The 57671-nt window shown below is 45.7% G+C and carries 45 protein-coding genes; 25 read left to right on the top strand and 20 right to left on the bottom strand.

The annotated features are described in order from the left end of the window. Positions 1-57: 57 nt before the first annotated feature. Positions 58-231: a hypothetical protein gene (locus IM638_10885; GenBank protein ID MCA6363534.1), complete on the bottom strand. Its 174-nt coding sequence runs from the start codon at positions 229-231 to the stop codon at positions 58-60. Between the two features lie 255 nt (positions 232-486). Here IM638_10885 and IM638_10880 point away from each other — a divergent pair, with 255 nt between their 5' ends. Beyond that, complete coding sequence (locus tag IM638_10880) at positions 487-4305, top strand: hypothetical protein (protein MCA6363533.1); 3819 nt, start codon at positions 487-489, stop codon at positions 4303-4305. Positions 4306-4309: 4 nt separating this feature from the next. Continuing rightward, on the top strand, positions 4310-4864 hold the full coding sequence (locus tag IM638_10875; GenBank protein ID MCA6363532.1) for a hypothetical protein: 555 nt from the start codon (positions 4310-4312) through the stop codon (positions 4862-4864). Between the two features lie 49 nt (positions 4865-4913). Here IM638_10875 and hemN read toward each other — a convergent pair whose 3' ends face one another. The 9 genes from hemN to IM638_10830 form a co-directional block, all read right to left on the bottom strand. Beyond that, positions 4914-6278: an oxygen-independent coproporphyrinogen III oxidase gene (gene hemN / locus IM638_10870; protein ID MCA6363531.1), complete on the bottom strand. Its 1365-nt coding sequence runs from the start codon at positions 6276-6278 to the stop codon at positions 4914-4916. Between the two features lie 12 nt (positions 6279-6290). Continuing rightward, complete coding sequence (locus IM638_10865) at positions 6291-7022, bottom strand: sulfite exporter TauE/SafE family protein (GenBank protein ID MCA6363530.1); 732 nt, start codon at positions 7020-7022, stop codon at positions 6291-6293. A gap of 7 nt (positions 7023-7029) precedes the next feature. After that, positions 7030-7461 (bottom strand): FixH family protein, encoded by a 432-nt coding sequence (locus tag IM638_10860; protein ID MCA6363529.1) that lies wholly within the window; start codon positions 7459-7461, stop codon positions 7030-7032. Positions 7462-7493: 32 nt separating this feature from the next. Further along, on the bottom strand, positions 7494-8885 hold the full coding sequence (gene ccoG, locus IM638_10855; GenBank protein MCA6363528.1) for a cytochrome c oxidase accessory protein CcoG: 1392 nt from the start codon (positions 8883-8885) through the stop codon (positions 7494-7496). A gap of 41 nt (positions 8886-8926) precedes the next feature. Further along, positions 8927-10201 (bottom strand): c-type cytochrome, encoded by a 1275-nt coding sequence (locus tag IM638_10850; protein MCA6363527.1) that lies wholly within the window; start codon positions 10199-10201, stop codon positions 8927-8929. Further along, positions 10198-10401: a CcoQ/FixQ family Cbb3-type cytochrome c oxidase assembly chaperone gene (locus tag IM638_10845; protein ID MCA6363526.1), complete on the bottom strand. Its 204-nt coding sequence runs from the start codon at positions 10399-10401 to the stop codon at positions 10198-10200. The genes IM638_10850 and IM638_10845 overlap by 4 nt, the downstream gene beginning before the upstream one ends. A 3-nt stretch (positions 10402-10404) precedes the next feature. After that, a complete protein-coding gene (gene ccoN / locus IM638_10840) occupies positions 10405-12594 on the bottom strand; it encodes a cytochrome-c oxidase, cbb3-type subunit I (GenBank protein MCA6363525.1) in 2190 nt (729 codons plus the stop codon). Between the two features lie 17 nt (positions 12595-12611). Next, positions 12612-12824 carry a cbb3-type cytochrome oxidase assembly protein CcoS gene (gene ccoS, locus IM638_10835; GenBank protein ID MCA6363524.1) on the bottom strand — a complete coding sequence of 71 codons (213 nt, stop codon included), beginning with the start codon at positions 12822-12824 and terminating at the stop codon, positions 12612-12614. Positions 12825-12949: 125 nt separating this feature from the next. Continuing rightward, positions 12950-15391 (bottom strand): heavy metal translocating P-type ATPase metal-binding domain-containing protein, encoded by a 2442-nt coding sequence (locus tag IM638_10830; protein ID MCA6363523.1) that lies wholly within the window; start codon positions 15389-15391, stop codon positions 12950-12952. Between the two features lie 178 nt (positions 15392-15569). On the opposite strand from IM638_10830, the gene IM638_10825 reads away from it, so the two are divergent. From IM638_10825 to IM638_10815, 3 genes are all read left to right on the top strand, one after another. Continuing rightward, positions 15570-16751, top strand: a complete 1182-nt coding sequence (locus tag IM638_10825; GenBank protein ID MCA6363522.1) for a PAS domain S-box protein — start codon at positions 15570-15572, stop codon at positions 16749-16751. Continuing rightward, a complete protein-coding gene (locus IM638_10820; GenBank protein MCA6363521.1) occupies positions 16748-17806 on the top strand; it encodes a response regulator in 1059 nt (352 codons plus the stop codon). Before IM638_10825 ends, IM638_10820 begins: the two co-directional genes overlap by 4 nt. A gap of 119 nt (positions 17807-17925) precedes the next feature. Next, positions 17926-18303 (top strand): hypothetical protein, encoded by a 378-nt coding sequence (locus IM638_10815; protein MCA6363520.1) that lies wholly within the window; start codon positions 17926-17928, stop codon positions 18301-18303. Between the two features lie 525 nt (positions 18304-18828). Here IM638_10815 and IM638_10810 read toward each other — a convergent pair. Then, complete coding sequence (locus IM638_10810) at positions 18829-19281, bottom strand: 6-carboxytetrahydropterin synthase (protein ID MCA6363519.1); 453 nt, start codon at positions 19279-19281, stop codon at positions 18829-18831. A gap of 557 nt (positions 19282-19838) precedes the next feature. On the opposite strand from IM638_10810, the gene IM638_10805 reads away from it, so the two are divergent. Together IM638_10805 and IM638_10800 are read left to right on the top strand one after the other, a co-directional pair. Beyond that, the gene (locus IM638_10805; GenBank protein ID MCA6363518.1) at positions 19839-20798 is read left to right on the top strand and encodes a hypothetical protein; all 960 of its coding nucleotides are present in this window, start codon (positions 19839-19841) and stop codon (positions 20796-20798) included. Between the two features lie 443 nt (positions 20799-21241). Beyond that, positions 21242-22684 (top strand): hypothetical protein, encoded by a 1443-nt coding sequence (locus tag IM638_10800; protein MCA6363517.1) that lies wholly within the window; start codon positions 21242-21244, stop codon positions 22682-22684. Positions 22685-22747: 63 nt separating this feature from the next. Here IM638_10800 and IM638_10795 read toward each other — a convergent pair whose 3' ends face one another. Further along, entirely contained in the window at positions 22748-23581 is an 834-nt protein-coding gene (locus IM638_10795) for a hypothetical protein (protein MCA6363516.1), read from the bottom strand. A 246-nt stretch (positions 23582-23827) separates the two neighbouring features. Here IM638_10795 and IM638_10790 point away from each other — a divergent pair, with 246 nt between their 5' ends. The 4 genes from IM638_10790 to IM638_10775 are packed head-to-tail and all read left to right on the top strand — an operon-like array spanning position 23828 to position 30475. Next, positions 23828-25552, top strand: coding sequence for an SAM-dependent DNA methyltransferase (locus IM638_10790; protein MCA6363515.1), 1725 nt, complete (start codon positions 23828-23830; stop codon positions 25550-25552). Next, positions 25549-26865 (top strand): restriction endonuclease subunit S, encoded by a 1317-nt coding sequence (locus IM638_10785; protein MCA6363514.1) that lies wholly within the window; start codon positions 25549-25551, stop codon positions 26863-26865. Before IM638_10790 ends, IM638_10785 begins: the two co-directional genes overlap by 4 nt. 18 nt (positions 26866-26883) lie before the next feature. Beyond that, positions 26884-27465, top strand: coding sequence for a hypothetical protein (locus IM638_10780; GenBank protein MCA6363513.1), 582 nt, complete (start codon positions 26884-26886; stop codon positions 27463-27465). A gap of 25 nt (positions 27466-27490) precedes the next feature. Beyond that, positions 27491-30475, top strand: coding sequence for a type I restriction endonuclease subunit R (locus tag IM638_10775; protein MCA6363512.1), 2985 nt, complete (start codon positions 27491-27493; stop codon positions 30473-30475). 44 nt (positions 30476-30519) lie between these two features. Here the strand turns inward: IM638_10775 and IM638_10770 are convergent, their stop codons facing one another. The 5 genes from IM638_10770 to IM638_10750 are packed head-to-tail and all read right to left on the bottom strand — an operon-like array spanning position 30520 to position 36884. Beyond that, positions 30520-31569 (bottom strand): DUF4407 domain-containing protein, encoded by a 1050-nt coding sequence (locus IM638_10770; protein MCA6363511.1) that lies wholly within the window; start codon positions 31567-31569, stop codon positions 30520-30522. Positions 31570-31598: 29 nt separating this feature from the next. Then, a complete protein-coding gene (locus tag IM638_10765; GenBank protein MCA6363510.1) occupies positions 31599-31886 on the bottom strand; it encodes a hypothetical protein in 288 nt (95 codons plus the stop codon). Further along, positions 31883-33694 carry a hypothetical protein gene (locus IM638_10760; GenBank protein MCA6363509.1) on the bottom strand — a complete coding sequence of 604 codons (1812 nt, stop codon included), beginning with the start codon at positions 33692-33694 and terminating at the stop codon, positions 31883-31885. The genes IM638_10765 and IM638_10760 overlap by 4 nt, the downstream gene beginning before the upstream one ends. Positions 33695-33706: 12 nt before the next feature. After that, positions 33707-36337 carry a hypothetical protein gene (locus IM638_10755; GenBank protein MCA6363508.1) on the bottom strand — a complete coding sequence of 877 codons (2631 nt, stop codon included), beginning with the start codon at positions 36335-36337 and terminating at the stop codon, positions 33707-33709. A 4-nt stretch (positions 36338-36341) separates the two neighbouring features. Continuing rightward, positions 36342-36884 carry a toll/interleukin-1 receptor domain-containing protein gene (locus IM638_10750; protein ID MCA6363507.1) on the bottom strand — a complete coding sequence of 181 codons (543 nt, stop codon included), beginning with the start codon at positions 36882-36884 and terminating at the stop codon, positions 36342-36344. 361 nt (positions 36885-37245) lie between these two features. Between IM638_10750 and IM638_10745 the strand changes: the two genes are divergently transcribed. From IM638_10745 to IM638_10735, 3 genes are all read left to right on the top strand, one after another. Next, entirely contained in the window at positions 37246-39558 is a 2313-nt protein-coding gene (locus tag IM638_10745; GenBank protein MCA6363506.1) for an SIR2 family protein, read from the top strand. A gap of 33 nt (positions 39559-39591) precedes the next feature. Beyond that, a complete protein-coding gene (locus tag IM638_10740) occupies positions 39592-39990 on the top strand; it encodes a hypothetical protein (GenBank protein ID MCA6363505.1) in 399 nt (132 codons plus the stop codon). A 286-nt stretch (positions 39991-40276) separates the two neighbouring features. After that, positions 40277-41620, top strand: coding sequence for a DUF4831 family protein (locus IM638_10735; protein ID MCA6363504.1), 1344 nt, complete (start codon positions 40277-40279; stop codon positions 41618-41620). Between the two features lie 46 nt (positions 41621-41666). Here IM638_10735 and IM638_10730 read toward each other — a convergent pair whose 3' ends face one another. Beyond that, entirely contained in the window at positions 41667-42116 is a 450-nt protein-coding gene (locus IM638_10730; GenBank protein ID MCA6363503.1) for a hypothetical protein, read from the bottom strand. 146 nt (positions 42117-42262) lie between these two features. On the opposite strand from IM638_10730, the gene IM638_10725 reads away from it, so the two are divergent. Then, a complete protein-coding gene (locus tag IM638_10725) occupies positions 42263-43393 on the top strand; it encodes a toll/interleukin-1 receptor domain-containing protein (GenBank protein MCA6363502.1) in 1131 nt (376 codons plus the stop codon). Positions 43394-43426: 33 nt separating this feature from the next. Next, positions 43427-43957, top strand: a complete 531-nt coding sequence (locus tag IM638_10720) for a toll/interleukin-1 receptor domain-containing protein (GenBank protein MCA6363501.1) — start codon at positions 43427-43429, stop codon at positions 43955-43957. Between the two features lie 33 nt (positions 43958-43990). Here IM638_10720 and IM638_10715 read toward each other — a convergent pair whose 3' ends face one another. Further along, positions 43991-44836: a hypothetical protein gene (locus IM638_10715; GenBank protein ID MCA6363500.1), complete on the bottom strand. Its 846-nt coding sequence runs from the start codon at positions 44834-44836 to the stop codon at positions 43991-43993. 488 nt (positions 44837-45324) lie between these two features. Here IM638_10715 and IM638_10710 point away from each other — a divergent pair, with 488 nt between their 5' ends. Further along, entirely contained in the window at positions 45325-46299 is a 975-nt protein-coding gene (locus IM638_10710; protein ID MCA6363499.1) for a T9SS type A sorting domain-containing protein, read from the top strand. 9 nt (positions 46300-46308) lie between these two features. Here IM638_10710 and IM638_10705 read toward each other — a convergent pair whose 3' ends face one another. Next, entirely contained in the window at positions 46309-47754 is a 1446-nt protein-coding gene (locus IM638_10705) for an alpha/beta fold hydrolase (GenBank protein ID MCA6363498.1), read from the bottom strand. 412 nt (positions 47755-48166) lie between these two features. Between IM638_10705 and IM638_10700 the strand changes: the two genes are divergently transcribed. The 8 genes from IM638_10700 (at position 48167) to IM638_10665 (ending at position 57467) form a co-directional block, all read left to right on the top strand. Then, complete coding sequence (locus IM638_10700; protein MCA6363497.1) at positions 48167-48970, top strand: toxin-antitoxin system YwqK family antitoxin; 804 nt, start codon at positions 48167-48169, stop codon at positions 48968-48970. 1 nt (position 48971) lies between these two features. Then, on the top strand, positions 48972-50093 hold the full coding sequence (mnmA, locus tag IM638_10695) for a tRNA 2-thiouridine(34) synthase MnmA (GenBank protein ID MCA6363496.1): 1122 nt from the start codon (positions 48972-48974) through the stop codon (positions 50091-50093). Positions 50094-50103: 10 nt separating this feature from the next. Continuing rightward, on the top strand, positions 50104-50808 hold the full coding sequence (locus tag IM638_10690) for a hypothetical protein (protein ID MCA6363495.1): 705 nt from the start codon (positions 50104-50106) through the stop codon (positions 50806-50808). 115 nt (positions 50809-50923) lie between these two features. Next, positions 50924-52594: a S8 family serine peptidase gene (locus tag IM638_10685; protein MCA6363494.1), complete on the top strand. Its 1671-nt coding sequence runs from the start codon at positions 50924-50926 to the stop codon at positions 52592-52594. A gap of 88 nt (positions 52595-52682) precedes the next feature. Beyond that, complete coding sequence (locus tag IM638_10680; protein ID MCA6363493.1) at positions 52683-53057, top strand: hypothetical protein; 375 nt, start codon at positions 52683-52685, stop codon at positions 53055-53057. A 1863-nt stretch (positions 53058-54920) separates the two neighbouring features. Beyond that, the gene (locus IM638_10675) at positions 54921-55955 is read left to right on the top strand and encodes an AAA family ATPase (protein MCA6363492.1); all 1035 of its coding nucleotides are present in this window, start codon (positions 54921-54923) and stop codon (positions 55953-55955) included. Next, positions 55955-56989, top strand: coding sequence for a restriction endonuclease (locus IM638_10670; protein ID MCA6363491.1), 1035 nt, complete (start codon positions 55955-55957; stop codon positions 56987-56989). The genes IM638_10675 and IM638_10670 overlap by 1 nt, the downstream gene beginning before the upstream one ends. A gap of 97 nt (positions 56990-57086) precedes the next feature. After that, positions 57087-57467, top strand: a complete 381-nt coding sequence (locus IM638_10665; protein MCA6363490.1) for a 3-oxoacyl-ACP synthase — start codon at positions 57087-57089, stop codon at positions 57465-57467. Positions 57468-57671: the final 204 nt, after the last annotated feature.

Here is a 57671-nt window from a genome sequence, read left to right as displayed (position 1 = left end):
CAACTATTTAAATAGAATACAACTGAAGCGGCCCGGCAAACGGCGCCGCTTTTTTGTTTACAGAAAACGGGCAATACCGCCAAACAGCATCAGTACAAATGCAATAAGTACTATCCAGATAATCCAGGTATGGGATTTGGGTTGAACGGGAAATTCAAAGTTGCAGACCGGGCATTCTTCCGCGTTTTTCGGAATTTCCATGGCGCACGAGGGGCATTCTTTGGTTTTCATGTGGCAAAGATAAGCGAGTGCCAGTATGTGGGAGCGAACCGTAAAGCATTTCAAAATACCGCTTGGCTCCGGCTATCTCTGCGGTCGGAGTGTGCGGCACAAAAAAGTAGGTACACCATCCGCCCTCCGTTCTATCCGGGCTATTTAACCAAACCTTTCGGAGCATCAAAAACGGTAAACAACTTCTGTTGATAAATCCTGCTTGCTTTCTGCCTTCCGGGCATTGTAATTTGTGAATCTGAAGCAAAGAAATTTATGTCTGGTACGCCCGCCCGCACCAAAAGCGTAACACCCACCGTTACTCCCAATCCGCCTGCCCGCCAGTCAAACGGTGAAGCACAAAGCGGCGATGGCGGCAAGCGTATGTTCCGGCGCATGAATGGTGAAATGATTGAATTGCCGGCCGACATGTCGGTGTTTGAGGCTGTTCGATTAGAGATGGAGGCTGTAGCGGCTGAGAAAAAGCATGGCAAAGGCCAGCAGCCAAAGCCGCTTAAACCCAAGGCAACCGTTGTTACGGTGCAGGCAGCAGCGGCCAAAGCGGCACAGAAAGCAAAACCCAAAGGCCAGACTGATTTAAATGTGAAGAAAGGCAAGGGCGGTAAAAAAGCGGGTGCTGCCAAAAATCCGTTGCAGGCAGCCGCAAAAGGTAAAGTGGGCAAATTCCTGGCCATGCTGGGCGGCCCGGTTTTGCTGCGTGGTGTGGCTAAACTTGCTCAGCTCAAAGCCAACGAACAAACGCACGACGATCCGCTTACCAAACTTGGCCAGACAGAAAAAGCCGTGGTGCCGCCTGCACTCGAAGGACAAAGCAAAAGTCATGGCGAACAGGTTGAGGCCCTTAACCAAAAGCCCGCCCCTGAACCCAAAGCCGAAGACGCCTCAAAAGCCATGCTCGACAGCATTCAGGCCAATATGCCGCAAAGTATTGAAGATGTGGACAACTTCAAACGAAACGGCAAAGGCGGGCATATCAGCCGCACCGTAATGAATATGGTGCAGGGCCACACCAACAGCGTAACCGATACCTTCGGCGAAATGGACAAACCCCGTCCGCCCGCACCACCTACGCATACGCCCGAAGCGTTACCGCCCGAAGAAATTGCCCCGGCCACACCCAATCTGCAACTTGGCGCCGGTGCCATTGCCCCGCTCAAACCGGAACATACCGATATGAGCAAGTTCAGCAAAGACTCCGACGATCTGCTCAAAAAAGAAGAAATTTCGCAGGAGCAGCTTGATATGGTGGACAGCGGCGACCTTGCCGAAGCCAACAAAGACCGCAAGCAGCTCAAAAAAGATGTAAAAGACAAACCCGCCGCCGCCCGCAAAACCGCCGAGCATGAACGCAAGCAGGTGGATACCGAATTGCAGCAGGAAGAACAGAAAGGCCGCGGCGAAATAAAAAACAAACGCAAACAGTCGCTCGCCGCCACGCGCGGCAGGCAAACCGGCACCAAACTCACCATGCAGCAAAAGCGGCAAAAGGTGACTGATGATATTAAGGCCATTTACGACAAAGCCCGCAATAAAGTAACCACACGCCTTGCCGAACTCGAAACGCAAAGCATGAAACGTTTCGACGATGGCAATGCTACTGCATCGAAGAAATTTGAAGACGATGTAAAGCGCGAGATAGAAGCCTTTAAAGACCAACGCTACAGCGGCTTCTGGGGCTGGGCCAAAAAAGCCAAAGACTGGCTGCTGGGCATGGATGAGCTGCCCGAAGTAAACGAAATCTTCCAGCGCAACAAAGGCATTTTTGTGGACACGATGAACAAACTCGTGGCCGATATTACTGCAGATAACAAGAACGTAATTGCCGAATGCAAAGCCGAAATTGAAGGCGCCAAAACCGAAATTGCCAAATATGTAAAGAACCTCGGCCCCGAGTTGAAAGCCGAAGGCGAATCGGCCATGAAAGAAATGACCGACAGGCTCAATGAGCTGGATAAAGAGGTTGACGAAAAAGAAAAAGAACTTGCGCAAAAACTTCAGGACAAGCAAAAGGCAGCCATCAAAGCCATCGACGAGAAGATTGAAAAGATGAAGGAGGAAATGTCGGGCGCGCTGGCTAAACTGGGCAAGCTGTTGCTGGAAGCCGCCAAAAAGTTCTTCACCTGGGCCTTGCAGAAATTCGGCTATTCGCTCAGCGAAATTGAAGGCATCATCAACAAGGGCGCAAAAGTGCTCAAGGCCATCTTTACAAAGCCCATCCAGTTTGTAAAAAACCTCTTCAATGCCGCCGATCAAGGCTTTCAGAATTTCGGCAAAAACTTTTTGACTCACCTCAAAAATGCGTTGTTCAGCTGGCTCACCGGCTCACTTACGGAAGTGAAATTGCCCGAAAGCTGGGACCCCAAAGGCATTGCCAGCGTGGCGTTGCAAATGGTGGGCATCAGCTACCAGAACATCCGCAAGCACTTAGTGAAAATTATTCCCGAGCCGGTGGTGGAAGGCATGGAAAAAGGCTTTGAGATTGTGAAAGCACTCATCACCGATGGCCCCATGGCCGCCTGGGATGCCCTCAAAGACATGGCCGGTGAGCTGAAAGATGCGTTTGTGGATGCGGTGAAAAGCTGGATCAAAGAAACCATTATCCAGAAAGCCATCGAGTTTGTGGCTACGCTCATTATCCCCGGCGCAGGCATCATACGCGCCATTGTGGGCATTTACGATACCATTGTGTTCTTCATCCAGAAAGCCAAAGACATTGCGCAGATGATTGGCAACTTCATGGGCTCCATCGGCGAAATTGCAATGGGCAATATCGGTGCTGCGGCGGGTGCGTTGGAGAATGGACTGGCACAGGGCTTAACGCTGGTTATTTCGTTTCTGGCGAAACTGATTAAGCTGGATGGCATTACGGCGAAGATTCGTGCGGCGCTGGCGAAGATTAAGGATAAGGTGGACGGGATGATGAGTAAGGTGGCGAAGTGGATTAAGGAGAAGGCGGGGAAATTGTGGGGGGGAGTGAAGAATGTGGCGGGTAGTGTTAAGGATGTTATTTTTTCATGGTGGAAAAAATCCAAATCCTTCAAAACAAAAAATAAAAAACAACATAAGATATTTTATAAAGGAGAAAATAAGAATGCCCGTTTATATGTAGCTAGTGAACAAAAAACCTTACCTACTTGGCTCTCATTGATTAACATCGCAGTGAATAAACTACAATCAGGGTCTCAAGAAAGAAATAATGCTGAAAAAAATATTACAGAGGCAGAAAATGAGTATAATGAGGTTTTGAAAGTTGAGAAAACCGTTGATTATGATAGAAATACACAATATACAGATGCGGAAATGGAAGTAATAAATAATAAAATTGATTCAAGTTTTGAGAGAATTAGTATACTATTATCTAATTTATTCCCTTTGATAGAAGATGATGAAATGACTTTAAAAAAAGCGCCTGAGATTACCGAAAGCGTAAAATCAAAAACAACTAAAGAACCTGATAGATTCAATTTTATCTATTCGCCTGACGAAATGAAACTTATAGTAAAGTCTGGTTTATCTTTAAATGTTAAAGATGATGTTATGACTGATATGGCTTTTGTAGGAAGTCGAAAAGATAAAATTATTCGTGCACCTCATCTTTCACAACAGATGGAAAATTGGGCTACTATTATTCAACCGAGAGGATACCCATATTGGTTCCAGAGTGCTGAAAAATTTGCAGATTGGAAAAAAGGAGTGGTTAATCTGTTAGATCAATTCGATGCCAAAGTAGTTAATATTAATGTGCAGGGTTCTGCATTAAGAAAACCTACGGCTAAAGATATTGACGTTTCAGCTACAGCAACCAAATCTGATTTTATTAATATTCGAGATGCCGCCATAGAAGGATTTGGTGGAGTTGAGGAGTCAAAAAAAGCCAAAAATGTAAAGAGTGCTGCAGAAAAAGGTAAAATTGATGTATATAATATAAAAAGAAAAGACCTTTATAATTCTGGTGTAAAAAATGATTTTAAGAAAATGTTACGTACAATGACATCACAGTATAGCAAAGCAGTTGATGTAGGTATGAAAATTGTTCTGGACGGTTCAGAAATCGATATTAATCCTAAACTTTGAGAACATGGATTATGAATATTTTTCAACTACTGGTGAGAAATTAAGTCATGCTGAAGTTGCCTCATTAGCAAGGTATAAAAGACGATTTTATGAATCAGGAAACTTATTAAGAGAAGAACTTTTAGAAAAAGAACAATTAAAAAGAATAGTATATTATTTGGATAGTAATGAATATAGCGAAATAGTTAAAAAGCATACAAAGATGTATAAAAATATTCCATTTATTATTCATCTTCCATTACTGGATTATACTAGAGGTATTCAGGTAAAAAAAATAATTGAGTTCGATGAAAATGGAAAGGAAATTGAATACTTTGACTTATACATTGCGGAGGATGAAAATGAAATAGCGGCTTGCTATTTTTCAGCTTTGGGAATTCCTCTATTTAGTACTAAGTTTTTATATAATTCTGACAAAGATCTGATTTATGAGTTAAAATATGATTTTTCTGGCAATTTGGATTCAGGTTATGATTATATTAATGATAAAGTTATAGCATCTCTTGAAAGTGTTGAGATAATGAATAAAGAAAAATACAATAAATTTTCAGTGCTTTAATTTAAATAATAATTAATTGTATGATTATTAGAAAGGTGTTAATCTCGTTTCACACCGCCTTACTAAACATAACCTTCTCCTGCTCCGCCGCATACAACCGCTCATCAAACGCCATACAGATGTTACGCAGAAATGCGCGGCCCAACGGCGTTACTTCGAGTGTACCGGGACTGAGTTTCACCAAACCATCGTGCCGGTGTGGCGTTAAGCGTTCGGCAATGGTTTGGTAAAATACTTTTTCGTGGGCGGTGTTTGTCCATTGCGTGTTGTAACGGCACATGATGTTTAAAATGTGGCGGCGCATTTTTACATCTTCGGCAGTAAGCAGGTGGCCGCGGAATACGGGCAGGCGGCCGTTGTTGACCGCATCGAGGTAGGCTTCCACCGTTTTGAAGTTTTGCGCGTAGGCCAGCCACGAATCGCTGATGGCTGATACGCCCAAGCCGATGAGCAGGCGCGAGGGCGAAGTGGTGTAGCCCATAAAATTGCGGTGCAGTGTGCCTTCGTGTGCGGCTTTGCTGAGCTCGTCGGCAGGCAGGGCAAAATGATCCATGCCAATTTCCTGATAACCGGCCTCTTCGAGCATTTGCCGGCCGCAGTGGTAGAGTGCCAGCTTTTGTTCGTTGCCGGGCAAATCGGCTTCGGTGAAACTGCGCTGCCCGGGTTTAATCCACGGCACATGCGCATAGCTGTAAAACGCAATCCGATCAGGCCGCAGCAGGTTGGTGAGGCGGAAGGTTTCGCGCACACTGTGCATGGTTTGTTTGGGCAGGCCGTAAATGAGATCGAAGTTTACGGAGGTGTAGCCAATGCGGCGTGCAGCCTCGGTTACATTGCGCACACTCTCGAAACTTTGTGTGCGGTTAATGGTCTTCTGCACCAGCGGATCAAAATCCTGAATGCCCAGACTTAATCGCCGGAAGCCAAGTGTGTAAAGCGTTTCGAGGTGTTCAGTGGTCGTGTTGGCCGGATGCGCCTCGAAACTGAGCATGGCATTGGGATGCAGCGCCGCTTTGCTGAAAATGCCCGTAATAAGTGTATGCAAATTGGCCGCACTGAAAAACGTGGGTGTGCCGCCGCCCAGATGCAACTCGCGTATTTGCGGCGCTGTGTCGAACAATGCGCAGTACATTTCCCACTCTTTGAGCACCGCATTTACGTAAGGCTCTTCCACCGCATGATTAATGGTAATGCGTGTGTTGCAGCCGCAATACGTACACAGGCTTTCGCAGTAGGGCAGGTGAATGTAGAGGCTGATGCCTTCGTTTTCGGGAAGGGTGGCGTAAGTAAAGCGTACTTCGTTTTTCCACTCGTCTTCTTCAGGCGAATGTTGCCAGCAGGGCACCGTGGGATAGCTTGTGTAACGAGGTGCGGCAGTGTTCCAGCGGCGTATTAAATCGGTATCAGGCTGCATGTGTAGTGTGCTTCAGTGGCGGCTGCGGTGCCTGTCGGGCTTGCAGCACGAGGCTTCTGTGCCTTGTTCGGTGTGTGTAATTTCGGGACTCAGGTAGGGAATACCCAGGTTCATGCCGCGAAGAATAAGCAGTAAACCCATGCCGGCAATTACCACAGGCATGGCGCGGCGTATTTTGTTGCGCACATTCAGCGTGATAAACTGACTGAATGCAGAAACGGAAATCATAAGCGGGAAGGTACCGAACCCGAATGCCGCCATAAACAACGCGCCCTGCCACACATTACCCGTAGCTGCCGCGCCTGCAATGCCCAGATAGACCAGGCCGCAAGGCAAAAGTCCGTTCAGCAATCCGGTAAACAGCAGCGCCTTGTTACTGCGTTGCTGAAACAGGTAGCCCAGCTTTTGCTTTATTTTATTGAAGCCGCGAAACAAATGTTTTACACCGGTAATTTTCGACGCCAGTTGTTCGGGCATCAGCGCAAACAAAATCATCAACACCCCAATGGTAATGCTGAATGCCTGCTGAAAACCGGCCATCGCAAAGCCACTGCCCACAAGTCCGAAAACAGCGCCCAGCGCCGCATACGTAAGGGCACGGCCAATGTTGTAAATCAGTATTCCGGCCACGCGCCCGCCTGCGCTGCGGTGATGCACAGGCAGGGCGAGCGCAATGGGGCCGCACATTCCGGCGCAGTGGAAACTGCCTAAAAAGCCCAAACTCAATGCGGCCAATACAATCATCATGGCATTAATAGGTAAAAATAATTTCCGAATAATAGGTTTTGCCTTCGCATGTCCATTGTATCTGCACATTGTAAATGCCCGGCGTAAAATCGCCTGTAATTACCTGTGTGCCGCTGGTATCGGGCTTCAGCTCAAACCTGCGGTCGAGCAGGGCATCACTTGGACGATAAAATAAAGCAGTACCTTTCACAGCTTTGTTTTTCATTTCAGCCGGGAATGTAATTTCCACTGCTTTACCGGCATGCTTCAATGTAACCTTCTCCGATAACGCATTTGCATTGGCCGTTTCATCTATTCTGTCCTGATGTTTGAGCTCGGCAGCATAATAGTCTTTGCGCACCAGATCAATTTTCTGGCGCGAACTCATAATCACCATAAACACCACTCCGGCTACAAAGCCGCCATATAAAAGTGCAATGCGCAATCCCCAGTTCATTGTATGTTGTTTTATAGTGAGCTTATATATTGTTAATGCTTCGTAACCGATGCCGGCGCGATGAACGAGGCTTTCACGGTTTTTACTTTTTTATCGCCGTTATATACTCCGATAAGCACATTCGACTTGCGCTGATTGATATTGATGCTGTCGAGAATAACAAAGAAACCTTTCTCGCCGTTCGACTCGGCTTTGAGCAGAATCGGATCACCTACAAGTTTTATTTCGCCTTTGTGCGATTCGAGTTTCAGTGTAACCGGAATATCGTGCGTGGTTTTGTTTACTAATTTCAGGTTGTACAGGTTGCTGATGCGATGATCAGGCTGGCGCTGGAAAATTTGTCCCTGTGCGCGAAGCACCGTAGTTTCCATGTCGGAGCGGGTAAGAAGCAGCGTAACCAGCACACCGGTGAGCAGTGTAAGTACAATGGAATAACCAATTTTCCGTGGCGTGATGCGGGTGCGTTTGCCTTCGCGGATATCGCTTTCGGAAGCATAACGGATCAGCCCTTTCGGTTTGTCGAGCTTTTCCATTACATGGTCGCAGGCATCAATGCAGGCCGTGCAGTTTACACACTCAAGCTGTGTACCGTGGCGGATATCAATACCGGTGGGGCATACATGCACACAGTGAAAGCAATCTACACAGTCGCCACGTGACTTTTCCTCGTTCTTCTTAAACTTTCCGCGCGGCTCGCCTCGCACATAGTCGTAGGCCACCACCACCGAATGCTTGTCGAGCAATACGCCCTGCATACGGCCGTAGGGACAAACAATTAGACAGGCCTGTTCCCTGAACCAGGCAAATACGCCATAAAACACACCTGTAAAAATGAGTATCGCCACAAAGCCGCCAAAGTGCATCGACAAAGGTTCGCCAATGATCCGGAATAACTCTTTGTAGCTGATGATGTAGGCAAGGAACGTATTGGCAATCAGAAACGCAATCAGAAAATAGATGCCATGCTTGAGTACCCGCTTTCGTATTTTTGCGGATGTCCACGACATCTTGCGCAGTTTTTTCTGTTCGTTGAAATCACCGTCTATCCAGTATTCGATGCGGCGGAAAACCATTTCAAGAAAAACTGTTTGCGGACAGGCCCAGCCACAGAATATTCGCCCGAACGCCACCGTAAACACAATTATGAACACCATAAAGGTGAGCATACCAATTACGAAGATGAAGAAATCCTGCGGCCAGAAAATTTCGCCGAAAAAGATGAACCGCCGTTCAATTACATTGAATTCGAACAGCGGATGTCCGTCCACATAAATAAACGGAAGTGTAAAAAATACAACCAGATAAAAGAAGGTAAAGAGTGTGCGGAGGTTGTAGTAACGTCCGGAGGGTTGCTGCGGAAACATCCACACCCTCTTACCCTTCTCATCAATGGTGGCAATACTGTCCCTGAACGATTCGTCCATCTGCACCTTTTCTTTCTGTTGTTCTGTGGACATACTGAGTATTATTTTACTTGTTTACTGACAGTTTTCGCGGAATCGGTTTTGAGCGAATCGACAGCAGGCGTGGCTGTAGAATCAGCTGCCGGTGTGCCTTTCGGATTGTAAATAGTGCCTTCCGGGGCTTTGCCTCCGGCTACGTTTGTTCCGGCAATACTCAGAATGTAGCTGCTAACCTGTTGCATTTCGGAAGCCGAAAGATCGTTTTGCCAGGCCTGCATGCCTTTGTTGGTTACACCGTATTTCACGGTTGTAAACACACTCTTGATGTCGCCGCCATGCAGCCAGTAGTTATCGGTAAAGTTTGGCCCCACAAGACCTTCGCCTTTCTGGCCGTGGCAGGCCGCGCATTTCTGCACAAAAATCTTTTGTCCGGTGCCAATACTGTCGGCCGAAGTAAGCAGGGTTACATTCGTTTCATCCACCAGATTTGCGGCAGTTTTTCGATACTCGGCAAGCTGGCGGGCACCTTCTTCTACCTGAAGTGTATATTCTTCATCCTGAAGCGGGCCTGTTTTACTTACGTGGTAGTGAACAAGGTACACTACAGAGAATACGATGGTGAGGTAGAACCCGTATTTCCACCACGGCGGCAGGTTGTTGTCGAGCTCGCGGATACCATCGTACTCATGATCGAGCATAATGGTTTGTTCGTCTTCAATAGAAACAGAAGCATTGAGTGTTTCGATAAATGCGGGAGCGGCTTTGGCGGCTTTAGCCGCTTTTGCGGTTTTGCGGCGTGCTTTTTCTTCCTCGCTTACAATCAGCTTCATGCCGGCACCCCAGAGCACGTAGGCCACAATTACCTCAACCAGAATAATGCTAATCATGAAGAAGAACACGCCGATATCCAAACCTCCGATGCTGTCGGGAAAATCAGGCACTTTAAGTTCTGTTTCTGCTGCCGCACTGGCTGCTGCATCCTGAGCCGAAGATAACACAGGCAGCAACAGGCTGGCAAGCAAGGCAATACCGGTAACTGTCCCGCTGCCTGTGTGTTTAGCTTCGCCGCTGTTGGGCGAAGGGGGCGTATTTTTAGATTTGGCAAGATGAAAACGGGCGGCTCCCTGAAGCATCTGCGCAAGACCAATTATTACGAGCAGCATCAGTATGCTCACGGTGAGCAGTGTATTAAACAATGTATTTGAGAAAACAGATACTTCCACGTTTTCTGTTGTGCCTGCAGCTGCGGGCACTGCATCAGCCGCACTGGCTGATACCGCTGTGAACAGAAGGCTTACGGCAATAAACCAACGCCGGGTGGTGAGAGTGGTGGTCATACGCGGTCTGATTGATGATTATCGGCAGTTGTATTTTCCGCATTATCCAGCGGAAGTTGTTTCATTGAATCGATCATTTTCTTTTCGGCTTTGAATGCCCACATGGCCACTACTGTAAAAAACAGTACAAACATGAGCAGCGAAAGCAGCGGGAATATGCCCACACCGGTGATCGTTTCGAGGTAGCTGGAAAATTTCATGGCTTATTTCTTTTCGGCTGATTTTCCGGCTTCGAGATCCCTGCCGAGCCGTTGCAGGTAAGCGATTACAGCAATTACTTCACGGTTCGGGCCGGTGCCTTCGCTGGGCAGCAGCTTTTCCTCGTCTTTCATCAGGTCTGCATAAATCTCATTCTCCTGTGCACGTACATCGGCGTTGGCCTTTGCATCGTATCCTTCGGCATATGGCACGCCAAGTGTTTGCATGGCTCTGATTTTGGCTGCCGTGGTGCTTGTATCCAGTTCATCATTCAGCAGCCAGATATAGCTCGGCATAATGGAACCCTGCGAGATATATCCCGGATCGGCAAGGTGGTTGTAGTGCCACAGGTTCGATTTCTTGTTGTTGCCCACACCTTCACGCGCCAGATCAGGACCGGTGCGTTTTGAGCCCCACTGGAACGGATGGTCATACACAAACTCACCGGCTTTCGAATAATCGCCGTAACGCACGGTTTCGAAACGGAACGGACGGATGAGCTGTGAGTGACACACGTAGCAGCCTTCGCGCACATAGATATCGCGTCCATGCAGTTCGAGCGGGGTGTAAGGTTTCACACTTGAAATGGTGGGCACGTTTGATTTTACAAGGAATGTGGGCACAAGCTCAAGAATACCGCCAATACCTACAATGACCAGACTGAGTATGAGGAATTGTACCGGACGGCGTTCAATAGCGCGGTGCCAGTGTTCATTGCCATGCAAACGATAGTTTTTGGCAAGCGCAGGAGCTTCGGCACTTTCTTCGGGAATAAATTTGCCTGACTTGGCAGTCTTAATAAGGTTTACCACCATCATCACTGCACCGGCCAGATAAAGTGTACCGCCAAGTGCGCGCATCATATACATAGGCGCCAGCTGCGTAACGGTTTCGAGAAAGTTGGGGTAAAGCAAACGTCCGTCGGGCGTAAACTGTTTCCACATCAGGTGCTGCACCCAGCCAGCCCAGTACATCGGGATGGCGTAGAACAGAATGCCCAGTGTGCCCAGCCAGAAGTGCCAGCCGGCCAGCTTTTTCGACCACAGCGTGGTGCCCCACATTTTCGGAACAAGCCAGTAGAGAATACCAAAGGTGAGGAAACCATTCCAGCCAAGAGCGCCTACGTGTACGTGTGCCACAATCCAGTCGGTAAAGTGGGCAATGGCGTTTACGTTTTTCAGCGAAAGCATCGGTCCTTCAAATGTGGCCATACCGTAAGCCGTTACCGCCACCACCAGAAACTTCAGCACCACATCTTCACGCACTTTATCCCACACACCGCGCAGCGTAAGCAAACCATTAATCATACCACCCCACGACGGCGCAATGAGCATTACTGAAAAAACTACACCAAGTGATTGTGCCCAGTCGGGAAGTGTAGAGTAGAGCAGGTGGTGCGGACCGGCCCAGATGTAAAGAAAAATAAGTGCCCAGAAGTGAATAATGGAAAGACGGTACGAGTAAACCGGACGGTTGGCCACTTTGGGAATGAAGTAATACATCAGACCCAGATAAGGCGTGGTGAGAAAGAACGCTACCGCATTGTGGCCATACCACCACTGCACAAGCGCATCCTGCACACCGGCATACCACGAATAACTTTTAAGCAGTGAAATAGGAAGCTCAAATGAGTTTACAATGTGCAGCATGGCCACTGTAACAAACGTGGCAATGTAAAACCAGATAGCCACATACAGATGGCGCTCACGACGTTTGATGATGGTGCCAAACATGTTCCAGCCAAACACCACCCAGATGAGCGTAATCAGAATATCAATAGGCCATTCAAGTTCGGCATATTCCTTACCGGTGGTGTAGCCCCAGAGCAGTGTAACGGCTGCAAGCACAATAATGAGCTGCCAGCCCCAGAAATGTATTTTGCTCAGCATATCGCTGAACATGCGGGCTTTGCACAAACGCTGAAGCGAGTAGTACACGCCCATAAAAATTCCGTTACCCACAAATGCAAAAATTACTGCATTGGTGTGCAGCGGACGAACCCGGCCAAAGGAGGTTTGGGCTATTCCTAAATTCAACGAGGGATAAACCAGCGCAAGCGCTGCATAAAGCCCGGCCAGCATACCTACCACGCCCCAAAGCATGGTAGCGTAGGCAAACATTTTGACAATCTTGTTGTCGTAGGCAAATTTCTCTGCCAGTGGCTTGTGAAGATCCGTTTCTGCGGCGTGTTCCATAAACTCAGGTTCTGTTATCAGTGGTTGTTCGGTTCAGCGGTGGGGGCCTCTCCGTTGGTTTTACTTTGTTGGGTGGATGATGCAATGCCCGATGGTTCATCGAAAAGCATGCGCACCGAAGGGGTGTACTGATCGTCGTATTGTCCGGTGCGTACACTGCGGATAAAGGCAAACAAAAACGCTCCGGCCACCAGCACACTCGCTCCTATCAGTACAAATAATACACTCATGGCTCTTTTCTTTTCGCGGTAAAATTCCGTTTCTTAAAGTCTGTTAACGATGAGCGGAGTCATAGCCTTATATGACGCTCATCAGGAATATTCATGCGTGTGATTTTGTGTTCAGCTTTATCTGTTTATTGTTCAACAGACGTTGCATCGGGCGCATCCGAAAGTGAACGCAGCACGTTTATGCGCGATGCGATTGTGGTAAACAGAATGATGGTTACCGAACTCACCGGCATAAGCACGGCAGCCACCAGCGGCGATAAATTGCCCTGCACGGCAAACCATAATCCCACAATGTTGTAGAGGAATGAAAGACCGAAACTGGCCATGAGTATGCGCCGCCCTTTGCGGGCCGAATGCAGCAGCGCGGGAATATGCCTGAACACCAGCGCATCCACAATCCCGTCGCACGCCGGCGAAAAATTGTTGATGTCGTCTGAAATACTCAGGCCCGCATCGCTCTGCTTGAGCGCACCGGCATCGTTTAGTCCGTCGCCGATCATGAGTACTTTGCGGCCCTGCTGCTGGAGTTCGCGCACCGCGGCCAGTTTATCAGCCGGCGATTGATTGAAACGTACAAGCACATCGCGGCCAAAAAGCGCGGTAATGTAGCCCGCTTCGGCATTGTTATCGCCCGAAAGCACGCCCAGTGTGTACTTTCCGCGCAGTTCCTGCACCAGATCAGTGAGGCCGTTGCGGTAGCGGTTGCCAAACAGAAAACGGCCACGGAGTGTTCCGTTTATACCTATATATACAGCCGCCGTTTTCGCTTCGGCCTGTGTGGCATAACCCGGCGCGGCAAACGAGGCTGCGCCAAGTTTTACATTAAGTCCGTTTGCCACACCTTGCACGCCTTTGCCTGTGTGTTCGGCAAACGAAGTAATGCCGGGCAGTACACCACTTTGCGTGCCCGCATAAAGTTTCTGACTCAGCGGGTGGCCCGACTGCCGTGCCAGTGCGCGCACTGCGGCAAGTTCTTCGTCGTTCAATTCATCGCCTTCCCACTGCACACCGGTATCGCCGCTTTGTGTCATGGTGCCGGTTTTGTCGAAAATCACCGTATCAATTCCGGCCAGTGTTTCCACCACGGCGGTGTTTTTGAGGTAAATACGCTTGCGGCCAAAAAGCCGCAGCATATTGCCAAGCGTAAACGGCGATGAAATGGCCAGTGCGCAAGGACACGTAATAATAAGTACAGCCGTAAACGCATTGAGCGAGCGGTGTGCATCGCTGCTGAACCAGTAGAGTGCGGCACCGGCTGCAATGGCCAAAACCACAAACGTGAATGTTTTGCTGATACGCCCTGCCATCGAAGTTACATCGTGCGTTTCGGCTTTACGGAATGCGGCATCGTTCCACAGGCGGGTGAGGTAGCTTTGCGACACTTCGCGTATTACTTCCACTTCAATGGCGCTGCCTTTTTGCCGGCCGCCTGCATATAATATTTCGCCCGCTACCTTTTCGGCCGGGGCACTTTCGCCGGTTACAAAACTGTAATCCATGCACGCCTGTCCCTGCATAAGTATGCTGTCGGCCGGTAGCAGTTCTTCGCTGCGTATGAGCAGGCGGTCGCCTTTGCGGATGCTGGCTACCGGAATGCTTGTTTCGCTGCCGTGGCGCAAAATGGTTACGGCCATCGGGAAATACGATTTGTAATCGCGCTCAAACGAAAGGCGGTCGTAAGTTTTGTTTTGAAACAATCGGCCAATGAGCATCAGAAACACAAGGCTGGCCAGCGTATCCATGTAGCCCGCGCCGGTGTGCGAGAAAATTTCCCAGCTGCTGCGCAGAAACATCACCAGTATGCCCAGCACAATGGGCACATCCATATTCACCACACCGCTGCGCAGCCCGCTCCATGCCGAGCGGAAAAAGATCGACGAGCTGTAAAGCAGCACCGGCAGCGAAAGCAGGAAGTTGAGGTAACCAAAGAAATTACGGTATTCCGATTCGGCCAGCGCATCCACGCCGAAATATTCGGGAAAGCTCAGCAGCATGATATTGCCGAAACAGAAAAACGCCACGCCAAGCCGGTAAAACCAATGCCGCTGTGTATGCGGCTGTGCGGCCTGTGTGGTGCTGCCTGCGCGCAAATCGGGCGGATAGCCGATGCGGTGCAGCAATTCGCAAAGCTGCCGCAGGCTGATGCTTTTTTCGCGGAAGGTAACGTGTGCTTCGCGGCGCAGAAAGTTTACCTGTGTGCGCACCACGCCCGGATGCAGTTTCCACAAATTCTCCAGCAGCCAGATGCACGAACTGCAATGAATGGCCGGCACCTGAAACGTAATGGTGGAAATATCGCCATCGGTAAACTGTATCAGCTCGCGCGCGAGTTGAGAATCGTCAAGCCAGGCATATTTTTCGCGCACCGTTTCAGCATCCTTCCCGTTTTTGCCCGGATTGGCGTTGAGCCGGTAATAATCGGCCATGTTGTTTTGCGAGAGAATCTCATAAACCGTTTTGCAGCCTTCGCAGCAAAAAGCGCGGTTATCAAGTTTCAGGGTGCTCCCCTTCAGGTCTTCGCCGCAATGATAGCAGGCAGTGGCCGCAGCCGTTTCAGCAATCTCCATACAACTGCTAAACTACTCTCCCCATCCCGCGCAGCGAATGAGGCTGGTCAGCCGTGTATCGGATTAACTTACAATCATTAGCAGCTTAAAAACTGATGAAGATCATATTTTCCCGACTCCTCCGGTTCTAATTTCGGCGATTGTGTTTACTTTGATGTCGAAATCAGACAAATCATTTATGGACAGTTTAGAGGGGGCGGAGGCACTTTTTCTTCATGCATCGGAAGGAATTGTGGTGGTCAATCAGCGTGGCATAATTGTGCGCTGCAACCCGAGTGCATCCCAAATGTTTGGCTTCAGCCAGGAAGAAATGCTCGGCAACCGGGTTGAGATGCTTGTGCCGCAGAAATACGCAGGCGGGCACGCGGCCCGGCATGATGCTTATACGGCGCATCCCGAACCACGCAAAATGGGCGCCGGCCGCGATTTATACGCCAAACGGAAAGACGGCTCTGAATTTCCGGTCGAAATCAGCTTGAGCCCGTTCTCGCGCGATGGCAAAAATTATGTGATTGCTTTTGTGGTGGATATTACCCTGCGCAAAGAAGCCGAAGACAAACTCCTCAACTACTCGGCTGATCTTGAGCGGCAGGTGCGCAACCGCACGCTCATTCTCGAAGAAGCCATCGACGAGCTTCAGAAAACAAAAGATCAGCTCCATGCGGCATTGGAAAAAGAACGCGAACTCAACGAACTCAAATCGCGTTTTGTATCCATGGCCTCGCATGAGTTCCGTACGCCCCTCGCTACAATGCTCTCGTCGCTTTCGCTCGTTACCAAATACGGCGAAACCAACGACAAGGATAAACAGGCAAAGCATGTGCAGCGCATCAAAAACTCAATCACACACCTCAACGATATTCTCAACGACCTGCTGTCGGTAAGCAAGCTCGAAGAAGGCAAACTCAGTCAGAATCCCGAAGCTACAACCATTTGCCCCTTCATACAGGACGTGCTTACCGAACTCAAGCCGCTTGCCGGCGCCGATATAAAAATTGAATTGCAATGCATTTGTCCCGACAAAATTTATATCGACCCCAAACTACTCAAGCACGTACTCTTCAACCTTGTTTCAAACGCCATCAAATATTCACCCGCCGGAAAATCGGTTACGGTAAAAGCAGCAATCGATAATCAGGAACTGGTGATTGAAATTTCCGATCAGGGCATTGGCATTCCCGAAGAAGATCAGAAACATTTATTTACCCGTTTCTTCCGCGGCCGCAATGCCTCGCATATTCCCGGCACCGGCCTTGGTTTAAACATTGTTGCCCGTCATGTAGAACTCATGCAGGGAGCGGTGGCATTTACCAGCGAAGAAAATAAAGGAACCACATTCACGCTACGCTTCCCGCAATGAAAAAAATATTACTGATTGAAGACAATAAGGATATGCGCGAGAATACCGCCGAAATTCTCGAACTCGCGCATTATCAGGTAATCACCGCCGAAAACGGAAAAGACGGCGTGGAGAAAGCCATGAAGGAAAATCCTGACCTTATTGTATGCGATATTATGATGCCCGTGCTCGACGGTTACGGCGTGCTGCATCTGCTTTCGAAAAACGAAACCACCTCGGCTATTCCGTTTATCTTCCTCTCCGCCAAAGCCGAACGCAGTGAACTGCGACGGGGCATGGAAATGGGTGCCGACGATTACGTAACCAAACCGTTTGATGATATTGAACTGCTCAACGCCATTGAAAGCCGCCTGCAGAAATCAGAACGCGTGCGCCGCGATTTCAGCCGCGATATTTCCGGACTCAATGAATTTGTAAACGAAGCCAAAGGCTTTGATGCCCTGCGCGAACTCTCGGCCAGCCGCGATGTGCGCAACTGTCGCAAGAAAGAAAGCATTTACGTGCAGGACAGTTTTCCCAAAGGCATTTACATGGTGGTGAGCGGTAAAGTAAAAACCGGCATGGTAAACGAACAGGGCAAAGAACTCATTACCGGCCTCTACAAACCCGGCGATTTCTTTGGTTACTTAGCTCTGCTCGAAGACAAGCCTTATTCCGACACCGCCTCTGCGCTCGAAGACAGCGAGGTGTGCCTCGTTCCGAAAGAAGATTTCTTCTCGCTGCTGTACCGCAACGCCGAAGTATCGCGCCGTTTCATCCGCCTGCTTTCTGATAATCTGGTAGAGAAGGAAGAACAGCTGCTCAAACTTGCCTACAACTCCGTGCGCAAGCGCGTGGCCGAAGCATTGGTAACCTTGTGCAACCGCTACCGCAAGGAAAACGAAGAAACATTTACCATGAACATCTCGCGCGAGGATCTCGCAAACCTTGCCGGCACCGCCACCGAAACCACCATACGCACCCTCAGCGATTTTAAAGAAGAAGGCCTGGTGGAAGTGAAAGGCGGCACCATTACTGTACTCAGCTACGACAAGCTGCGCAAAATGAAGAACTGAACAAGGCTGACATCAGTCAGTGCGGGCAGATGATGAAGGTCATTTCACTGGCCGGTACTTCGTAATAGTTTTGTATTGTCCGTAATAGACGCAACCTATTTCCTGCGGGCATTGCAACTATGAATATTACGATTTCCGATACACGTTCAGTGGCCGATATACAGAAGGAGTTTACCCAAACGTTCCCTTATCTGCGTCTCGAGTTTTTTGCCCGTCCGCATAAAACCGGCAAGCCTTCACCGCGCAGTCAGATGCTCAACGCGCGCACACTTGGCGAATGCCGCACCCGCCACACCACCGGCGATATTCAGATTACACCGGCCATGACCGTAGCCACACTCGAAGAAGAATTCCTCAGCCACTACGGCCTTTCGGTACAGGTATTCCGAAAATCAGGCAAAGTATGGCTCGAAACCACAATTACTGATGGCTGGACACTTGCCGAGCAAAATGCACAGGGCGAAGCCCTTTCGGGCAGCCGGAGACTGGATGACTGACTGAATAGTTGAATGTAAAAGGCTTTTCTGCAAAGGAGAGCCTTTTGTGTTTTTTGGGGAAATACCAATCTGATCCGAGGCGAATCAAATCTGTTGAATTAATGTGGTGTATTACTATTATTGTTAAATAGAAATTGAAGCATCAAAAAGGAGAGAGTTACAAATAAAAAGGATATTGGAACTGCGGAGAAGAACATCAATTCTTCAATTGCACTTCCCAGGTTAGGTCTGAGTGGTATTATTATATACAAAAGAAGTACCAAATAAATGATAATGAAGCGCTTGATTTTATTTCGGAAGTAAGTATTAATCGCTCTCTTTTTACCGACTACCAATACATTTGAAGTAGTAAATATAAATAATACAAACAGCAAAGTATAGATAATGGCTTGAGTTAAATTTAAGTTATTGCTTTGATTAAACAGTATAAAGTAATATACAGTAAGATCAGCAATTATTAAGCTTATAATTAATGCAAAATTTCTCATCATCACTTGTGATTATCAAGTGGAAATCAACCACACGTTACAAATTATCCGAATCAAACCACTCCGCAAACGAAGTAGGCGTTTCATTCAGTCGCAAACTGATAAGCTGGATGTGCGCGGGCAGCTTATCGCGGATAATGTGCATAAAATGCACCAGCAATAACTCGCAGGTGGGCTGAAAATTCATCCAGTGCACGCGGGTAAAAAGCGGATCGTGCAGCAGAGGAGCCAGCACGGCGCGGCTTTCTTCGGGCAGCACCAGCGCATGGTCGAACGGATCAATAATGTGCTCGCGGATAATTTTCTTCAGGTGCCCGAAGTCGATCACCATGCCGTTGTCGGGCGCGCCTTTTTCCTGTTTCGGCTTACCGGCAATGGTTACATGCAGAAAGTACGTGTGTCCGTGAATATGCTTGCACGGCCCGTCGTGCCCCGGCAGGGCATGCGCCATTTCAAAATTGAAGCTCTTGGTAACGCGTATGGTTGGCAGGTACATGAAGGTGTGTGCTATGCAGCAAAAGTACACAATTGCCGGTTTTTGCAGGAGTTTTTTTAGCGGGAATGTGGGGAAAGTGATGTGGAGCAAGCTGTAAATGACAATGTGTACATCCATACAAGCAATTCCTTAGAGCCTGTTTAAAATTTGCTTTTGAGCGCATTTTTCTTCAGACAAGACATGTTTTGCAAGCGATTCTTGTAGAAGATCGACAAAAACAGAACGCAGCATGAGTAAAAATGAGCCGAAACAAAGTCAAAGGATGATTAATAAACAAACGCTTCAAATTATTATCTTTGTCGCATACTAAGTTAATAACCCTCTATCATGATTTTGCTTTTTACCACGCGCAGCGCCACCTCAGCGCTCATCAACACCCGTCTTTTTCCGCCGGGACTGCTGCACAAGCAGTAATCTTCCGGATACTTTGATTTTGCTGTAAACAGCTTTTAAACACCGTCAATACTGTCAGGTGGGTTACTGTTTTTTTTGATTTTTCTGAAACAGCCGGATCGCTCCGGTAATCTATCTCATTTCAAAAAAGTAACCTCATGCGTTATTCAAAAATTTGTTCGTTTTATCACGAACAACTATCGCCTGCACAACTGCGCGGGCACAATGCTTCATTAACACCCCGCAAACCCAAAATGCTCATGGCTTATCTGCGCCGCATGCAACTTGAAAAGCATTTTGAACTGAAGCAAAATTTTAAACCATTTACCCGCGAAGCATTTTACATCGCGCACACGCGCAGCTACGTAGATGGATTTTTTTCCGGCGAAAAAAAACATACCCGAAGCAACAACCTGCAATGGTCGCCCGATTTTTTGAAGAGTGTGCAATACACCAATGCCGCGCTCTACGAAGCCGTGAAATGGGCTGTGCAACACCCGCAGCAAATTACCTTTGCACCGGTTGGAGGCTTTCATCACGCACAGCCTGCACAGGGCCTTGGCTATTGCACGTTTTCCGGTCAGGTTATTACAGCCGTAAAACTGTACCGCGAAAGCGGTCTGCGCGGCGCTTTCGTTGATCTCGACGGCCATTTCGGCAACAGCATCGAAGACAGCCGCAGCTTTGTGCCCGATCTCAACCGCGCCATTCATCCCGAATACGGCAACATCAATCCGCAAGGCAAACACAGCCAGTGGATCAACGATTTCAGGCGGCAACTCGGATTGCTGCGCGATGCCATTCAGCACAACGAAGTCGATTACATCGTTTTCTGCCACGGTGCCGACAGCCACGAGCACGACGACACCCGCGGCCAATGCACAACAGCAGAATGGATAGAATGCGCACAAATTTTCTACGACTTCATAGCGCGCATTGATCGCAAGCGCAATACACCCATGCCGCTTGCACTATGCCTGTTTGGCGGCTACCGCAAAGATGATTTCGATTCGGTACTGTCGCTGCACACGGCTGATCTGGTGTGCTGTTTAAACACACTCTGCGGACAGGAAATTGTGTTTGAAGCGAAGGTGAAGAAGCAGGAGTTTCGGCGGTGATTTCGAGAAGGCTCAATCACCGAGAGTGCATCCCCGGTGATTGAGCTTGTCGAAATCACCGGGGATGTGCGAATGAGCCTGTCGAAATCACAGCGCATACCCGCAATACGGATAAAACTTATACAACAGCTCCAACTGACTTTCGCACAACGGGCAGAGCTTTACCTGCTCCACAGGCGGACGATCTTGTGTGTTGCCTCAATATACTTTGCGGGCAGAAAATTATGTTTGAGCCGGAAGTAAACAAACAGCACATCTGGCGTTAGTCGTTTTAGGTATTACTTGAAGATGAACACTAATTTCAGTAAGATTATTCGCATTGAATAATCGACGAAAAACAGGCGTATTAATGCGCCTGTTTTTCGTATCTGAAACTTTTAAACAGACACTGAATTTTTACATTACCGTGTGATAAGTTTACCGACTCATCAAATCCTTTGTAAATGAATCCCACATTCAATCCCACCCAGCGCATTTTCGCACTCAACTACCTTTCTAATCTCTGTATGGGCAAAAAAGGCACGCCGCAGGCATTACAAACCTGGATGCACCACACGCTCGAACATGCTTTTGCCGACAAGGAATTTATTTCGTGGATGGGTGAGTGGAAATTAATGTGGGGACCGGTAGTTGTTTCGGCTGGCGGGGATGTGGAGAAACAGGTGGCAAGCAATACAATGTTTGTAGCATACGAACCCGAAAGCGCAACCTACGTGGCTGCGGTGGCGGGTACAAATCCGGTTTCAATGTTTGGCTGGATGGTGGAAGATTTTACCGTGCAGAAAACGGTGCCGTGGATTTATGAAAAGCCAATGCCCGATACTCTTGTTGAAAGCGAACATCAGCAGGCCTTTGGTATTTCTGATGTGCGCATTTCGGAAGGCACGCAAATCGGGTTAGCCATTTTGCGGAAGATGCAAAGCAATGGTAAAACCATACAGGAGTTTTTTGCGGCCGAGTCGCAGCGGCAAAAGTTCCCGCAGCAGCTGGTGGTTTCGGGGCATAGCCTCGGCGGCGCATTATCGGCCACACTGGCACTTTCGTTGCTTAATCAGCAGCCGTTCTGGGATGTGCAGCGTTTGTTTACCGTATCAGCACTTCCATCGGCCGGAGCCACACCGGGCAACAATGCGTTTTCAGAATACTACGGCCGCCTGCTGGGTACGCGCACGCTGCGTGTGTGGAATGTAATTGATCCGGTGCCGCACGGCTGGGAACCGGCCATGCTTGAGAAAGTGCCGTTTCTGTATGCTCCTTATCTGCGCGGCAGTGTGGCGCTCGGACTCATTTCGGCTTACATGGTGAAGCGCAGTCTTGAGGGGGCCGCCCGCCACAATGCCGGCGGCATGTACACACAGCTGGTACCACAAACCGCGCCGCTGCCGGGGCAGGTGAGTTTGCAGCTCATAACTGATGCCGGTGAGGAAGCAGTGCCCACCGTAGTGCATATTATTCTGAACGCACTTGGAGGCGCGTTCAAAGATAAATTTGCAGCCATCATGTTGCGTCTGCATATTGCTGAAGCGGTACAGAAACTCATTTTCACCGCGCTGAAACTCCTTTCCGAAACCCGCTGGGCCCGCAACCACGCGCGTCAGTTTATGGATGCACTGCTGGCTCAATTCGCAAAAATTACACAACTCACAAAAGCCCAGCTCGAAGCCCTGCAACACCTCTTCGCCGATCTGCTGCACGAACTCACTGTAGTGTTTCAGTTCCTTGTGCAACTCAGCTACCAGCACTGCGCCGCCTATCTGCAACTTATGGGCATAGGCGCATTCGAAACGTATTTTAAGGCGCTGGAGGATACATACAAAAAGAAATCAGCCCCGCCCGAGTATGAAGCGTTGCTGCTGAAATGCGCGGGAATGCTGCTGGAACGGTGATTTTGCTTCCGGCGGTTGTGCCTGTCGAAATCACCGGGCATGTGCGAATGAGCCTTATCGAAATCAACGCCCGTTGGCGTAGCAGTATTTGCAAAGCGGCCTGTTCATGCTGCTGGCGTTGGCTTCGCCGCAGCAATGGCAGAACTTCTCTTTAAACTCGCGGTTTTCCCATTGCACCCAGCTTGCATAGCACGACGTGCAGTAGGGCGCATGCGGATTGTATTGCAATTTGCTTTTGCAGCGCAGGCAATAGCCCTGATGGCTGAATGTATCGGCCAGTTTTTCGAACAGGTTGCGTTTGTCGGGGCGGCGTTGTGTAAAGTTTTGGGTTGTGCTGCGCGGGGTTGAATTTTCCGCTTTGGGTTGTGGCTGCGGTTTCGACTGCGGCTGCTGTTGTGGCGCAGTGTGCGTAGCATGCGCAGTTGTATTCGGTTGCGGCTTTATCTGAATCCTTGAGCGATAAATTTTACCGCTTTTCTGCGCCATCATCAGTATCTCTTCCGATTCGCGCGCGGCATCGTTATACAGTTCTGCATCGGCCACGGCATCAATACTAATGCCAAGTTCTCGGTTGTATTTATCGGAATATTCGTAAAAATTCATCGAACCCAGCACCAGTTCGCGGCCGTTGTAATAACACTTTGTGTGCACATTATCGTGCGTATATAATTCTACATTGGGAATTTCAAGCAGTTTGACTTTTTCCTCGTCTTTCAGTTTTTTCTCGCGACACACCACCACCAGTTTTACACCGCGTTGTCCGGCTGCAACCATACGTTCCTCAAATACCGGACTCAGTTGTATGTACGGCGAAATAATGACCACACGTTCGGTGGCCCTGGAAATAATATCGGAAATAGCGGCAGAAATTCCTTTGGTAGTTACAATGCGGGCCATACGGCGGTCTCGTCAGATTGGGTTATACGAGTACGAATGTACGTATTTACTTGTTTTCGCTGATCGTGAAATGAACGGGTTGTTTCTCCCCGGATGTCGGGATATTACAATATTGGTTTTCATTTTTCCGGTTCTGTTTTCAGTTCAGTCACAACTATATTTAATTTTCGACACCTCAATGGCTTTATTTCGCCGGAAATACGATCTTTAACACATCAAAATTTCCAACATCGTTACCCGATTTCTATGACCAATTCCGGTTTCCGCGAAAAAGCCAATTTCATCTGGAGTGTGGCCGACCTGCTCAGAGGCGATTACAAACAGGCCGATTATGGCAAAGTAATTCTTCCCTTTACCGTTTTGCGCCGGCTCGACTCCGTGCTGGCTGCTACCAAAAAGGATGTACTTGCGCAGGCGCCCAAAGTAAAAACCAAATCCGACGAGCTGCTTGATCTTGCGCTCAATAAAATTTCGGGCTATAAGTTTCATAACCGTTCGCCATACGACTTTCAGAAGCTCACCAACGAACCCGGACAGCTGGCCGAAAACCTGCGCAGCTACCTGAACAGCTTCTCCAAAAGCGTGCGCGATATTGTAGAACATTTCAATTTTGAAGCACAGATTGAGCGCCTTGACAAAGCCGAACTGCTTTATCCGGTTGTCGAACGGTTTGCTAAAATCGACTTAGCGCAGACTTCCGGCCTCGAAATGGGCTACATCTTCGAAGAACTCATCCGCAAGTTTGCCGAAGTTTCAAACGAAACGGCCGGCGAACATTTCACCCCGCGCGAAGTCATTGAGCTCATGGTGAAACTGCTTTTTGTGCCCGATAACGAAGTGCTGCATAAAAAAGACATTATCCGCACACTTTACGACCCCACCTGCGGAACCGGCGGTATGCTTTCGGAAGGCGAACGCTTCATCAGGCAGTTTAACGCACACGCCAAACTCGGTCTGTTCGGGCAGGAGCTTAACCCCGAGTCGTATGCCATTTGCATGGCCGATATGCTCATTAAAGGGCAGGACACCGACAATATAAAATTGGGCAACACCCTCTCGGCCGACGGACTTGGCGGTAAAACGTTTGATTATATGCTGGCCAATCCGCCTTTCGGGGTGGAGTGGAAGAAAGTGCAGAAACAAATTGAAGACGAGCATAAAAAGCTGGGTTTTGCCGGACGTTTCGGGCCGGGGCTGCCGCGTATCAACGATGGTTCACTGCTGTTTCTGCTGCACATGATTCATAAAATGAAACCGGTGGCCGAAGGCGGTTCGCGCATTGGCATTGTGTTTAACGGCTCGCCCCTGTTTACCGGCGGTGCCGGCAGCGGCGAGAGCGAAATACGCAAATACATCATCGAACATGATCTGCTGGAAGCCATTGTGGCCCTTCCCGATCAGTTGTTTTACAACACCGGCATCAGCACGTATGTGTGGATTTTGAGCAACCACAAGGAGAAAAAACGCAAAGGCAAAATACAACTTCTCAACGCCGCGTCGTTTTCTTCGAAAATGAGCAAAAGCCTCGGCAGCAAACGAAATGAAATTAGCCCCACACAAATTGAAAAAATTGTGCGCATTTACGGACAGTTTAAAGAAGGCGAGCATGTGAAGATTTTCGACAAGGAATTTTTCGGCTACAGCCGCATTACCGTTGAACGCCCCGAGCGCGATGCGAAAGGCCGCGTGGTAACCGATAAAAAAGGCGAACCCAAACCCGATGCGTCCCTGCGCGATTTTGAAAACGTGCCGCTTACCGACGATATTGAAACCTATTTCAAACGCGAAGTATTGCCCCACGTACCTGATGCATGGATTGACGAAAAGAAAACCAAAACAGGCTACGAAATTAATTTCACCAAATACTTCTACACCTACAAACCCCTGCGCTCCCTGGCCGAAATACGCGCCGATATTCTCGCACTCGAAAAAGAAACCGAAGGTTTAATGCACAAAGCACTTGAACTATGAAACGGTATAAAAAATACAAAGACTCAGGTGTAGAGTGGATTGGGGAAATTCCCGAACATTGGGAGGTGAAACGGTTGAAGTATATTGGAGATACAATAATTGGTATTGTATATTCTCCAGATGATATTTGTGACGAATCAGAAGGTAAACTTGTACTAAGATCTTCTAATATTCAAAATGGGAAAATTGATTTAAGTGATAATGTCTTTGTAAAAAAAGAAATAGGTGAAAAGCATATTACCAGAATTGGTGACATCTTAATTTGTGTACGTAATGGTAGCAGAGACCTCGTCGGTAAAAATGCACTTATCGATAAATATTCCGAAAATCAAACGTTTGGAGCTTTCATGTCTATTTTTAGAAGTGAATTATCTGACTTTGTTTATTGGTTTTTCAACTCTGAAATTTTCAAGGCTCAATCCGGATTATTTTCTACATCGACAATAAATCAACTCACAAATGAAACCTTAAACTCAATGAGAATTGCTTGCCCATTTGATTCGGACGAGCAAAATCAGATAATAAGGTTTCTAAATTGTAAATCAGAACTAATTGATTCTTTAATTTATCACAAACAAAAACTCATTACCCTGCTGCGCGAAGAGCGCACCGCCCTCATTAACCAGGCGGTAACCCGTGGCATAAACCCCAAAGCCAAACGCAAAGACTCAGGTGTGGAATGGCTGGGTGAAATTCCGGCGCATTGGGAGATGAAGAGGTTGAAGTATCTAGTTGAAAAAGTTACAGGAGGAGGAACCCCATCAACTGACGTTTCTGAATATTGGAATGGACCAATTCCTTGGGTATCCCCCAAAGACATGAAGGTCATTAAAGAGATTTATGATTCACAAGACAAGTTGACAGAACTAGCAGTCAAAGAGTCTTCCGCAGTATTAATTGAAACCAGGAGTGTGTTAATTGTTGTAAGATCTGGTATTCTGAAGCATTCATTACCAATTGCAATTAACGAAGTTCCCGTGACGTTAAATCAAGATATGAAATCAATTTTACCAAATAATTTGATTTCAGTCGATTACTTGTTTTACCTACTAAAAGGGCTTAGTAACGAAATATTAAGTTATTGTAATAAGATCGGGGCAACAGTTGATAGTATTGATTTAGAAATTTTTCTCAATTTCTCCATTCCATTTTGTTCTTTGAAGGAACAAAATGAAATTATTTGTTACATCCAAACCAAAACCACCCAAATAGACCAAACCATTACCCGCATCGAACGCGAAATAGAATTACTGCAGGAATACCGCACTGCCCTCATCAGTGAAGTAGTAACCGGTAAAATCTGTGTAGTATAAACTGCTAATTCAATGCCCATGAATCAGCCCGTTTCTTTTCCCGAATTTTTCAGGCATACCCTTGAAGAAACCAACCGGCAGCTCAGTCATTCCGTTTCCACCTTTCTGTATGATTATTTCGAACTGAACTGCGGCGAATTGCCCGATCCCGTCTGGCAGAAGGGAAAGGATGAACCCGAAACACTGAAAAAGCTCATCAGTTGGGCGGCCCGGCCTGTTAAAACACGTCCGTGTGTGTACCGCATTGTCTGGAGGGGAGATTTGTCACCGGATAGTGTATTTTCTTCATTCAAGGCATACCTTAAAGACGATACTAAAAAGCGGGCCACACCGGGAGTGAAAAAAAAACCGTATGCATATGAACAAACGCTGTATGTGGGCAAGGTTGAAAAAGACATGTGCGGGCGTATCATGACGCATCTTGGTTATTACTACAACACCGGTACAGCCGGGTTGCAGCTGGTGGAGTGGGCAAGGCAAATAAACCTGCATGTTGCTTTTCACATCTGGTCGTTTGAGCCCGGTATGAAAGATTATGTGGCATTGTACGAGCGGGCGCTGGCAAAAGCATACCCGCCGCTTATCGGTAAAAAACATTAATTTTCTGCATAGAATTCCCCTGCACATGAGTATGCTCACCGAAAAAGCATTTGAAGAAAACATTGAGCACTGGCTGCTTACCGAGGGCGGCTGGAAAGCCCTGCCCGAAAGCGGTTACGATAAAAAGCTGGCGCTTTTTCCCGATGTGGTTTTTGAATTTCTGGAAGCCACGCAGTCTAAAGCCTTAGCCAAGTTGGCCAAAATACACGGCACACAGTTGCGTCCGCGCTTGCTGAGCCGTCTAAGCGAAGTAGCAGCGCGCGAGGGCATACTCAGCGTGCTGCGCAACGGATTTTCCGAATACGGCATAGGTTTCCGGCTGGCCTATTTTGCGCCCGAAACCAATCTCAATCCCGAAACGCTTGCCCTGTATGCGGCCAACCACCTCGGGCTTACCCGGCAGCTGCATTACAGCGAGGCCAACCACAATTCCATTGATCTTGTGTTCAGCCTCAACGGCATTCCCTTAGCCACCGCCGAACTCAAAAACCTGTTTACCGGTCAGGGCACCGCAGAGGCGCAAAAGCAGTACATGACAGACCGCGACCCGGCCGAGCCGCTGCTGCGGTTTGGCAACCGTACTTTGGTACATTTTGCGGTGGATGCCGAGCAGGTGTTTATGACCACGCGCCTCAACCGCGCCGATACCGTGTATCTGCCTTTTAACCGCGGCTACCAGCTGGGAGCGGGCAATCCGCCGGCAGAAGGCGATTACCGCACGGCTTACCTTTGGAATGAAGTGCTGGAGCGGCACAGCTTTATGGATATTGCCGGCAAGTTTCTGATGCAGAAACGCAGCACAAGCCGCAACAAGCTCACCCAGGCGGGCGATATACTTTTTCCGCGTTACCACCAGCTTGATGCCGTGCGCCGCATTACGGCTCATGTGCGCACGCATGGGGCGGGGCAGCATTACCTCATTCAGCATTCGGCCGGATCGGGCAAAAGCAATTCAATTGCCTGGCTTGCCTACCGCCTGAGCACACTGCACAACGCCGCCAATCAGAAATGCTTTGATACGGTGGTGGTGATTACCGACCGCAACGTGCTCGACCAGCAGTTGCAGGAAACCATCGAAAGTTTTGATCACACCAAAGGCACGCTGCGGATTATCGACAAAGACAGTGCGCAACTGGCCGATGCACTTATGGCAAAGGCCAAAGTAGTGGTGACAACCCTGCAAAAGTTTCCGCACATACTCGATAAAGTAAGTGAACTCGGCTCAAACCGCTTTGCCATTATTATCGATGAGGCGCACAGCAGTCAGGGCGGCAAAGCCAGCAACACCATGAAACGTGCGCTGGGCGAAGCGGCGGTATTTGGCGACGACGATCCTGAGGAGGAAGATGTGCAGGACGAACTTTTGCGCACCATGCAGGCGCGGGGCAAACAAACCAACATGAGTTTATTTGCCTTTACCGCCACACCCAAAGCCCGCACGCTCGAAGTATTCGGCACCACCGATTACATGCCTGCCGAAACCGACGAAAACGGGCGCATCAAACCGCATCCGTTTCATCTTTATTCGATGCGGCAAGCCATTGAAGAGCGGTTTATTCTTGATGTGCTTACGCATTATACGACCTACAGCACATTTTACCGGCTTGCCAAAAAAATTGAGGAAGACCCTGAACTGAATCCCCGCAAGGCGCAGTCGGCCATACTCAATTATGTATCGCTGCATCCGCACAACATTCAGCAGAAAACCGAAATCATGATTGAGCATTTCCGCTCATCGGTTCAGCACCTTATTGGCGGCAAGGCCAAGGCCATGCTGGTTACGCAAAGCCGCGAGCATGCCTACCGGTATTTTATGGCATTCGGTGACCTGCTTAGGCAAAAAGGCATTACTGATATGGATGTGCTGGTGGCATTCTCCGGCAAGTTAGCCACACACGATTATCCCGAAGGCATTACCGAAGCCGAAATCAACGGATTTGGCGAAAAGCAGTTGCCCGAACAGTTTGCTGGTGAAAAATACAAACTGCTCATTGTGGCCGATAAATACCAGACCGGTTTTGATCAGCCCCTGCTGCACACCATGTATGTGGACAAGGCGCTGAGCGGTGTAAAGGCCGTGCAAACACTTTCGCGGCTCAACCGCACGCATCCCGGCAAAGAGAATACGTTTGTGCTCGACTTCCGCAACACGCGCGATGATATACTGGCTGCGTTTCAGCCTTACTATGAGCTCACCACAGTAGAAGAACTCACCGATCCGAATTTGCTGTTTGATCTCCGTCAACGGCTCGACAGCATGGGCATTTACCGCGATGAAGAGGTGGAAGCCTTTGCCGGGTTGTTTTTCTCCGCTGGCCGCAGTACACGCGATCAGTCGAAGCTTTATGCCTTTTTGCAGCCCGCCACCGACCGCTATGTCCAATTGAGCGACGACGAGAAAAACATATTTAAGCGAATGCTGCGGCAGTGGTCGAGCCTGTATGCTTTTCTGGCGCAGATTATACCATTCAATCAGCCGGCACTTGAGCGCTTTTACGTGTTTGCGCAATACCTGCACAGCGTATTACCCGGACGCAGCAATGCCGAAAACGTGCGCGTGGCCGATAAAATTGCGCTGCAGTATTTCCGCATCCGCAAGCAAAACGAAGGGGCTATCGAACTCGAAAAAGGCAGCACCGGCGAGCTTCGCGCACAAACCGGCACCGGCACAGCATCCGGCACCGACCGCCGCGCAGCCCTATCGGAAATTATCCAGGCCGTAAATGCCCGTTTCGGCATAAACCTGAGCGAAAACGACAGCCTTTTTCTGGAACAAAACCAAAACAACCTGCGCCACGACCAAGAGCTGCAGCAACAGGCGCTCAGTAATTCGGAAGCCAATTTCGGCATCAGTTTCAACGAAAAATTCCGCGAGTCGCTTGCGGGGGGCATAGAAGCCAATCAGCAGTTTGTAAATATGCTCTTTGAGAATAAGGAGGTGATGAATATGGTTATGCTGGCGATGATGAAGGAGACGTATGCGTTTTTCAGGGGGCGGGGGATTTCGTAACATTCATGTCTATTATTTATTTTACTATCTAGATGAGCATATGTCTATTTTTCAATAGCGTTCAATATTTTCTCCCAGTATTTCTCTAGCAAGTTGGTGTTTCCGTTTGTCCGATCCATTTTTTCCATACCATCACGAGTAATACTGTGTGCCATTTGTAAATTTAATCTTCGTCTGGTTTCTATAAGTGTTTGATATTCATCTGTAGAATTAAATAACTTCATTAAAGCCGGTATTAGCTCAATGAAAATGAACAAAATTTTGAGTCCTAGATTCATTGTCTCCATGTTGCCACTTTTATCTTGTGAAATAGATTCTTTCATAGCCTGATATCGGCTCACAAAATCAACAGCTTTAATTACTGAATCAGCCTTAGCCATGTTTACAGCTTCATTAATAACGGAGTCTTCTTTAAGTTTCACATTTTCATACTCTAATAAGGCTTTTTTATATTCGGCTTGTATTCGTAGCGTTTGTTCTTCAAGTTTATTGAAAACAGGCCCTCTTCCGGCTTTTCCACTGCTTCTTTCACTAAGTTTACCAATTTCTTCGTCATGGCTTCTTTCGTTAAGGACATTTAGTTGTTTAGAATATGCTTCAACTTTTTTGCTTAGACTATCAAGTGATGCAGCATATTTATTCTTTTCTATTTCACTTCTTGCTGCAACCCTTTTTTTGTATAATTCAACATGCATTATTTGCAGCTGCTGATCTATTTTTTGCTCCATCAGCTTCATTTCTATAGGTATAGAAAGAATTATTCCAATACTAATAGCGAGTGGAATTCTCAAATATGTAGCTGAGTTTTTTGTTGATGATACAATTTCCCGGTCAATAGCAATAATAATACAGGCATAAAGAAAACCAATAATCCCTGAATATAATATTTCAATAGTATCAAGTGGGATTTCTTCACCAGCGCCATCTGTCTTGATAAATAGCATAGAGGCCGCATAGCTTCCTGAAAGGAAGGCAAAAACCCCGGTCAGTAGCACGAATATGCCTAAACTCAGTTGATTGTTATATGCGCTTCCCGGGCATTGCCGCAAGACATCCATATCTGTTTTTGAAAGAAAAAGTAGTATTCGTTTCATTGCTTTTATTTTATTGGTGGCGTATAGTTTTACTTAGTTATTTTCGGGATTATGATTTCTGGTAATTTTGTATTCGGTGGTAATGGCTGTTTTATCTCTCGAATCGCCATATTGAGAGGTGGAACTATTTTTTTTATTTCTGGGACTATTACAATATCCAATTTGGTTTTCTTATTACTTATATTTAAAATTGGCTTAAGCGGGCAGATATGCTCGCGTAATAAAACAACGGGTGCTAATTTTAATAGATCTAGAAGCGGAATGGGTAGTACCGGCGCATGTTTATTGTTGATTCTCGCTTTTAGTGTGGATTTCATTTTGGGGAATCTAATTTATTTTGATTGTTGACTTTCGCTTTATACTCTTCGTCTGCTTTAATTGAATTTCGGGCTACAGAAACCAGCTTTATGGTTACACCATGTGAATCTATTATCTTTTCTGCTGCAGTACTAAAAAATGAAGTTATCTCCTTCAGCGTAACAACACTTCTTGGATCCTCGTTATCATATTTGGACTGAATATCGAACAAACTGTTGAAATGATGAGTAAGAGTTAAACTGATAGAGTGTCGTTCAGCATCCGCCTGTTCTCTTAGTAATGCTTTTCGTTTTTGTACGATTATGCCCATATCCATATTTTCATCAGACGAATCATGATAAATTTTTGACTTGAACGTGTACCATCCTTCTTTGGCAATACCTGTAACCGCATATTGTATGGTGTAATGAATGCGTTCAGCAATGTTTTTATAGACAAAAATTCCATTTTCTCCAGCAAGATATCTGAAACGTTCAGTAAGTTCTGTATCAAGAGGTGTGATATGAATAATTGGAGTAACCACATTAAATTTTCTTTCCAGTAAACTTCTGATTTTGGCACTTAATGCCGACTCAACAGATGGCGACCCTTTATACTCAGAATTAAAGTGAAGATAAAACTGGTCGGGTGAAATAGTTAGCGCATATAAACGGGCTTCTTCAACAATCTCTTCCCGCATTTTTTCCAAAAGTATAATACCAGGTCGAAGGTATTTTTCGACATAACCGCTAAACGAACTGATATAACCCTTTACTGTAATATTCATTCTTATTGGAACGCGTATATCCAGTGTGGTGTAATAAGTGCAGTGTTCAAGATCTTCTTCTGATTGCGGATTAATTATTTTTTCAGTATCCAGCGTGAATTGATTCAGTAGCTCAATTTCATTGAGCAGAGGAATAGAAATAAGCTGTTTTACCCTAAAACCTATTTCGGATGCTTCAGATTCAAGCTTTTTTTGTATTTCATAAGATGGTTCTCCCTGTAATACCTGAGCAATTGTTTTGTCGATCATTACTACCTGTACAACCTTTTCAATCTTCTCTTTCATCCAGTTACTAAGGTTGTCGATAGAAGTCATGTTGAATTTGCGTTTATCATACAAACTCATGACAAGCGTGCACTGAAGCTTGATTTCCCAGTTTTTAATCTGACAGGTAACTGTATGCTTCACAAGTGCGTAATCTTGGTCTATTTTTTCATCAACAAAAGGCGATAAGCGTAGTTCGATTTTAAATCCGTTTCGCTCAGCCTGTTCGCACACATCTTTGTTTAATTCACTTTCATGAATAAAAAACTGACTTACAATATTTTCTTTTCTCGATGCCGACTGTTTCACCCAACTGCTGAGTTGATTTCTGAAAGCATCATCAAGGTTCGTGTCTCTGTAAAAAAGCATTACAGCTTTATACTCACTCCCTTTGATAAGTTCAACATTGCAAAGAATGTCGATTTTAAGTCGTTGGCCCGACTTAATATCATCTACATAGCAATCGAAATACCGAAGAGTGATAATTTTATTACACTTGGTCCAGAAGATTCTGTACTCTTTTAGCAACCAGTTCCATGGACGACTGAAACTGGTATTTTTTTTCATATCAATGTAAATCAGACTTTCATCCACATCTTTTACTGCCGGAGGTGAGTTATCTACTGCAGCAATAATTGAACGCAAATTCGTTTCACCAGTTCGTTCATTAACTGTGGTTTGTGATTTGGTGTTTTCCGACCCTGTTTTTTCTGCTACGGGTGCATTTCCGGTTACTTCCTTTTGCTCACCTTGAGTATTAGTATTTTGAGTATCCATTTCTTGCCTGTTTTAGTCAGTTTCCATTTTGCTTCGTTGTATGAATTCAAGGCGAATTTGTCTGAAATCTGCTGGTGTAAACGGATATTTACTGATGTTCATTGATGAACAGTTATACCAGTGCCATAAAATTCGCGTTCGCAGGTTCTTGTTCTTTTTTAAGTAATTTACAGCTGATCTCATTAACTCATCATACATGATTTCTGCTGCGTAGCAGCTATTTTCTACGACAGAAATTTTAAGAATACTAATAAGAACAGCCAAGTTTTCGGCCATTTCAATATGCTCAAGCAAGTCGTGTATATTATCAGCTAATGTTATTATTTGCTGCTGATATACCGTTTGGTCAATTTTCTTTATTGTTGATTTGCTAACCCTGATATTAGGTTTCACCTCTTGCCCTTCTGATTCGCTTTCTTCGTTTATAAAATTTTCAATGGCAATATGCTGCTCAATTTGTTTTACTACCTCATGCTCTCGCTGATACTTTGCAAATTCAGGTATATTTGAGTTAAAGAAAATATTGATTAATGAGCAGACTTTTTTATCTTTGGCGTATAGGTTGAACAGAAACGAATGACTTTTTCTATTTAGAAGTTGCCGACTAAGAATGTATAGTTGTTGGTTATAGTTATCGGACCGAGGCAGTTTACTTAGATTGGGATTTAATAGCAAATCAATAAGGTCTGTGGCATAACTCTTTAATTTATTTCGAACTGTATCCGGGTATTCGCTATCTTTACTTTCACTAATCTTGTCTAAAAAAGAAAAGATCATAAATGCCGAAGGCCATTTGCTCTTTTCGGTCTGCTCGAGATCACGCTGTGAAGGAAGTAGATGGGTTATGAAATTTATCAGTATGTATTCTTTGTCATGATATTCGTCCTTATTAAGCAAGGGTGTTGACTTTTTATTTGCGGCAATAATTTTAATAATATCCAACTTTTTTTTTCGTTGAAGTTCAACTATCATGTGCATGGTATAATCTCTTACAATGCTATTTTCATGTGTAATGCAGTAAACAAAGTATTCATAACGGTTAAAGCGATCAATTTCGCAGAGCGAATGAAATACATATATAAAATACAGCCACCCCGATGTGTCTTCAGGGAAGTATCTTAGCACATTATCAATTACATAATCAGTTTCTGATTTTTCCAGAACATTGCAGATTATTTTTCTGATAATTTCCTGTGCTCTTTCTTTCTGGGCAATTTCCATTCTTTGCTTTTCAGATGCATTTACCCACTTTAATAGTAGTTCTATCTGATCTGCATTATCCAATTCGGTTAGCGATGAAGAAAATGAATCAGCTAATGTATCGGCCATGTTGCTGGAGATAACCTTCATCCATTCCACCGTTTGAAATAACTGGAAATTTTTCTGACTGATAAATGCCGGATAATTTTCCTCAAGCAATCGAGAGAGTGTATTGAACTTCTGCCGGTTAATTATTTCAAGAAACGTACTCTTTTCAGCTTCATTCTTTATTACCGAAAGGCCGCATCTCTTTACCAGTGAATCACATTGAATTTGCCAAAGTTTATATTCCTTGCTGTCATTCTTTTCACTAAGTAGTAATTTCAATAATCTGTCGCAATCGTAATATCTTATGCTTCCAAAGAGTTTAATTACATAAATTAAGGTTCTTACAGCATTCTGCTCTAGTAAATTAAGTTCAATGCGGTCAATTCCTTTTCCTATTTCCCTTTCGAGAAGTTCAGTAATACTATTTACTAAGGTATTGATTTCAATTATTGATTCAGTTTCATTAAGTATTTGATTGAGTAATATATATTTTTCTTCTTGCGTTTTTTCATTTTTCTTATACTCATCAATACGCTCACAAATAACGTTGATCAGGTCATTATTGTCCCGGTATTCTGTTTTGTAATATTCATTTAACCGGCTACGTATTGGATTTGCTCTCCAATAATACGGGCATTCCTCGAATATTTTTACATATTCATTTTCTCTTAATCGGTAGGAATATGTATTAATAATTACAATAACTTGCTTCGTACGACAATATTTACTCAGTTCATCAATTCCGCCTTGTGTGTTAACCGTTGAAAAAAACTGTGACCAAATTTCAGATCTTTTTATTTGAACAAGTATTAATTTTGCCTTGTTTTCCTTTGCTACAGTTTCAATATCTTCTTTTAGTTGATCTAAAGATCTCGGTTCGTTTTTTAGCCGGATACATTTATTCAGATAGTCTGTATATTCTTTAAATAAAAATAAACTTATTGAATAGGACATCATATCACTTATACAATCAATGATAAGTGCTGATTCGCGTTTTATTTTGTTAGATGCTTCATCGAAATTTGTACCAAAGGCGTATAGTTCGAGGGAATTGATATCTCGTTCATCTAAAGAAATGTCGATATGTTTGGAATCGACTTTTCTTCCTGATTCATAGTAATTGTTTTGGTTACCTACATATCCGTAAATTTCCTGTTTTTTTGAATAGTTGTTTTTTATCTCTGTATTATATTCGCTGATATCTTGTTTGTTTATTTCGGCCTTAACATCTGAATCATCTTCTTGATTAATAGGATTTTCAACATGCTTAGTTTCCTCGTTTGTTGAGTTCTCAGAGGTCTCGGCTTTTTGCTCGTTATCTTTCGGATCACTCATAATACTATTTCTTATTATTCTGATTTTTTATATAACCAATGATAGTTTGATTGCCACCATTGGCAGTATTATCTTTAATATTATTTATTATATTTCCATTATTACTATCAAGACTATCGCTCTCTGTACTATTTATATTTCTTTTTATCTTTTTTATTAAATCAAATATTTCTTTTATATTTTCCGGCCACAACAAGTATTTTAGATCTCCCATTTCTTCTTCTATGATTTTTTTAAGGTTTGAATTAACTGCAACAAGAATTAATTCATTCTTACACAGATCTATCTTTTCTTTAATACATTGCCATTCTAACCGGCAGTATTGTTTTGAAAAATAGTGATCAGAGATAATCACAATGAATTTGTCTGAGTGATATTTATAAATTCGTTGCAGGTCCTGCGAAAGACTTTCGCCAACACCCCTCGTTCTCTTTTCTTTATAGTAATAACAATTGATTTCTAAGCATCTGCAAAGACTATCAATTATTTCTGCAATATAGGTTTGACTTTCATCAAATGAAATGGCGATGTCGTATTTCTGTTCCATGTGTTTATTTTTATTCAAAAATTGTATTTATATGCATTAAAAGCCTCCACAGATTTGACTATTCGTTATCCCTTATTATCATGATTTTATTCACTTCAATTCCTTTTTAGTTTCGATTATAATATTATCCGTATTGGAAGTGTCTTTTATTTGCGTTCAATTAACTCTTTTTTCAATGGCTTAGTGATTGAATAATTGATATATCATACGCTCTGTATTTTTGTATTGGATTTGAACCATCAAGCTTATTCGTTACTGATGAGAAAAGGGGCATCCTCAGTTCTGAGGATTTTACGCAATTCCCGGATTTTTTTATTGTATTTATGATATAAAATTTCAAGATTAGTTAAAAACAATTCTTATGAATGCTACATTTTCATCAGGTAAAAATGATCCGGTAGAAGCTGTGTTGAACAGTTTGGCTTACAAGCTTGCTGTAAATTGGATTAATGCTTCTTTGCCCCGAAATTCAGGAAATGAAGAACGCTACAGGGTGCTTAACAATAAGCTGCCTAATAATGTATCTGAACATCAGGCATTCAGGGGCGAACGGTTTATTGCTATCATTGGTGCTGGTGCATCAAAAGAAGCAGTGGGGCTATATCTGGCCGGAGAAGCTGCTGCGGAAATTGAAAAAAAGTATCTGAATCTGGCTGATGATTCTGAAGCAGGAAAAGCAATCAGAAAGCAGATGAAATGGGAACTTGAGCATGTTCGTACAGTATATAAACTTGATGAAAATGATTTCGAAACCAAACTGTATTACCTGAGTCAGTTATTTGATGTTCATGACGATATTATACGTCATTTCGGTTATCGCCATGCCGTTTCACTTAATTACGAATTGCTGGCCCATATGTTCCGGCATCGTTTTCTGGATGTGATTATAAATTTCAATTTTGATGAATTATTAGATGAGTCAATACTACAGGAAACAGGGAAGGATAATTTTATTCGTGTAATTTCTGATGGTGAATGCCCCGATAACTTTAATAGTCTGGTTGAAAAGAGAAAGCTGAAAAGACCGATTTATATTAAACCTCACGGAACATTCAGTCATAAAAGTACACTTCGGTTTACTCGTGAAGACTATTATGAAGTTCCGCTTCAGATACAGTCTTTTTTAAGGAAATTGTTATCGGGAACAATCATTGATACGCCCACAGAAGATGATACGCGAAGAGAGGCTTGTGAACAGGTTAATTTGCTTATTCTGGGTTTTGGTATGCAAAGTCTTGAATTGAACAGAATATTGAGTGAATTATATCCACAGGTTAAAGAAAGTCATTTACGAAAAACAAAGCTGATTATCTATTATTTTGATCTGCAGGGAAATAAAACTTATGAAGAAAAGCAGACCGAGCTTTGCCAGAAATTCAACGTTCCCGGGGCAAATACTACCGGAACCATTGAAAAAGATGCAATTCAGGCCGAAGAAGTTTATTTTATTCCAATTGACCCGGCAAACAGTACACAAAACATTGGAGGGCGCCTTCATTTGATTTATAAAAAGATAAATGAGCAGTTTAAGGAATTTTATCAGCCCGGCCCCATTACACGGCACGAATTGACTGACTTAATATTTAAACGCTCATCTCCCATTTTGCCCGATTCAGTGGAGTTGCTTATCTACTTCCGTGATCAAATACTGTTTAATCTCGCTTTGATCTGTACACGAAATAAGGAGGGATTATTGGGTATGGGGCAAATCTACAACAATCGTATTTCCCTTTTTTATTCACGTTTTCAGGATCTTAGAAGACGTCTGATTCACGAATCAGATGACGGGAAGATTAAAGGTTATATGTATCCTCTCGAAGAAACGCTTGTGGATTTAATGGAGAAAATAGGACTTGAAGAATATGGCTATGGAAGGAACGTATGGAAGATGAAAGAATGGATAGAGATAAACAAAAAAATATTAAAACGGGCAGAGGAAAAAGAGCCCAAAGTATCAATAAGTTTGGATTTACTTTCTCAAAGCTTAACACGTCCGAAATACTACAACGCTAAACACATTTTATTCACAAATAAACTTCAGAAATTTGATGTCTTTGCCGAAACTGACAGAGACAAGAAAAAAAATCGAAATAAAAAAAACACTAAATCCCCTCATGTTTACAGTCAAAGGTATGCGGCAATGGCTTTACGACTTATAAATGAAGTAAGCCCTGAAGTAAGTAGCAAACTTGTTAACGCACTTTCATATTTCAATTTAAGTATTGCCGATTATTTTTATAGCCATGAGATTATTAATAATGATCCGGAATTAAAACATAGAGCTAAATTCAGTCAGGCCGAATATCTCACCACATCGCTGGCTTTCAGACAGCGACTGGCTTCAGTAATTTTACATGCTTCGGAGTGGGATTATGCATTTGCGATTACTGAGAATGGAACAATGTTGATTCCTCATGATAAAAATTTGCAACAAATTCTGCTTGAAAAAAAGTTCGTAATTATTCAAGCCGATTATAAGCATTTATCATTCAGTAGGTTTAGCAAAAGTGAGGATGAGAAAACTCGGAAAATCTCACAAGACGCAGATTCACTTAAACTCCTGAAAGAAGCTAAGCATCATATTCATTATCTTCCCTGGTGGTTGCACAACGAACATATGATTTTGTTTGTAAAAGAAAAAAAGAGAACGATTTCTGAAGTTAGAAAAAGTTAAAAATCAAAAAATAAGATTGAATGGTTACCGGTAATGGGCTTCTTTAACCCTTCAAATTTATTACGCGATGTTGTTACTCCACTTTTTGTTGGTGAGCATGATCCTTACTCTGTGAATTTTTTAAATAAAAATGAAACTAAGAATGGTTTAACGCAAAAAGGGAAAAAGAAAGATGCAGAAGTATTGGCCCGCATATTTGTGGCACATTACATTAAATCAATACTATGGGAGGCACAGCAATGCGAGAATGTGAGTGATATAGCAAATGATTTACTTAAAAAAATTAATATAAATTATTTAAAGAGTGTAGGTAAAAATGTCAAAATCAGTAAGGAGAATTATTTTATTAGTCTAACTAATGATGAGATAGAAAAAGCGTATCAGCTCTTTAAAAAAGGGCAGTTAATACCGGGTTTTGGAAGAGAAAAGTAAGGTTGTGAGGAGGCGTAAGTTTTCCTCTTTTACCTGTACTTAATTCACAAATAGTAACGAGTATTAATATAATTTGGACGAACGACACTTGTACAGTCATGCCATCTTATTGATTGAAATTATACCTGTGTACCACACCGGGTAGAACTGTTTCCGAGGAGGGTGTTTTTCACGGGCGGCGCATTTAATATATTGTTTATCACGTAGTTGAGTTTGTGCTTGAAATGCCTCCGCAAACAGGTAATTGCTTGAAATACCTTGCGGGCATAACTAAAAACTCCTTCACATGAAAAAAGAACTAACCGCAGTAATGATACTGCTTATCACACTAGCCTGGTCTTGTGCCGCAGTGCCACCGGTTACCAAAGAGGCAGGTGGAGATATTCCGGTAAAAAAAGGAATTTATTACTGTTTGCCCAAGAATGAAGTGGTGGTGAATGTAACTGTGTCCCGAACGGATGTGGGAATTGATGCTGCGTATCCTGAATTTGCGAGTCAGTTTGGCTGGAAATACAAACGCGATAGTAGTTTTAAGATTGAGAATATTTCAATTGCTAATGTGGCGGTTGCCGATCAAAGCCAGTGGTATTTTGTGGAAATAAAACCACGCTTATTGCGAACAATTAATTTAACCTACGAGAGCAACGGAAACGGAATTCCTGCAGCTGCTACAGTAGAAAGTAAGGATCAATCTGTTGAAGTAGTTACTGAGGTAATCAAGTTTGGCGCCGAACTGGCGGCTAAGTTTTTACCACTGCCATCGATGGGTGGGATGGCACGCGGTGTTGATGAAAAAATAATATCACGTTCAAGATCACAATCACAATCACAATCAAAAAAAGATACAACTTCTTCTGTACCTGAGCAAGGCAAAGATTTCCTAAATAGAAAAAACAAAGTGGATGAGCTTCAAAAAGAATATGAAAGATTGAAGAATAATCAAGTCGATCTTATTTCTAACCAATCAAAGTTTGCGTTAACAGCCGAGACCTTCAAACTCATGAATGAGGCAATTACAAAGAAAATGCAGGATATTGAAGTTCAGATTGTAGGCAAAGAACGCATCAGAACAATTAAGCTGAAATTTGTATTATCAAATCCCGGTGAAACAAAAACACTTTTTGCATTTGATAAAAAGAGTGGATTAAAAGCATCATCAGATTCAGTTGACCTGCCTGCTGATTTCAGATCAAAAACTGAAGGTGTAAAATACGCAGTAAGTATTACAAAGAAACCATTTCAGTTAAAAAATGGTTCTTCTGAAAACGGTCAATCTCAAGGTAGCTTTTACTACAATATACCCGGTGAGGTAAGTGTGGCCATAAGGAAAGGAAATGCAGTGATAAAAGATACTTTATTGCTAATGGCGCAGGCCGGAGTAGTGGCCCAGCTTCCAATCAAAGCTGGTCATTTTAAGTCGAAATACGAAGTGAAGTTTGATCCCACTACGGGCGCATTAACCAAAATAAGTATCAACGGAGAGCCGCCTTCGGCTGAGAGTTTGGGAAAAGCAGCCGATGCGGCAGTCGGATTGTACGACAAACTTAATCCCGATGAGACTGAAAGACTCAAAAAACAAATTGAACTGCTTAAACTGCAGCAGGAACTTGAGGAGTTAAATAATAAGTAATGCGCAGTTTAAAGCCACCTGCATGTAGTGTGCAGGTGGCTTTTTGTTATTTCTTTTTGCTAACTTTTTTTTTAGTTATTGTTTCCTCTTCGCAACGCGGGTCAATATTGATATCCGGGTTTATCAGTTCGTTCATGGCTACTGAGGCAAGCGATTGGGCATCGGACTGAAAATTATATGGAGGGCAAAGTGTGCCAAAGTTTTCGCCGTATTGCGTCACATCATTACCAACCTCTTCTGTGCCATTTTTAGCCGTGCGTGCAGCAATAAGTACTGTGGTGTGTTTTCCTTCATCGTTTATACCTAAGTAAATTCTGATTGCGGCATTGGAATCGTTACTTAAATCGTTTCGTTCAATCAGGTTGGTAATATCTGAATATGGTAGTTCGACATAACAGGTAGTACCTATCGGATTTGCTTGAAGCCACTTTTTTACATATCGTTTTGCCGTGCACCAGGGAATTGGTGCGAATTTGGTTTTGGTTTTTCTTTTCATTTCAGTTAGTATTTTAATGCATATTACAACAAATTGGCTAAGCATTTTTGTTGTATTGTAAATAACCTTCTTTTCAATATCCCCAAATCTGCGGATAACCGTTCACCACACCTTCCACACCTTTACGGAGAAAATACACACCCCGCATGTACCTCAGAAAGAAACGCGTGTTTATCAGTTATGCGCGCGAAGACAAAGACGCGGCCGACCGTATTGCTGATTTTCTCTACGGGCACGGGCATGAGCCGTTTCAGGATTTGCGAAACATTGAACCCGGCGAAAAATGGCAGATCCGGACTACGAATGAAATGAACAGTGCTGATGTGATTGTGGTGCTGCTTTCGGATACATCGCTCACTAAAAACGGGCGTATCCGGTTTGAGTTTGAGCAGGCCTTGCAACTTCACCGCAGTAAGAATAAACACATTATCCCGGTTCGCATCGACAAAAGCATCGGGAGCGGTGGCTTTGATCATTTTAATATTATCGACTGGTCCACACATAATCAGGTGAAGTTGCTCAATGCGCTTTCGCGTATAAATAAACGCTGGCTCATATTATTACTGGCCATTTCTGTGTGTGTGTTACTTGCAATCACGTTGCTGCTGGTTATGAAGTTTACCAGTCCGTTTCGCACACACAAACTGAATTACAACGCAATTGTTGTTCAGCATAAAAACGGTACACCCCTGAGTGGCATTACGGCCACGCTGGTAGATGAGCAAAACAATACGCTTGCCCGCTCTGCTCCTTCACGCAGCGATGGGCACATCAGTTTATCGGTGCGTGTGCCGGAAATGAAAACTGTGTTTGTACAGTTTAGCGGAAAGGGTGTGCTTGAACTGCGCGAAAAATATCCGCTTGTAAAATCGTTGGGCCGGCTGCGTACAGAAAAAGACATGTATCGTGTACCGCTGTTCAGCGCATCGCGCAGGGTGTATCAGACTTCGGGCAATTTCAGTTTGCTTCCGGCCGAGCGTAAGCATATTGAAACTGAAACCGGCTTTACGCTTGGATATGATGCGCCGCTGGTGTTTGTGGTGGGCATTGATTCGTCGGCCATTGAACCGTATGGCAATGAATACGTGTTTTCGGAAAGTCCGCTTGTGATTTATGTAAACGGTAGAGCACACGCCACAGCGATCTATTTGCCCGAATTTACACGCGCCTATCCGAAACCGCGTTTGCTGGAGCTGCTGCGTAAACAACAGGCCGAACAGATTGCCGCAAACCGCGAAGAACTTGTGAATACGATTATTGAACTCCTGCCCAAGTGAGGGTGCTGATGCCCGATTAATTCACAATCATTTATGTTTTCTGCACGCATTTTCATCAGCTACGACCGCCGCGATCAGGCACAGGCCCGCGAAATCTGCGAGTTTATCCGCGATTGCGGCTGCATACCGCTAATTGATTACGAAGCAATTCTTCCCGGCGACCGTTGGCGAAGGAAGAGCATGGAACAACTGCAGGAGTCGCAGGCGGTAGTGCTTGTTATTTCGCCGCACTCGGTGCATAGCAGCCGCACCGTGTATGAAGAATTTCAACTGGCCATGGAACTTGCACAGCAGGACATGCTTGAAGTGATTCCGATTTGTATTATGCCCGTTTCACTGCCGCCGGAGCTGGCCAGCTATCATACCGGGCTGTGGAATTCGAAAGGCAAATCATCGCTGCGCCGTAAAGTAAAGAAAATCGCTGCCGATTATGAAAATGGTTTGCTGGTGGGCGGCGTTACCTTGGCCTCGCTGGTTGCGGGAGGTATTTACTGGTGGAAAAGCAGGTTTCAAAAAAAGCCGCCGGCGAGCCGGTCTTCCCAACAGAAACGCCGCCCGAAGTAATATCCGGGTTACACGTACACATTCACCGCCGGGTTATTTCTTCTTCGGCAACTTCATTTCAAACACATAATCGGTGTTGTAAGTGCGCACATACAACTTGTTGCCTTTTTCGAAGATTGTTTCCGGGCCTGATTTAACCGGCACACAGGCCACAGCTTCGCCGGAGCTGGCATTGAGCACATACACAAAATCAGGTTCGGCCGTGAAACCGTAGCCGCAAATCAGGTAGCCGTTGCGCAGCACAAAGGTGGAGGCATTGTTTACCAGTGCTGCCGAACGCCATTTTACCTGATGCGTACCGGTATGTATGGCGGTAATGTAGCCGTTTTGATTACCCGAACTTTTGGCATACGTATTATGAAATGCCGCAATGTAAAGCACGGAATCCTCAAGACGGGCAAAGCGGATTTCCTGAAGCGTGAAACGCTGTTCGCCGGGCTGCGTGGCCGGACTGCTCATGTATGCGCCCAGATCATACGCGCAATGCACATCGCCGCTGGCCGAATCGGCCACAAACAGCAACGAATCGCTATATACGTAATACACGATGCCTTTGTCGTGCCAGGCAAGTGTAACGGTGTGCATGTTGTAAAATGCGGGATAGGTTGTCGGCAGGGCCGGGCTTTTAGAACCGAAGGTGTTGGGTATGGACCAGAAATAATCGGGCAGGGCATTTTTTACGCGCCATTCATAACCATCGGTAATCTGATTGGCCTGCATGCTTACCTGTTTGAGCATGCCGGTGCCTGTGGGTTTGGTGGTAGCGGGCGCACTCCATTGCGGAGCCGCCAAACGAACTGGTTTTACCCGGTTCCAGTCGTGTTGTGCGTTTAGCAGGGTGGGGAAGAGGAGGATGGAAAGAGCAGTGAGAAGTTGCATGGCATAAAGGTATGCGGAGTTTTTGAAAGCTGCATGCGGCTCAATGGCTAAAGTATATTACTTGCCTTTAGGTTGGACGTTTTTCGGGGTATGGATTGTATTGTATTTCGTATGCCGGAATGATCAAATGAATTGAGTCTGCTTTTGCAGCGGATTCATGGAAACAATTGTAGAACTCATCTCAAAATTATCCTTCCGGCTTTTTCACTGCGTCTTTTTTGATCTGGCTTCACATCCTTTCTTGCCCAGAGTTCCCAACTATGCGCTGCGAAATGATATTCGCCATATCAAAAAATACTTGGAAAAATCTCGAAAAACAATTTTGAGATGAGTTCTAAAAAAAACTGCAAGGATAATTCGGAGAGGAGGGCAGGAAAAAAATCGAACAGCCTCTAACTTTGTGTGATAGCTTGAGCGGTGTGCAAAAATGCACTTAAACGGCAGGAGCCGGGTGCAACTGCCGGCTAATTTTGCAGGAAAACCGTTATATGCGTGCCATAGTTGCTTTTTTGTGTGTATTTACAGCCTTGCCAGTGATGCTTAGCGCACAGGCAGTGCCAGTATTGAGTTTAGCGGCCTGGTATCCGCTCGATAGTAATACGCTTGATTATGCAGGAGGTGCGCTGCATGGTACACCTGCCGGTACCGCTTTATACGGCACTGACCGTTTCGGAAATCCTAACCATTGTTATGAAGTAACCGGCAATACCAATTTCATCTGGTTGCCTGCTGCCAATTGGGTAAACGGCAATTACAGTGTGAGTGCCTGGGTGAATGTAACACAAACAGAAGCTTATCCGCGCTTATACGATTTCAGTAACGGATATGTAATTGATAATGTGGTGGGCAAACTTTCTCATTCCTATAATGGCTGCCCCACCAATGAAAATTACGACAGCAACGGCAACGGTGATGCCTGTTTTTCGCCAAACGTATTGCCGCTCAATACATGGACACACCTTGTATATATTGTTAGAGGCAACCAGTATGAAATTTGGATGAATACGATACTTGTTGCCACTACCATCACAAATTATCCTCCGCAACCGGTTTACCGCACACTGAATAAACTGGGAGGCAGCAATGCCCCGCTTAACGACCCGACTTACTCACTGATTGACGATTTCAGATTGTATGACCGGGCAATTAATTACGAAGAAATTGTAATGCTGTATAACGAAGGGCAGCTTTCTACGGGAATAAATACAACAGTAACCGCAGGTTCACTTTCACCCAATCCGGCGAGTGAATTTCTTGATGTACAATTATCTGGTGCATCTGCCGATAATGCCAGCTATACAATTTATAATAGTGTGGGAGAGCTGGTTGCTTCGGGGAGTTGGTTGGCGGGTGCAGCACAAACCGCTCAGCGTATTGATGTGGCTATGCTTGAGCGTGGAATTTATTTCCTTCAGATACATTGTAAGAACAGCGTGTCAACCATTAAGTGGTTGAAGATTTAACGAGGCCCATCACCGCGCAAACCGCCAATACTTCACGCCTCCCGCGGCCACCTGTTTCAGCATGCGCCCTTCGGGTTTCTGTGCGTGGAAAATTACGCTGTGAATATCGTTGAGCAGCGGCAGGGTGGCGGCAAAGTAACCGTGCCCCAGAAAATCGGTGCGCACATCGGATGCGTCGATAGTATCCACCTTGTTAAGTATGCAGATGTGTGCGCCGGCCTGTCCGGCGCGGGGATATTCGAAACGCAGTTTCTGTGAGGCCTGCAGGGCGAGGTCATTGTCGGACGCATAGAGCGTGATTTGCTGGAGCTGGGCAAAGGCCGGGCTGATTTGCTCGCGGAACACGGCGGCGTCAATATCGGGTGCGGCAAAAATGAGCTGGCTGATGCGGTGGCCGAACGGTATGCCGGTGTCGTGCATTTTTTCGAGTGCGCGGCTTACCACGCGGCTGCCCATGCTGTGTGCAATGATGTAAATACGGCCCTCGCTGGTGCCGCTGAGCAGGGTTTGCAGAAACTCCATAAAATGCGGGCGCGAGTATTCGGCGGCGGCTTCATCGGCAAAGTAGCCTTCTACGCTGCCCTGCGAGGGCCAGGAGTAGGCGAGTGCCGAACCGGTAAAATTCAAATCCCATGCTAATTGCGCCGCCCGTAAAATGGCTTCTTCAAACTCCACATTGTAGCCATGCACAAACAGCAGCATGTCGGCAGACGTGCTGTTTTCACGGAGTCTGCCGATAAACTGATCGCGTTCAATCAGTACCGAGCTGAGAATGGTAATGTGTTTGGCCGGATTGGGTTGCACGCCCGCCAGTTTCTGCCACCAGGCGGGGCGCTCAATTTCGCCGGTGATATGGTTTTCCGGAATACTCACTTTGCAACAGCCCAGTAAATTGCGCTCATTGCGTTTGGCCGAAAACTGAAGCGTTTCCGTATCGCTCAGGTATTTCCGGTTGGTACCGAAAAAAACCTCACGCTCTACAAATCCCGGCGATTTGGGCAGCGATTTATCTGCCGGCAAGGCCTCGCTGTTCGGTTCGGGTTCACGGCTTTTGAATTCGAATTTATTGGTAAACCGTTTGGGTTGTTCCTGTAAATCAAGATGTGTGGGGAAAAGATAATCGGTATCGCCAAGCCGGTTTTTATTTTCGGTTTCCTGTGCGCCATTGTTTCCGCCTGCACGCGAAAAATCAGCCACGGCATCGAATATTGTTTTTACCCATTTCTCAAGGGCTTCTTCATCGGCCGCTTTTTTTTCCGGAATTTCAAGCAGCAGTCCGCCACCCAGTTTTAACTGCCAGAAATAGTGGCGGTATTTGGTTTTGAAATCTGATTTGCCAATTTCGCCGCTGGTAAGCTGAATAAATACCGTGGCCTGCGCTGCGGTGTGATGAACGGTTAACCTGCACGCCGCATGTGTTAACTGAAGCTCGTATATGCTGAAACGGGTTGCCATGTGTAAGTGTTTGTTATGCCGAAGTTAAATGCCTCTTTTCAAAACCCGGATGCTGATTTTTGAACAGATTTAGTTTACAAATCGTATGTGTTTCCTTTCCGGTTTACCCTAAGAAACTGTTTAAGAATTGTTTTTGAACTTTGTTATGAGGCCATTTTTCGTCAGACGAGGCGACTTTTGCAGCGCATATCGGAGATGATCTGGGCAAAAAAGTCAACGAAGTATGACGGAAAATGGGACATAACAAAATCGAAGGATAATTCTTAAACAGTTTCTCAGCCCATTACACGAAAAATAATTTTCACCCCCACCCGTTACTAATCCATATCAGGCACCTTATGAATTTGGTCTGCAATTTGCTTCACTTCAAAAAAGGCCAGCTAACCGGTTTCTTCGTAAATTTGTATTATCAATGAAAAACACCCTTCCTTTTCGCCTCATTCTGGTGCTGATGTTTTGTATATCAGCCGTTTCCGTATTTGCCCAACCCCCTGCGGCCGACGGTTATCCCAACAAGGTGGATGATAAAGGCCGCAAGCAGGGCCCCTGGCGAAAAACCGACGATAAAGGCATTGTGGTGTATGTGGGCCAGTTTAAAGATGACCAGCCCGTGGGTAAGTTTACTTACTACGACAACGAAGGCCGCGTAATGCGCGATATGATTTTCCGCGATGCCAAAACCACCTACGTGGTGCTTTACTGGATTAACGGAAAAAAACAGGCCGAAGGAAAGTACATCAGTCAGCAAAAAGACAGCACCTGGCGTTTTTACGACGGCGAGGAAATGCTGCTGAGTGAAGAAAATTACAAAGCCGGAAAAAAGGAAGGACTTTCAGTAACCTACTACGCCGGTACCAACAAGGTTTTTGAAAAGAAAGCCTACAAAAACGATTTGCAGGATGGCGCCTGGCAGGAATTTTATCTTGAAGGGCAGAAAAAAGCCGAAGGCACTTTTGTAATGGGCAACCCCGAAGGCCGCGCAGTATGGTATTATGAAGATGGCCGCATCAGTATTATGGGCAATTACAAAAAAGGACTCAAAGACGGCGTGTGGGTGTTTTATCTGCGCGACGGAAAAGAGCGGGCCCGGCAGACCTGGAAAAACGGCGACATGCAGGGCGAAGAAACATTGATTACGCCCGAAGAACTGCAGAAAATGCAGCAGGAAGTTCAACAAAACGGTGGCGGCGAACCAAAGCCGCCGGGAGGACAATAAATTGAGTAAAAAAGGAAAAGTACTTGTAGCCATGAGCGGCGGCATCGACAGTTCGGTGACGGCGCTCATGCTGCATGAAGAGGGGTATGATGTGATTGGCATTACCATGAAAACATGGGATTATGCCTCATCCGGCGGATCGCGCAAGGAAACAGGCTGCTGCAGCCTCGATTCGATAAACGATGCCCGCACACTGGCCGTTAATCTCGGCTTCCCGCATTACATTCTCGACATACGCGGCGAGTTTGGCAATCACATCATCGACAATTTTGTGGATGAATACCTTGCCGGACGCACGCCCAATCCTTGTGTGCTTTGCAACACACACATTAAATGGGAAGCCCTGCTCAAACGTGCCGATCAGCTCGACTGCGAGTTTATCGCCACGGGCCATTATGCGCAGGTGCGCGAAGAAAACGGCCGCCACGTAATTTCGCGCGGACTTGACGCCAACAAAGATCAGTCGTATGTGCTTTGGGGCCTTACGCAGGACAGTTTGCGCCGCACCATTTTTCCGCTTGGCAAATTCCGCAAAGCCGAAATCCGCCAGATGGCGTTCGACGCGGGCTATGCCGAACTGGCCAACAAAAGTGAGAGCTACGAAATTTGCTTTGTGCCCGACAACGACTACCGCGCTTTCCTTCGCCGCCGTGTACCGGGGCTGGAAGAAAAAGTGGACGGCGGCAATTTCGTGCTGGCCGACGGCACTGTGGTGGGCAAGCACAAAGGCTATCCGTTTTACACCATTGGCCAGCGCAAAGGCCTCGAAATTGCGCTTGGCGAACCCATGTTTGTCACCCAGATCATTCCCGAAACCAACACGGTAATGCTGGGCACCAAACTCGAACTCGAGCGCCAGCACATGTGGGTGCGCGATTACAACCTTGTAAAATATGCCGCATTGCCCGAAGGCTTTGAAGGATTAACCAAAATCCGCTACAAAGACGCAGGCAGCATAGCCACGCTGCGCGAGGAAAACGGCCGTGTAAGCGCCATGTTTCACCAGCCGGTGAGTGGTGTGGCGCCGGGCCAGAGCGCCGTGTTTTATGAAGGTGATGATTTAGTGGGCGGCGGTTTCATTGACCGCTCAAACCCCGGCGAACCTTTGCCCAATTTGCAGTAAATTAGAGTCGGTGAAAAAACTCCTCTACATCGTGTTTGCCCTTGCCCCGCTGGCTGCCTGCAAGCCCGATGAACAGCCCGTGCCCGATACCGGCTACAACTACGTACGCACCACGCCCGGCGATTATGTGATTTACGAGGTGGATTCGATTGTATATAACGATTTCAACGGCGATACCGTACATTACCGCTATCAGCTGAAAGAAATCATCGAATCGGTTTTTGCCGACAACGAGGGCCGCCCTGCGCAGCGCCTTGAGCGTTATGTGCGTTACTACAACGACACCGTGCCCTACAGTAATCTGCCGTGGACACTGGCGCGCGTGTGGAGTGCGCAGCGCACAGCAACCACGTATGAGCGTGTGGAGGAAAATGTGCGCTATGTGCGGCTGAATTTCCCGCTGCGCAGCGGAAATTCGTGGGACGGCAACAGCTTTAACACGCTCGGAAGCTGGATCTACAAATGCACCGCCGCCGATGAGCCGTACTCACTCAACAGTCTGAATTTCGATTCCACCGCACTCATTATCCAGAAAGCCGATACCAACCGCCTTTACTATAAACTTTACACCGAACGCTATGCCCGGAACACCGGCCTGATTGAAAAGCAGGTGGTGGATGTGTTTGATACCACGCTTGCGCCCAGCTCGGTGCTTACGCGCATTGCGGGCGGACTTGTGTATCGGGCAAAGGTGGTGGAATGGGGGCATCAGTAAATTGCCGCTGGTGAAAGCATTGAGGCCGGTTGTAAAAACGCGCTTGATAAAGCGGCTGGTAAACTACATATTTGATAAACCGGCATATTCACGCCGAACGCATAAACACGCTGAAATGAAGAAACTCTTACTCGCCATTTTATTCCTTGCCTCAGTGGCCGAAGCCGCAGCACAAACCCGCTACTGGGTGCAGTTCAGCGATAAAGGCAATGCGACTTACACACTGGCTAATCCGTCGGCCTACCTTTCGGCGCGGGCACTGAACCGCCGCACGGCACAGGGACTTGCCATCGACTCGCTCGATTTGCCGGTTACACCTGCCTACATCAATGCCGTGGCGGCAACCGGCGTAACGGTGCGCGCCCGCTCGAAATGGCTGAACGGCGTGGTAATTATTACAAACGATACCAATGCGCTTAATGCCATTGCCGCGTTGCCGTTTGTGGTAAATACGCAGCAAATTGCACAGCGCAACGCATCAGCCGCTGAAACCGATAAATGGGCCGCCGAAACGATTTCAACGGCTCCGCCTTCGGCACAACGCAATGTGAATGTGAGTCCGACCATGCTCAACTACGGCGGCTCATTTAATCAGATTGATATGATTGGCGGCGTGTGCCTGCACAACTCCGGCTACCGTGGTGCGGGAATGGTGATTGCGGTAATTGATGCCGGTTTTAATAATGTGAACAACATGACCGCGTTTGATACGCTGCGTGCACACAACCGCATACTGGGTACCTGGGATTTTGTAATGAACGACACCTCGGTGTACGAAGACAATACGCACGGTACCTACGTGCTTTCGTGCATGGGCGCCAACCTGCCGGGCGAGCTTGTAGGCACAGCGCCCGAAGCCTCGTACTGGCTGCTGCGCAGTGAGGATGCGCCCACCGAAAATATTGTGGAGGAGTACTTCTGGGCCGCCGCCGCAGAATATGCCGACAGTGTGGGCGCTGATGTAATCAACTCATCGCTCGGCTACACCACGTTTGATGATCCGGCGCAAAACCACACCTATGCCGATATGGACGGCAACACTGCACCCAGCAGCCGTGCGGCTGATTTTGCGGCTTCGCGCGGCATGGTGGTGTGCAACAGTGCAGGCAACTCCGGCTCCAGCGCATGGTTTTACATTGGCGCTCCGGCCGATGCCGACAGCATTCTGGCCGTTGGTGCGGTGGATCCGGCTGGCAACTACGCCAGCTTCAGTTCCCGCGGCCCCAGTGCCGATAACGATGTGAAACCCGACGTGGCCGCACAAGGCCAAAGCACCGTAGTGGCCGGCACAAGCGGCGGCACATTTACCGGCAACGGTACTTCCTTTGCCTCGCCTGTGCTTTGCGGCTTGGTGGCCTGTTTGTGGCAGGCGCATCCCACCATGACCAACGTGCAGCTCATGGACATTATTAAACAAAGCGCCAGCCAGTACACCGCGCCCGACACCTACCTCGGCTACGGCAAACCCGATTTCTGCGCCGCAAACCTCAGCCTCAATGGCAATCCGAATAACGTAGGCGGCAGCGACCAGCTGATTATGAGCGGCCCCAATCCCTTCGGCAACGAAATGAGTTTCAGCTTTTATTCCGTAACCGATCAGTGGCTGCAAATTACCATTACCGATGCCACCGGCCGTGTAGTGGAAGACCGCCAGCTTTTTGCCGCCGGAGGCACTACCAATGTATTCAACATGAGTGCCGCAAATTATGTGGCTGAAGGCGTGTACATTTTGCAGGTGCGCTCAGAAGGCGGCACGTTTGAGCGGAAGCTGGTGAAGGGGTTGTAGGAGTTGATTTTGCTACTGTATGAGAATAATCCCGCGTAGTAATTTTCGTGTCTCTTCGTTATTAATTAACGGAATATCTATTTCATTCATGTTCGTGGCTGCCTGCAGTGATACAACTACATCTGCAAAGTGTACGAAATATAAAAACGGAAATTTCCTGTATCGGTTTGTACGCGATGGGAAAGAGTACCGTCATATTATACAAAGACAGGATACTGCTCAAATCGAAACAGAAAAGTCCACAGGGTATCGTGCGCACTACCGTGTAAACTGGGTAAATGAATGTACCTGTGAGTTGTATTTGCTAAGCACTACATTCCCTTCTTCAGACAGCAGCATTAATGAGCGAAAGAAAATTCCGCTTCGTGTACAAATCATGCATGGCACAAACAATTATTATTTGTTCCGTGCGCAGCGTAGTAATTCTCCCGTGCTTACAGATACAATGTGGGTTGAGAAGTAGTTGCTGATAGTTATTTTGTGCTGATATTACGTTGTTATCTTACCCTCCATGAACCGCCAAACCGCCTACGAATCCTGCCGTTACATCATATAGTACGGGTACAGCTTAATAGTATTTCTTTGCCTTAAATGAAAGAACGTAGTTGGAGATTGTATGGCTATTTTTAGAATTATCGGATATACTTTAATAGAGAATTTATTGAATTCAAATCAGTATTTTTAAGTCGGTTTATTGACAGGTATAAGTCGTTAACTATTTATTAATAAGAAACACCGGAATATGGAAATACAATTTCAGTATATCACTAAACTTGCTTCAAAATTTGAACATTATTCGCGCAATACAGCCTCACTTTATGAAGTCGTAAATGCGCTTCCGGCTGAAGTATTGCAGGAAGTGGTAAACGAATATGGCGATACTAAAAGCGGATTTCAGCCGGTAAATTTACTCAGGGCCGAGCTTGCGAGGCAGTTATTGAGGGGAGAACTTATTACGGAACAAAAGACGGAAGAAATAAAAAAACACATCAGGGAAAAGGATGCAAACTACTTTGCTCACTTACCGGAAGGATTGATAACGGAGCTTGAAAAATATCAGTCTGGACAGCGCGATATGTTTGCCAACTGGCAGAAACCGTGGAGTGTATTTTATACTTTTTTTTACAGGAAAAAGTGGGGAAAGGAGAAAGAAACAGTGCAAATGTATCTGGAGCAGCTTTGCAATGATCTTCTAAAGAAATTACAGTTGCCGGATTATACGTACCATTGGGTTGACTTTGACGGCCCCTCTAACTTTGGGAGTCATTTTTGCTGGATTGCATTATATCCTAAAGTTAAAGAATCACACAAAGATGCCTTTCAACTTTTTTTACGCCTCGGAACCAAGTCTGAAGCCGGAATACTATCCGGAGCATCGGTGAGAGATGAACATAAACATGACCTAACCGAAATAAATAGTTATGAGTCGGCATTCAATATACTTGATGGCTGCAAAGACGATGTACTTCGATTAAATAATACCAGCAGGAACTATTTCAAATTTGCCCCAGGTAATCAGGCTTCGGAGTGGGAGCGATTTTATAAAGAGGGTATTGTTGCAATAGATTTTGACTTGGCTAACCTCAATAATTTCTCTTCCCGGGCAGAAATGAATATTGCCTTAGGGTTAAATGCCGACGATAGTTCGAATAAATCATGGAACTCATGGCTTTTCAAAACAGCAGCGATAGGCGATGTGGTTTTTGCCAGTAAAGGCGCCAATACCTGTTTGGGGATCGGTGTAATTGAAGGTGATTACTATTTTGACGAGTCAGCCGCCGGGTTTAAGCATAGACGCAAGGTAAAATGGCTCACCGATAAGTCATATCTGTACAAGGCCGGTACTAAAGATCAAAAGAAGAACCTGTTTCGCCTCGATACATTCAGTCCCACAATTAAACACGACCTTATTTTTTCGGAATACGTGCGTTTGTATCCGGAACTTACCGAAGTATTGGAGGCAAACTTCCTGAATTATAAAAACGACGTACCTGCACCGCTTTCGCCTGACCAGACTGTTGAACCGGAAACTGAAACAGAGGAGATTCCTAAGGAATTAAATTTCTGGTGGCTCAATGCCAATCCTAATATATGGAGCATAAGCAACCACGCCGAGGGACAAAAGCAAACCTATACATCGCACAATGAAAAAGGAAATAAAAGACGCATCTATAAATACTTTGAGGCCGTAAGTCCCGGCGATCTTATTATTGGCTACGAAAGTTCGCCTACCAAACAAATTAAAGCCATTTATCAGGTTACCAAAGGATTGCATAATAGTGGCCAGGGAGAAGAAATTGAGTTTGAGCTGATTGAAAAATTGGAAATTCCGGTAAGCTGGAACGATCTTAAACACAATCCTGACTTAGAAAACTGCGAGGTATTTATAAATAATCAGGGAAGTTTATTCAGGCTTACCGAAGCAGAATATGAGGTTATACGGGAAATAATTGATGCCAAAAACAGCTCCGCCAAAGCATTACCTGAACACATAAGCCCATATAATTTTTCTGACGATGCAGATAAACCTTTTATTGCAGAGGCGGAATTTTCGGAAGCAGTAAAGCAGCTCCTAAGAAAGAAAAATATCATTTTGCAGGGACCTCCCGGTGTAGGTAAAACGTTTATTGCCCGTAAAATCGCCTACGAAATAATGCACGAAGTCAGGGACTCGAATATAGAAATGGTGCAATTCCACCAGTCATTCAGTTACGAAGATTTTGTTCAAGGCATAAGGCCAACGCTGAAAGGTGGTTTTGATCTGCGCGACGGTATTTTTTATTCTTTTTGTCAGCGGGCAATGGCTCATCCTGAAAGACCTTTCTTTTTTATCATTGATGAAATAAACCGGGGAAATCTCAGCAAAATATTCGGGGAGCTTTTAATGCTTATTGAAGCAGATAAACGCAATAAAAAATTCGCACTCAAACTTACTTATTCAGAAGATGAAGCCCGGTTTTATGTTCCCGAAAACCTGTATATCATCGGAACAATGAATACCGCCGACCGCTCGCTGGCAATTGTTGATTATGCGCTCAGACGAAGATTTGCCTTTGTATCCTTATCGCCTGTTTTCGACGAAAATTTCAGCCAGTTTATGGCTGCAAAAGGATTGAGCAGGGATATAATTACACATATCTGTAAATCTGTCGGGCAGGTTAATCAATTAATTTCCGAAGACGTAAATCTTGGCATCGGCTTTCAGATCGGGCATAGTTATTTCTGCTCCTTTACTTCCGGCAGCGATGAAAAAATCTGGTGGCAGGAACTGGTAAAGTTTGAACTACAGCCTTTACTGGAAGAATTATGGTTTGATAATCAGGAGAAGATTACTAAATGTATCAACATGATGCTTAACTGATGGCCATTCCTGTAGAAAACATTTACTATCTTCTTTGCTATGCGTGGAACAGGATAGAAGATAAAGACCGGATAAAAATATCGGTAGATCAAAGTACTACGCTGCCTGATCTTTTCGCCAAAGTACTTATCAGTGCCACAAAAAGGTTATTGAAACGTGGGATTGATAAAAATTATATCAACGTTACTTCAGAAACGTACGGCGTGAAAGGTAAACTTCTGATTAGCGATACACTTAAACAAAATATCATCCATCGTCAACGAACAATATGCAGTTTCGATGATTTTTCGGCCGATATACTGCCCAATCAGATATTATTTTCCACACTTAACCGTCTTTTAAAAACAGACTTGTTAAACCACACGCTAAAAAAAGAATTGTTTTCACTTTGCCGGATGTGGTATGGTGTATCATTTATTGAGATTACGCATCATCATTTCAGTCAGGTAAGGCTGCACAGAAATAACAGTTTCTATGCTTTTGTCATGAATATATGTCAGATAGTTTTTGAGAGTACTTTGCCTACTGAAAAGAAAGGGAATTATCAGTTTTCTGATTTCACCCGCGATGAAAAGAAAATGGCACTCTTGTTTGAGGCTTTTGTACGTAATTTTTACCGGATTGAAAAGACACGTTTTTCCGGTGCCAGAAAAGAAGGAATTAAATGGGCATTTATTCCGTCTGATATAAACGACTCGGCCTATTTACCCGAAATGCAAACCGATATTACACTTGAAAATGAAAACGAAAAAATAATTATTGATACCAAGTTTTATAAGGAAACAATGAATGTAAATAAATCTGGCGATAAACTTAAACCGGTAAATTTATACCAGTTGTTTAGTTACCTGATTAATCAGGAGGATGGTTCAGATAAATCGTTGAAAGCAACAGGAATGCTTTTGTACCCGACTATTAATGAAGATTATCGGCTGAATTATATGTATAAAGATCATCCGATAAAGGTACGAACGCTAAATCTCAACACACATTGGACGAATATTGAAACGTGTTTATTGCAAATAATTGATTAATACTTTCTGAAGTAAGAATAATACACTATTGCCATATATGAACCGCCAAACCGCCTACGAATCCTGCCGACACATTTTACAGCAACGCGAAGTCTCAATGCTCCAGGCTATCGCCGAACTCAGTGCCGGCGCCGAAGGCAAAAGCACCGCCGGCGATAAACATGAAACGGCACAGGCCATGGCTCAACTGGAGCAGGAGAAGCTTGCGCAGCAACTCACCGCCGTGCGCACTCAGCGCACCCAGCTAGAACGCTTTCACGCCACAGTAAGCGGCGATGCTGTGGCAGCGGGCCACTTGCTGGATACCAACAAAGGCTTTATTTATTTGACCGTGCCGCTGGGCAAGATAAAAGTTGCAGGGCAGGAGGTAATGGTTATTTCGCCGCAATCGCCGCTGGGGGTGAAGCTGCTTGGGCAGAAGGTGGGCGGACGTGTGCAGATGAATGGGGTGGAGTTTGAATTGCGAGCGGTGCTTTAGCGGAGCTGTCTCGCTCCGGTTCCGCTTGACGTTACAGCGGCTTTTCTTTCGTTTGAATTTTAGTGCGGGCTGTTTTCGGCGGGCTCAACGGCCAGCGGGGATTTCTGCACTGGTCGTTTCGGCAGGCTCAACGGCCAGCGGGGATTTTTGCACTGGTCGTTTCGGCAGGCTCAACGGCCAGCGGGGATTTTCTGCACTGGTCGT

It is taken from the genome of Bacteroidota bacterium, from assembly GCA_020402865.1.
Taxonomy (GTDB): Bacteria; Bacteroidota; Bacteroidia; order Palsa-965; family Palsa-965.
The sequence above is the reverse complement of the archived record's forward strand: the minus strand, read 5'-3'. Positions and strand labels throughout refer to the sequence as shown.

What these genes read in the sequence shown, in the direction of transcription:
- IM638_10885 (MCA6363534.1), bottom strand. Translation starts at nt 231, where the DNA reads ATGAAAACCAAAGAATGCCCCTCGTGCGCCATGGAAATTCCGAAAAAC.
- IM638_10880 (MCA6363533.1), top strand. Translation starts at nt 487, where the DNA reads ATGTCTGGTACGCCCGCCCGCACCAAAAGCGTAACACCCACCGTTACT.
- IM638_10875 (MCA6363532.1), top strand. Translation starts at nt 4,310, where the DNA reads ATGGATTATGAATATTTTTCAACTACTGGTGAGAAATTAAGTCATGCT.
- hemN (MCA6363531.1), bottom strand. Translation starts at nt 6,278, where the DNA reads ATGCAGCCTGATACCGATTTAATACGCCGCTGGAACACTGCCGCACCT.
- IM638_10865 (MCA6363530.1), bottom strand. Translation starts at nt 7,022, where the DNA reads ATGATTGTATTGGCCGCATTGAGTTTGGGCTTTTTAGGCAGTTTCCAC.
- IM638_10860 (MCA6363529.1), bottom strand. Translation starts at nt 7,461, where the DNA reads ATGAACTGGGGATTGCGCATTGCACTTTTATATGGCGGCTTTGTAGCC.
- ccoG (MCA6363528.1), bottom strand. Translation starts at nt 8,885, where the DNA reads ATGGACGAATCGTTCAGGGACAGTATTGCCACCATTGATGAGAAGGGT.
- IM638_10850 (MCA6363527.1), bottom strand. Translation starts at nt 10,201, where the DNA reads ATGACCACCACTCTCACCACCCGGCGTTGGTTTATTGCCGTAAGCCTT.
- IM638_10845 (MCA6363526.1), bottom strand. Translation starts at nt 10,401, where the DNA reads ATGAAATTTTCCAGCTACCTCGAAACGATCACCGGTGTGGGCATATTC.
- ccoN (MCA6363525.1), bottom strand. Translation starts at nt 12,594, where the DNA reads ATGGAACACGCCGCAGAAACGGATCTTCACAAGCCACTGGCAGAGAAA.
- ccoS (MCA6363524.1), bottom strand. Translation starts at nt 12,824, where the DNA reads ATGAGTGTATTATTTGTACTGATAGGAGCGAGTGTGCTGGTGGCCGGA.
- IM638_10830 (MCA6363523.1), bottom strand. Translation starts at nt 15,391, where the DNA reads ATGGAGATTGCTGAAACGGCTGCGGCCACTGCCTGCTATCATTGCGGC.
- IM638_10825 (MCA6363522.1), top strand. Translation starts at nt 15,570, where the DNA reads ATGGACAGTTTAGAGGGGGCGGAGGCACTTTTTCTTCATGCATCGGAA.
- IM638_10820 (MCA6363521.1), top strand. Translation starts at nt 16,748, where the DNA reads ATGAAAAAAATATTACTGATTGAAGACAATAAGGATATGCGCGAGAAT.
- IM638_10815 (MCA6363520.1), top strand. Translation starts at nt 17,926, where the DNA reads ATGAATATTACGATTTCCGATACACGTTCAGTGGCCGATATACAGAAG.
- IM638_10805 (MCA6363518.1), top strand. Translation starts at nt 19,839, where the DNA reads ATGCGTTATTCAAAAATTTGTTCGTTTTATCACGAACAACTATCGCCT.
- IM638_10800 (MCA6363517.1), top strand. Translation starts at nt 21,242, where the DNA reads ATGAATCCCACATTCAATCCCACCCAGCGCATTTTCGCACTCAACTAC.
- IM638_10795 (MCA6363516.1), bottom strand. Translation starts at nt 23,581, where the DNA reads ATGGCCCGCATTGTAACTACCAAAGGAATTTCTGCCGCTATTTCCGAT.
- IM638_10790 (MCA6363515.1), top strand. Translation starts at nt 23,828, where the DNA reads ATGACCAATTCCGGTTTCCGCGAAAAAGCCAATTTCATCTGGAGTGTG.
- IM638_10785 (MCA6363514.1), top strand. Translation starts at nt 25,549, where the DNA reads ATGAAACGGTATAAAAAATACAAAGACTCAGGTGTAGAGTGGATTGGG.
- IM638_10780 (MCA6363513.1), top strand. Translation starts at nt 26,884, where the DNA reads ATGAATCAGCCCGTTTCTTTTCCCGAATTTTTCAGGCATACCCTTGAA.
- IM638_10775 (MCA6363512.1), top strand. Translation starts at nt 27,491, where the DNA reads ATGAGTATGCTCACCGAAAAAGCATTTGAAGAAAACATTGAGCACTGG.
- IM638_10770 (MCA6363511.1), bottom strand. Translation starts at nt 31,569, where the DNA reads ATGAAACGAATACTACTTTTTCTTTCAAAAACAGATATGGATGTCTTG.
- IM638_10765 (MCA6363510.1), bottom strand. Translation starts at nt 31,886, where the DNA reads ATGAAATCCACACTAAAAGCGAGAATCAACAATAAACATGCGCCGGTA.
- IM638_10760 (MCA6363509.1), bottom strand. Translation starts at nt 33,694, where the DNA reads ATGGATACTCAAAATACTAATACTCAAGGTGAGCAAAAGGAAGTAACC.
- IM638_10755 (MCA6363508.1), bottom strand. Translation starts at nt 36,337, where the DNA reads ATGAGTGATCCGAAAGATAACGAGCAAAAAGCCGAGACCTCTGAGAAC.
- IM638_10750 (MCA6363507.1), bottom strand. Translation starts at nt 36,884, where the DNA reads ATGGAACAGAAATACGACATCGCCATTTCATTTGATGAAAGTCAAACC.
- IM638_10745 (MCA6363506.1), top strand. Translation starts at nt 37,246, where the DNA reads ATGAATGCTACATTTTCATCAGGTAAAAATGATCCGGTAGAAGCTGTG.
- IM638_10740 (MCA6363505.1), top strand. Translation starts at nt 39,592, where the DNA reads ATGGGCTTCTTTAACCCTTCAAATTTATTACGCGATGTTGTTACTCCA.
- IM638_10735 (MCA6363504.1), top strand. Translation starts at nt 40,277, where the DNA reads ATGAAAAAAGAACTAACCGCAGTAATGATACTGCTTATCACACTAGCC.
- IM638_10730 (MCA6363503.1), bottom strand. Translation starts at nt 42,116, where the DNA reads ATGAAAAGAAAAACCAAAACCAAATTCGCACCAATTCCCTGGTGCACG.
- IM638_10725 (MCA6363502.1), top strand. Translation starts at nt 42,263, where the DNA reads ATGTACCTCAGAAAGAAACGCGTGTTTATCAGTTATGCGCGCGAAGAC.
- IM638_10720 (MCA6363501.1), top strand. Translation starts at nt 43,427, where the DNA reads ATGTTTTCTGCACGCATTTTCATCAGCTACGACCGCCGCGATCAGGCA.
- IM638_10715 (MCA6363500.1), bottom strand. Translation starts at nt 44,836, where the DNA reads ATGCAACTTCTCACTGCTCTTTCCATCCTCCTCTTCCCCACCCTGCTA.
- IM638_10710 (MCA6363499.1), top strand. Translation starts at nt 45,325, where the DNA reads ATGCGTGCCATAGTTGCTTTTTTGTGTGTATTTACAGCCTTGCCAGTG.
- IM638_10705 (MCA6363498.1), bottom strand. Translation starts at nt 47,754, where the DNA reads ATGGCAACCCGTTTCAGCATATACGAGCTTCAGTTAACACATGCGGCG.
- IM638_10700 (MCA6363497.1), top strand. Translation starts at nt 48,167, where the DNA reads ATGAAAAACACCCTTCCTTTTCGCCTCATTCTGGTGCTGATGTTTTGT.
- IM638_10685 (MCA6363494.1), top strand. Translation starts at nt 50,924, where the DNA reads ATGAAGAAACTCTTACTCGCCATTTTATTCCTTGCCTCAGTGGCCGAA.
- IM638_10680 (MCA6363493.1), top strand. Translation starts at nt 52,683, where the DNA reads ATGTTCGTGGCTGCCTGCAGTGATACAACTACATCTGCAAAGTGTACG.
- IM638_10670 (MCA6363491.1), top strand. Translation starts at nt 55,955, where the DNA reads ATGGCCATTCCTGTAGAAAACATTTACTATCTTCTTTGCTATGCGTGG.
- IM638_10665 (MCA6363490.1), top strand. Translation starts at nt 57,087, where the DNA reads ATGCTCCAGGCTATCGCCGAACTCAGTGCCGGCGCCGAAGGCAAAAGC.